Annotated in this window: 51 protein-coding genes, 1 tRNA gene and 1 other RNA gene (2 of these 53 only partly in view); 17 read left to right on the top strand and 36 right to left on the bottom strand. The window is 75.2% G+C overall.

The features are described 5' to 3' along the window. The 4 genes from MUU72_RS12775 to MUU72_RS12760 form a co-directional block, all read right to left on the bottom strand. On the bottom strand, positions 1-369 hold the 5' end (the start) of the coding sequence (locus MUU72_RS12775; protein ID WP_248013314.1) for a dihydrolipoyl dehydrogenase family protein. 1,098 nt of this gene lie to the left of the window's left edge; the window shows 369 of its 1,467 coding nt (coding positions 1-369); its start codon is at positions 367-369; the stop codon falls past the left edge of the window. Between the two features lie 87 nt (positions 370-456). Then, the gene (locus tag MUU72_RS12770; RefSeq protein ID WP_248013313.1) at positions 457-747 is read right to left on the bottom strand and encodes a ribosomal protein L7/L12; all 291 of its coding nucleotides are present in this window, start codon (positions 745-747) and stop codon (positions 457-459) included. A 404-nt stretch (positions 748-1,151) separates the two neighbouring features. Then, positions 1,152-1,619: an NUDIX hydrolase gene (locus MUU72_RS12765; RefSeq protein WP_248013312.1), complete on the bottom strand. Its 468-nt coding sequence runs from the start codon at positions 1,617-1,619 to the stop codon at positions 1,152-1,154. Further along, positions 1,612-2,367, bottom strand: a complete 756-nt coding sequence (locus MUU72_RS12760) for a DUF5919 domain-containing protein (protein ID WP_248013311.1) — start codon at positions 2,365-2,367, stop codon at positions 1,612-1,614. Before MUU72_RS12760 ends, MUU72_RS12765 begins: the two co-directional genes overlap by 8 nt. A 176-nt stretch (positions 2,368-2,543) precedes the next feature. On the opposite strand from MUU72_RS12760, the gene MUU72_RS12755 reads away from it, so the two are divergent. Then, a complete protein-coding gene (locus tag MUU72_RS12755) occupies positions 2,544-2,867 on the top strand; it encodes a hypothetical protein (protein WP_248013310.1) in 324 nt (107 codons plus the stop codon). Beyond that, positions 2,864-3,202, top strand: coding sequence for a hypothetical protein (locus MUU72_RS12750; protein ID WP_248013309.1), 339 nt, complete (start codon positions 2,864-2,866; stop codon positions 3,200-3,202). Before MUU72_RS12755 ends, MUU72_RS12750 begins: the two co-directional genes overlap by 4 nt. A 328-nt stretch (positions 3,203-3,530) precedes the next feature. Here MUU72_RS12750 and MUU72_RS12745 read toward each other — a convergent pair whose 3' ends face one another. The 3 genes from MUU72_RS12745 to MUU72_RS12735 are packed head-to-tail and all read right to left on the bottom strand — an operon-like array spanning position 3,531 to position 5,559. Next, positions 3,531-3,998, bottom strand: a complete 468-nt coding sequence (locus MUU72_RS12745; protein ID WP_248013308.1) for an NUDIX hydrolase — start codon at positions 3,996-3,998, stop codon at positions 3,531-3,533. Beyond that, positions 3,995-5,248: a DegT/DnrJ/EryC1/StrS family aminotransferase gene (locus tag MUU72_RS12740; RefSeq protein WP_248013307.1), complete on the bottom strand. Its 1,254-nt coding sequence runs from the start codon at positions 5,246-5,248 to the stop codon at positions 3,995-3,997. Before MUU72_RS12740 ends, MUU72_RS12745 begins: the two co-directional genes overlap by 4 nt. Further along, positions 5,245-5,559 (bottom strand): hypothetical protein, encoded by a 315-nt coding sequence (locus tag MUU72_RS12735; RefSeq protein ID WP_248013306.1) that lies wholly within the window; start codon positions 5,557-5,559, stop codon positions 5,245-5,247. Before MUU72_RS12735 ends, MUU72_RS12740 begins: the two co-directional genes overlap by 4 nt. Before the next feature lie 73 nt (positions 5,560-5,632). On the opposite strand from MUU72_RS12735, the gene MUU72_RS12730 reads away from it, so the two are divergent. After that, positions 5,633-5,878 (top strand): hypothetical protein, encoded by a 246-nt coding sequence (locus MUU72_RS12730; RefSeq protein WP_248013305.1) that lies wholly within the window; start codon positions 5,633-5,635, stop codon positions 5,876-5,878. Positions 5,879-5,932: 54 nt separating this feature from the next. On the opposite strand, the gene MUU72_RS12725 is transcribed toward MUU72_RS12730, so the two are convergent. Continuing rightward, the gene (locus MUU72_RS12725) at positions 5,933-7,297 is read right to left on the bottom strand and encodes an FAD-binding oxidoreductase (protein WP_248013304.1); all 1,365 of its coding nucleotides are present in this window, start codon (positions 7,295-7,297) and stop codon (positions 5,933-5,935) included. A gap of 75 nt (positions 7,298-7,372) precedes the next feature. Next, positions 7,373-8,530, bottom strand: coding sequence for a 4-hydroxyphenylpyruvate dioxygenase (gene hppD / locus MUU72_RS12720; protein ID WP_372503089.1), 1,158 nt, complete (start codon positions 8,528-8,530; stop codon positions 7,373-7,375). A 129-nt stretch (positions 8,531-8,659) separates the two neighbouring features. Here hppD and MUU72_RS12715 point away from each other — a divergent pair, with 129 nt between their 5' ends. The 6 genes from MUU72_RS12715 to MUU72_RS12690 all read left to right on the top strand — a co-directional run bounded on the left by MUU72_RS12715 (position 8,660) and on the right by MUU72_RS12690 (position 13,578). Next, positions 8,660-9,127 carry an Lrp/AsnC family transcriptional regulator gene (locus MUU72_RS12715; protein ID WP_248013303.1) on the top strand — a complete coding sequence of 156 codons (468 nt, stop codon included), beginning with the start codon at positions 8,660-8,662 and terminating at the stop codon, positions 9,125-9,127. A gap of 42 nt (positions 9,128-9,169) precedes the next feature. Then, a complete protein-coding gene (locus MUU72_RS12710) occupies positions 9,170-9,817 on the top strand; it encodes an ABC transporter permease (RefSeq protein ID WP_248013302.1) in 648 nt (215 codons plus the stop codon). Further along, complete coding sequence (locus tag MUU72_RS12705) at positions 9,810-11,111, top strand: ABC transporter ATP-binding protein (RefSeq protein WP_372503088.1); 1,302 nt, start codon at positions 9,810-9,812, stop codon at positions 11,109-11,111. Before MUU72_RS12710 ends, MUU72_RS12705 begins: the two co-directional genes overlap by 8 nt. After that, complete coding sequence (locus tag MUU72_RS12700; RefSeq protein WP_248013301.1) at positions 11,108-11,992, top strand: ABC transporter permease; 885 nt, start codon at positions 11,108-11,110, stop codon at positions 11,990-11,992. The genes MUU72_RS12705 and MUU72_RS12700 overlap by 4 nt, the downstream gene beginning before the upstream one ends. Next, positions 11,989-13,008, top strand: a complete 1,020-nt coding sequence (locus MUU72_RS12695; RefSeq protein WP_372503087.1) for a glycine betaine ABC transporter substrate-binding protein — start codon at positions 11,989-11,991, stop codon at positions 13,006-13,008. The genes MUU72_RS12700 and MUU72_RS12695 overlap by 4 nt, the downstream gene beginning before the upstream one ends. Before the next feature lie 147 nt (positions 13,009-13,155). Then, positions 13,156-13,578 (top strand): hypothetical protein, encoded by a 423-nt coding sequence (locus MUU72_RS12690; RefSeq protein WP_248013300.1) that lies wholly within the window; start codon positions 13,156-13,158, stop codon positions 13,576-13,578. A 26-nt stretch (positions 13,579-13,604) separates the two neighbouring features. On the opposite strand, the gene MUU72_RS12685 is transcribed toward MUU72_RS12690, so the two are convergent. The 4 genes from MUU72_RS12685 to MUU72_RS12670 all read right to left on the bottom strand — a co-directional run bounded on the left by MUU72_RS12685 (position 13,605) and on the right by MUU72_RS12670 (position 18,999). After that, positions 13,605-14,393 (bottom strand): YlbL family protein, encoded by a 789-nt coding sequence (locus tag MUU72_RS12685; RefSeq protein WP_248013299.1) that lies wholly within the window; start codon positions 14,391-14,393, stop codon positions 13,605-13,607. A gap of 131 nt (positions 14,394-14,524) precedes the next feature. Next, complete coding sequence (locus MUU72_RS12680) at positions 14,525-15,166, bottom strand: IclR family transcriptional regulator (protein WP_248013298.1); 642 nt, start codon at positions 15,164-15,166, stop codon at positions 14,525-14,527. A 361-nt stretch (positions 15,167-15,527) separates the two neighbouring features. Continuing rightward, complete coding sequence (locus MUU72_RS12675; protein ID WP_248013297.1) at positions 15,528-17,324, bottom strand: DEAD/DEAH box helicase; 1,797 nt, start codon at positions 17,322-17,324, stop codon at positions 15,528-15,530. Positions 17,325-17,430: 106 nt separating this feature from the next. Beyond that, positions 17,431-18,999 (bottom strand): MFS transporter, encoded by a 1,569-nt coding sequence (locus MUU72_RS12670; RefSeq protein WP_248013296.1) that lies wholly within the window; start codon positions 18,997-18,999, stop codon positions 17,431-17,433. Positions 19,000-19,141: 142 nt separating this feature from the next. Between MUU72_RS12670 and MUU72_RS12665 the strand changes: the two genes are divergently transcribed. Then, positions 19,142-20,005, top strand: a complete 864-nt coding sequence (locus tag MUU72_RS12665; protein WP_248013295.1) for an alpha/beta fold hydrolase — start codon at positions 19,142-19,144, stop codon at positions 20,003-20,005. Between the two features lie 139 nt (positions 20,006-20,144). Next, a tRNA-Cys gene (locus tag MUU72_RS12660) sits at positions 20,145-20,219 on the top strand. Positions 20,220-20,390: 171 nt separating this feature from the next. Here MUU72_RS12660 and MUU72_RS12655 read toward each other — a convergent pair. The 6 genes from MUU72_RS12655 to MUU72_RS12620 all read right to left on the bottom strand — a co-directional run bounded on the left by MUU72_RS12655 (position 20,391) and on the right by MUU72_RS12620 (position 29,656). Continuing rightward, on the bottom strand, positions 20,391-22,724 hold the full coding sequence (locus tag MUU72_RS12655) for a xanthine dehydrogenase family protein molybdopterin-binding subunit (protein WP_248013294.1): 2,334 nt from the start codon (positions 22,722-22,724) through the stop codon (positions 20,391-20,393). A 64-nt stretch (positions 22,725-22,788) separates the two neighbouring features. After that, positions 22,789-25,284: a 2Fe-2S iron-sulfur cluster-binding protein gene (locus tag MUU72_RS35280; protein ID WP_282504001.1), complete on the bottom strand. Its 2,496-nt coding sequence runs from the start codon at positions 25,282-25,284 to the stop codon at positions 22,789-22,791. Next, on the bottom strand, positions 25,281-26,177 hold the full coding sequence (locus MUU72_RS12635; protein ID WP_248013293.1) for an FAD binding domain-containing protein: 897 nt from the start codon (positions 26,175-26,177) through the stop codon (positions 25,281-25,283). Before MUU72_RS12635 ends, MUU72_RS35280 begins: the two co-directional genes overlap by 4 nt. A 231-nt stretch (positions 26,178-26,408) precedes the next feature. Continuing rightward, positions 26,409-28,067, bottom strand: a complete 1,659-nt coding sequence (locus tag MUU72_RS12630) for a beta-N-acetylhexosaminidase (RefSeq protein WP_248013292.1) — start codon at positions 28,065-28,067, stop codon at positions 26,409-26,411. A gap of 136 nt (positions 28,068-28,203) precedes the next feature. Beyond that, a complete protein-coding gene (locus MUU72_RS12625) occupies positions 28,204-28,488 on the bottom strand; it encodes a DUF3039 domain-containing protein (protein ID WP_026247947.1) in 285 nt (94 codons plus the stop codon). Continuing rightward, the gene (locus tag MUU72_RS12620; RefSeq protein WP_248013291.1) at positions 28,475-29,656 is read right to left on the bottom strand and encodes an MFS transporter; all 1,182 of its coding nucleotides are present in this window, start codon (positions 29,654-29,656) and stop codon (positions 28,475-28,477) included. Before MUU72_RS12620 ends, MUU72_RS12625 begins: the two co-directional genes overlap by 14 nt. A 130-nt stretch (positions 29,657-29,786) precedes the next feature. Between MUU72_RS12620 and MUU72_RS12615 the strand changes: the two genes are divergently transcribed. Further along, complete coding sequence (locus tag MUU72_RS12615) at positions 29,787-30,740, top strand: LysR family transcriptional regulator (RefSeq protein WP_248013290.1); 954 nt, start codon at positions 29,787-29,789, stop codon at positions 30,738-30,740. A gap of 60 nt (positions 30,741-30,800) precedes the next feature. On the opposite strand, the gene MUU72_RS12610 is transcribed toward MUU72_RS12615, so the two are convergent. Next, positions 30,801-31,481 (bottom strand): hypothetical protein, encoded by a 681-nt coding sequence (locus MUU72_RS12610; RefSeq protein WP_248013289.1) that lies wholly within the window; start codon positions 31,479-31,481, stop codon positions 30,801-30,803. A 261-nt stretch (positions 31,482-31,742) separates the two neighbouring features. Continuing rightward, on the bottom strand, positions 31,743-32,384 hold the full coding sequence (locus MUU72_RS12605; protein WP_248013288.1) for a YqgE/AlgH family protein: 642 nt from the start codon (positions 32,382-32,384) through the stop codon (positions 31,743-31,745). Positions 32,385-32,676: 292 nt separating this feature from the next. Between MUU72_RS12605 and murA the strand changes: the two genes are divergently transcribed. After that, on the top strand, positions 32,677-34,023 hold the full coding sequence (gene murA, locus MUU72_RS12600; protein WP_248013287.1) for a UDP-N-acetylglucosamine 1-carboxyvinyltransferase: 1,347 nt from the start codon (positions 32,677-32,679) through the stop codon (positions 34,021-34,023). A 234-nt stretch (positions 34,024-34,257) separates the two neighbouring features. On the opposite strand, the gene MUU72_RS12595 is transcribed toward murA, so the two are convergent. The 4 genes from MUU72_RS12595 to MUU72_RS12580 all read right to left on the bottom strand — a co-directional run bounded on the left by MUU72_RS12595 (position 34,258) and on the right by MUU72_RS12580 (position 39,819). Further along, a complete protein-coding gene (locus MUU72_RS12595) occupies positions 34,258-34,539 on the bottom strand; it encodes an HU family DNA-binding protein (RefSeq protein WP_004951951.1) in 282 nt (93 codons plus the stop codon). A 248-nt stretch (positions 34,540-34,787) separates the two neighbouring features. After that, positions 34,788-36,221, bottom strand: coding sequence for an NAD-dependent malic enzyme (locus tag MUU72_RS12590; RefSeq protein ID WP_248013286.1), 1,434 nt, complete (start codon positions 36,219-36,221; stop codon positions 34,788-34,790). Positions 36,222-36,674: 453 nt separating this feature from the next. Beyond that, positions 36,675-39,095, bottom strand: coding sequence for a HelD family protein (locus MUU72_RS12585; protein ID WP_248013285.1), 2,421 nt, complete (start codon positions 39,093-39,095; stop codon positions 36,675-36,677). Between the two features lie 139 nt (positions 39,096-39,234). Beyond that, the gene (locus tag MUU72_RS12580) at positions 39,235-39,819 is read right to left on the bottom strand and encodes a CGNR zinc finger domain-containing protein (protein ID WP_248013284.1); all 585 of its coding nucleotides are present in this window, start codon (positions 39,817-39,819) and stop codon (positions 39,235-39,237) included. A 229-nt stretch (positions 39,820-40,048) separates the two neighbouring features. On the opposite strand from MUU72_RS12580, the gene MUU72_RS12575 reads away from it, so the two are divergent. Beyond that, a complete protein-coding gene (locus tag MUU72_RS12575) occupies positions 40,049-40,825 on the top strand; it encodes a class I SAM-dependent methyltransferase (RefSeq protein WP_248013283.1) in 777 nt (258 codons plus the stop codon). A gap of 13 nt (positions 40,826-40,838) precedes the next feature. Here the strand turns inward: MUU72_RS12575 and MUU72_RS12570 are convergent, their stop codons facing one another. Together MUU72_RS12570 and MUU72_RS12565 are read right to left on the bottom strand one after the other, a co-directional pair. Beyond that, entirely contained in the window at positions 40,839-42,029 is a 1,191-nt protein-coding gene (locus MUU72_RS12570) for a uroporphyrinogen-III synthase (RefSeq protein ID WP_248013282.1), read from the bottom strand. 96 nt (positions 42,030-42,125) lie between these two features. After that, complete coding sequence (locus MUU72_RS12565) at positions 42,126-43,580, bottom strand: MFS transporter (RefSeq protein WP_248013281.1); 1,455 nt, start codon at positions 43,578-43,580, stop codon at positions 42,126-42,128. A 567-nt stretch (positions 43,581-44,147) separates the two neighbouring features. On the opposite strand from MUU72_RS12565, the gene MUU72_RS12560 reads away from it, so the two are divergent. After that, a complete protein-coding gene (locus MUU72_RS12560; protein WP_248013280.1) occupies positions 44,148-46,049 on the top strand; it encodes an asparagine synthase-related protein in 1,902 nt (633 codons plus the stop codon). A 43-nt stretch (positions 46,050-46,092) separates the two neighbouring features. On the opposite strand, the gene MUU72_RS12555 is transcribed toward MUU72_RS12560, so the two are convergent. Then, on the bottom strand, positions 46,093-46,629 hold the full coding sequence (locus MUU72_RS12555; protein WP_248013279.1) for a DUF4232 domain-containing protein: 537 nt from the start codon (positions 46,627-46,629) through the stop codon (positions 46,093-46,095). Between the two features lie 267 nt (positions 46,630-46,896). Continuing rightward, positions 46,897-47,889, bottom strand: a complete 993-nt coding sequence (locus tag MUU72_RS12550) for a LysR family transcriptional regulator (RefSeq protein ID WP_248013278.1) — start codon at positions 47,887-47,889, stop codon at positions 46,897-46,899. A gap of 116 nt (positions 47,890-48,005) precedes the next feature. Between MUU72_RS12550 and MUU72_RS12545 the strand changes: the two genes are divergently transcribed. After that, positions 48,006-49,259 (top strand): MFS transporter, encoded by a 1,254-nt coding sequence (locus MUU72_RS12545; RefSeq protein WP_248013277.1) that lies wholly within the window; start codon positions 48,006-48,008, stop codon positions 49,257-49,259. 99 nt (positions 49,260-49,358) lie between these two features. On the opposite strand, the gene ssrA is transcribed toward MUU72_RS12545, so the two are convergent. The 5 genes from ssrA to ftsE all read right to left on the bottom strand — a co-directional run bounded on the left by ssrA (position 49,359) and on the right by ftsE (position 53,258). Continuing rightward, positions 49,359-49,728, bottom strand: a transfer-messenger RNA (tmRNA) gene (gene ssrA, locus MUU72_RS12540). A gap of 148 nt (positions 49,729-49,876) precedes the next feature. After that, on the bottom strand, positions 49,877-50,377 hold the full coding sequence (smpB, locus tag MUU72_RS12535; RefSeq protein ID WP_248013276.1) for an SsrA-binding protein SmpB: 501 nt from the start codon (positions 50,375-50,377) through the stop codon (positions 49,877-49,879). An 18-nt stretch (positions 50,378-50,395) separates the two neighbouring features. Next, on the bottom strand, positions 50,396-51,580 hold the full coding sequence (locus tag MUU72_RS12530) for a S41 family peptidase (protein ID WP_248013275.1): 1,185 nt from the start codon (positions 51,578-51,580) through the stop codon (positions 50,396-50,398). 67 nt (positions 51,581-51,647) lie between these two features. Continuing rightward, complete coding sequence (gene ftsX / locus MUU72_RS12525; RefSeq protein WP_248013274.1) at positions 51,648-52,559, bottom strand: permease-like cell division protein FtsX; 912 nt, start codon at positions 52,557-52,559, stop codon at positions 51,648-51,650. 9 nt (positions 52,560-52,568) lie between these two features. Continuing rightward, the gene (ftsE, locus tag MUU72_RS12520; RefSeq protein ID WP_100604605.1) at positions 52,569-53,258 is read right to left on the bottom strand and encodes a cell division ATP-binding protein FtsE; all 690 of its coding nucleotides are present in this window, start codon (positions 53,256-53,258) and stop codon (positions 52,569-52,571) included. 273 nt (positions 53,259-53,531) lie between these two features. Here ftsE and MUU72_RS12515 point away from each other — a divergent pair, with 273 nt between their 5' ends. Next, positions 53,532-53,723 (top strand): hypothetical protein, encoded by a 192-nt coding sequence (locus MUU72_RS12515; RefSeq protein WP_248013273.1) that lies wholly within the window; start codon positions 53,532-53,534, stop codon positions 53,721-53,723. Between the two features lie 148 nt (positions 53,724-53,871). On the opposite strand, the gene MUU72_RS12510 is transcribed toward MUU72_RS12515, so the two are convergent. Next, positions 53,872-54,783 carry an LPXTG cell wall anchor domain-containing protein gene (locus MUU72_RS12510; protein ID WP_248013272.1) on the bottom strand — a complete coding sequence of 304 codons (912 nt, stop codon included), beginning with the start codon at positions 54,781-54,783 and terminating at the stop codon, positions 53,872-53,874. Between the two features lie 334 nt (positions 54,784-55,117). Beyond that, positions 55,118-56,047 carry the 3' portion of a peptide chain release factor 2 gene (gene prfB, locus MUU72_RS12505; protein WP_248013271.1) on the bottom strand. Its footprint extends 186 nt past the window's final position, so 930 of the gene's 1,116 nt are visible here — the last part of the coding sequence; its start codon lies off the right edge, out of view — the gene reads right to left on this strand; it ends in the stop codon at positions 55,118-55,120.

Below are 56,047 nucleotides of genomic sequence, written 5' to 3'. Positions count from 1 at the left end.
GTCGATCCCGGCGCCGTCCAGCCAGCGGACCTGCCCCTCGTCCCGCCAGTGCGCGGCGAACGCGTCCCGCCGGGCCAGCACCGCGGGCGCGTCCAGCGGCCCGGTCACCGCGCCCTCCGCCCCGGCCACCCGCCGTGCCCCGTCCCGCGCCGCGGCCGGCCGCAGCAGCGCCTTGCTGGGCATGCACGCCCAGTACGAGCACTCCCCGCCGACCAGTTCGTGCTCCACCAGCACCGCGCTCAGCCCGGCGGCGTGCGCCCGGTCGGCGAGGTTCTCCCCGGTGGGCCCGCCGCCCAGCACGATGACGTCGTAGGTGTCGCCGGCACCCCCGCCGGCTCCGGCCGCTGCCGTCGTACGCTCCGCTGACATCCGCCCTCACTTCCCTGCCGGCCCCGCCGGACGTGGAGTGGGCCCGGTGTGCCGGGCCCTACCCGCCATCCTCGGGCCGCCGTGGTCTCAGCGCATCCGGCGCTCGACCGCCTCCTTGGCCTCGGCGAGCCCCTCGCCGGTCACCTCCCGGTAGACCTTGATCGCCTGGATCTTCTTCCCCTGGGCCAGCAGCGCGTCCACCTCCGCCATCCGCGGGTCCTCCGCCACCTCCACCCCGAGGTGCGCCATCAGCAGATCCACCTTCTCCTCCAGCCGCGCCATCCGCCGCTCCAGGGGCTTGGTGCGGCGGTCGAGCGAGGAGGCGAGTACGGCGATGGCGAGCACGAAAACGGCAAGGGCGCTGAAGGTTGTGTCCATGCCAGGAGCGTACGGGCCCGGAGGCCGCGCCCCCGCCTCCGGCCACGCCCACGGGTGCCAGGGGGCCCGCAGGGCGCCCCCGCCGCCCGGCACCGGCAACCAGACACAGGCCGCGCCGGTGCCGGGCCCCCGCGGCGCCCTCCGCCCCGGCGGCGACCGCGCACCACCCCACCGGGCGCCGCACCTCCGGGCGCCGGAGCACGCACCGGGGAGCGGCCCCGGGACCGGGCGGCCGCTTCACCGCGGCGGGTGGTGTGCGCGTCCCGGGCGGGGGACGCCGGGGCCTCCCCCATGGCGGGCCGGCTGGCGGCCGCCGCCGCGGTGCTCGCGCTGGCCGGGGCCGTACCGGCGGCCTTCCCTGCGCTCACCTCATCGTTCCTTCCAGGGATTCGGCGCGCACGGCGCTACCGGATCGCGGGCATGGCGCCCGACCGCCAATCGGCCACCCGCTTGCGGATGCCGGGAACCATCGGGAGCCCGTCGGTCTCCTCCGGTGTGAACCAGCGGACGTCCGTGGATTCGCCGGACACCGCGAGCTTTCCCGCCACGGGTCGTGCCAGGAAACAGATCGAGAACTCCTGCCGCACCTCGCCGTCGTCGTAGGCGAAGACATGGCGCGGATTGGAATACGTCCCGACGATGCCGGTGATCTCGACGTCCAGCCCGGTCTCTTCGCGGGTCTCCCGTACGGCGCAGTCCGGCAAGGACTCCCCGAAGTGCATGACGCCGCCGGGCAGCGCCCACATGCCGTTGTCGCGGCGGCGCTGGAGCAGGATGCGTCCGGTCTCGTCGACGACCACGGCGGACGCCGCCGGGACCAGGCTGTTCGCGGCCGGGGCCGCCGGGTCGTTCTCGTAATCGCGCCTACCCATCGCTGTCACCTTCCCAGACCGGCACACCGCGTTTCCACAGCTCTTCGACATGTGAGGCGAAGCGGTCGAACATCCCGTCTTTCTGCTGCCTCCGCAGATGCAGCGTGGGGGCGTCATGGCCCACACGGTGCGTCAGCAACGGCGTCACGATCATGTCGTCGTCGAAGCGGAAAACGGAGAGGTAGGCGTGCCCGCCGCTGTATCGCGCATCGATGCCCGGCTGATGTCTGATCTTCTCCAATTCGGCGAGTGTGACCCGGATACGCGTCGACAACGACAGGGCCACGCCTTCCTCCCGCTCACGGGAGCGGGTGAGCTCACTGTCGGGGTCGCCGACCAGGAAGCGGATACGGCAGCCGCTGGCCGCCTTTCTCTGCAACGCTGCCCCGAATCGCGCCTGTTCGAGCCAGAGGAAGTAGTTGGTGTATCCGGCGAACGCCAACTCCCGCTCAGCTTTGGCGATCAGCGCACGCCACAACGAGGCGGGGCAACCGGACCGATACGGATAGACGGAGACGACTTCACGATCCGGACCCGTCTTGACCGCCTTTTTCACGGCAGCCGGCCATAGCACCGCCTCCTCCTCCCCGAGCGCCTCGCACACGGCCCACCGGTGACGGGCCCTGGGAACCCGGCCGCCTTCAGTGATCCACCGGCCGACCGTCTTGACGTCGACGCCGCACCTCTCCGCGAGCTTCCGGTCGGTCATTCGAGCTTGCAGCATGGCACGCCGCAGCGCGTCGTTCACACCTACCCCCTGGGACGTTCGGAACGCTTTCCGTGGTGGCGCCCTCTCCGTACCCAACGGTCGCGGAACGGAGTGGTAACGCATCCTGGGGCGCGGAAGCCTGGACGGCAGCAAAGACCCCCGCGACCGTGGTGGACGGCCCGGGGGCGTGGCCAACGCTTCCAAGGAGCGCCAGCATGACCCAAGTTATCGCGACCCTCCTCACCCCGCTGCTGCGACTGTTACTTCCGGCCCCCGGGCGGCACCGGGCGTCCGTCCCGCCGCCCACCGCCGCACGCCGCGAGGACGTGCCGCCGGCCGGCCCCCCGCTCCGGCCCCCGGTCCGGACGCCGCCGCCCCTCCTCGGCGCGGAGGTCCCCCTCGTCCGCCCGTACGTGCTCAGTGAGGCCGAACGGGCAGAGCTGCGGGCCCGGCGCAGGCGGCGGAGGGCGCTGTGGCTGGCCGTGCACGGGATCGATATCGGCCCGCGCCGGATCCACGGGGTGGAGGTCGCCGCGTGACCGGGGACGGCGGCGGAGGGCTGCGACTGCTGCCCTGGACGGGGCCCCACGGGAAGCCGTGTTTTCTGCTGCCCGGTGACGGGACCGGGTACGTCTCGCGGCTGGCCGACCGGCTGGAGGCGGAACAGCTCGGCGCCGCCGCCGCCCTCATCGAGGAGGCGGAGCGAGTGCTGGCGGACCGCCTCTGGACACCGGGCGAGCTGCACCTGCTCGCGCTTCAACTGAAGGAAACGCTGGTCAACACGCATCGGGTCGCGGAGAGCCGCGGGGCGCGTTTGCCGGTGGTGGCGGAAGAGGACGGTAACGACCCGGAGGAGGAGGGCGAGAGGGTATAGCGCGGGAGGCCCGGCCGGCCTTCGCGGCGACTTCGCGCCGCAGGCTGCTCCTCTTCGAACGCAGTCCAGTAGGTGGTCCATACCCCGGGGATCACCGCCACCCGGATCGTGGCGGGGAGCGCCGAGTACCTGGCGTGGGGGGCGAGGAGACCAAGCCCGGTGAGTGGATCAGGCGGCAACAGCGGCGCGGTGTCCTCGGCAAGGGCCCGCGCCGTCTCCTCTTCCGCCGGCAGCGCGGTGGAAGTCCTGCATGCGCGGCAGCCCATCGTGCGGGCCTCGGCCGCTCCCGCAGCGCGGTCGCGGCCGGTGCCCGGCGGTTCGGTGCTCGTCAGGCGGCCCGAGCGCGGTGCCATGTGGTGAGGATGGCGTGGACGGCACTGGAGACGCGGGTCTGCTGGTCGTGGTCCGCCCAGAGGTACGCGTCGTGCTCGGTCAGTTTCACCGCCTCGCCGGTACCGGTGACGGTGGCGCTGAAGGTGAACTGGCGGGTGGCTCGTCCGCTGCCCGAGCGGTAGTCGAAGTGGCCCAGGTACGCGCCGACCGCATCGACGGTCAGGCCGGTCTCCTCGGCGACCTCGCGCTCCAGGGCCGCGAGCAGGGTCTCGCCGGCGTCCACGCCGCCGGACGGGAGTTCCCAGAGGCCACCGAGGTAGTCGTCGGCGGGACGGTGCAGCAGCAGCACGCGGCCGTCCGGGGAGGCGATGACGGCGCCGACAACGGTCTTGTCGATGCCGTCACGCTCGGCGGCACGGTTCAGGTCGGCTAGCAGCGCAGGGGTGGCAGGCAAGGGAGTCACATCAAGTCCTTTGCGTGAGCGGCAACTTTGGCCATGGCTGCGGCATAGGCGTCAGCGACGCGGAGGCCGTCCTCGCGGTGCCACACCGGCAGCTTGAACGTGGTGGCGTGCACATGTTCGGCCGTCGGGTAGCCGCCGGCGGCAGTGGGTCGGCGGTCAGCGTAGCCGGGCAGCAATGCTCCGGGGTGCTGGAACAGCGGGTGGGTGTGCAGGGGACAGGTCGAGCCCGGGCGATCGGTTTCCACAGCTCCTTCGGCGTGGAGCGCGGCGAGAAACCGCTCAAGCGGCAGTCCGCCGACCTCAGCCGCTTCGTACCTCAGCGGTAACGCGTACCACGACGGCCGCGCCGCCGCCGGCACGTTCGGCACACGGACGCCCGGCACGCCGTCCAGGGCCGCGCACAGGCGGGACGCGATGTCCTGCCGCCCGGCCAGGTACCCCTCCGAACGTGTGAGCTGGGCGCGGGCGAGCGCGGCGGCCAGCGGGTGGATGCGCAACTTGAGGCCCATGCCGGTGACCGCGAAGCGAGCCAGTGGATGTCCGGGGGGGATCTCGCGGCGGCACCGCTTGTTGAACTGACCGTGCAGCAGCACCCGGTAGTACAGCTCGTCGTCATCCGTGGCGACGAAGCCGCCCTCGCCGGCGGACAGCGGCTTTGGGCCGTTGAGGCTGAACGCCGCGGCTGTTCCGAAGGATCCGATGCGTCGGCCGTTCCAGGTGGCGCCGTAGGCGTGGGAGCCGTCCTCCAGCAGCTTCAGGCCGTGCTCGTCCGCAAAGGGCACGAGGGCGTCCATGTCCTGGGGCAGTCCCCACAGATGCACAGCGATCACCGCCTTGGTGCGGGCGGTGACCCGGCGGGCGGCGGCGTCGAGGTCCAGCTGCCCGCGGTCATCGACGTCGGCGAGGACCGGGTGGGCACCGAGGTGGAACAGCGGAGTGGCGGTCGCGTGGAAGGTGAGCGCGGGCACGATCACCTCGTCCCCCGGACCGACTCCGGCAGCCGCGTACATCGAGTGCAGGGCGGCGGTTCCGGTGCAGGTCGTGACCACGTGTCGGACGCCGAGACAGGAGGCGAGCGCGTCCTCCAGGTCGGCCACGACGCCGGAACGGTCCGGGACCGAGACCGACGTTTCCAGCTGGGTGGCGACGGCACGTCGGTCGGCCTCCTCGATCGGAGGCCAGGTGAAGTGCGGGCCAGGGGTGGTGAGGGCCGGTTCGCCACCGAGAAGAGCGAGCGGAGAGACGTTCATGCCAGGTACTCCTTGGGGTCCACGGGCCGGGCGGTGGCGGCCGAGGCGTAGGCGGCGGCCAGGAACGCGGCATGCGGCAGGTGCTCAGCGGGGCCTGACGGGTTGGGGCACGTCCGGTCCAGGACGCGGCAGAAGCGGTCGATCTGTGCGGTGGGCACGCCCGGCCAGGCCGGCTCCCGCTCCAGCGTCTCGACCACCTGCCCCGCGTGATCCAGGCGCCGGGAGCTGACCGACGAAGCCGCCGCCCTCGCTTCCGCACTCGGCGGCAGCACGCTGCTGCGCGACCACGGCGGCGGTTTCGGTTGCGCCACCGTGCAACTCCACCGCATCTCTGCCGAGAACTCCGCCGGAGACCCCTCAGCGGCCCTCGCCGCCGCTCGGAAAGTGGCACCGCACAGCCTGCCGAGCACCGAGCGCCGGGCCCGCTACTACACCGATACCGCCGCCGCGTTCGGGCGGTGGGGCCGCCGCGAGGACTGTCTTCGTGCCCTCCTGGCAGCCGAGCACCAGGCCCCCGAGGAGACCCGTGCCCGCCCAGCGGTCAAATCCCTGGTCTCGGGGCTGCTGGTCTCCGGACGCACGACCGCCGAACTCCGCGGACTCGCCGCCCGCGTCGGCGTCCTCCTCTGATGCCGCCCGTACCGGAAGCAGCGGCCCCGCAGGGCACCCCCGACCGCGCACCCCCTAAATCACCTTCCCCGGATTGAGAATCCCCAGCGGATCGAAGACCTGCTTGATGCCGCGGTGGAGGGCGAGGGCGTCCGGGCCCAGTTCGCGGGCGAGCCAGTCCTTCTTGAGGACGCCGACGCCGTGTTCGCCGGTGATGGTGCCGCCGAGGGCGAGGCCGAGGGACATGATCTCGTCGAAGGCGGTGCGGGCGCGGTGCTCCTCGTCGGGGTCCGCGGGGTCGAAGCAGACCAGCGGGTGGGTGTTGCCGTCGCCGGCGTGGGCGCAGACGCCGATGGTCAGGTCGTGCTTCGCGGCGATGGCGGCGGTGCCCTCCAGCATGGCGGCGAGCTGCGAGCGGGGGACGCAGACGTCGTCGATGAGCATCGCGGGCCGGATGCGCTCCAGGGCGGTGAAGGTCATCCGGCGGGCCTGGAGGAGCAGTTCGGACTCGGCGGCGTTCTCGGCGGGGACGACGTCGGTGGCGCCGGCCGCCGCGCACAGGGCACCGACGGCGGCCAGGTCGGCGGCCGGGTCGGGGGTGTCGAAGGCGGCCAGCAGCAGCACCTCGGTGGTCTCCGGCAGGTCCATCTGCGCCATGGCGTTGACCGCGCGGATGCTGGTGCGGTCCATGAGTTCCAGCAGGGCGGGGGTGTGGCCGCCGGCCATGATCCGGCAGACCGCGTCGCCGGCCGCCGCGACCGACCCGAACTCGGCGACCAGCGCGAGCTGCTGCGGCGGTTCCGGCTTCAGGGCCAGGGTGGCGCCCACGACGACGCCGAGGGTGCCCTCGGCACCGACGAAGAGCCGGGTCAGGTCGTAGCCGGCGACCCCCTTGGCGGTGCGCCGGCCGGTCCGCAGCAGCCGGCCGTCGGCGAGCACCACCTCCAGGCCGAGCACGTACTCGGCGGTGACGCCGTACTTGACGCAGCACAGGCCGCCGGCGGCGGTGCCGATGTTGCCGCCGATGGTGCACATCTCCCAGCTGGAGGGGTCCGGCGGGTAGTACAGGCCGTGTGCGTTGACGGCGCGGGAGAGGACAGCGTTGACGACGCCCGGTTCGACCACCGCCACCCGGTCGACGGGGTCGATCTCCAGGATGCGGTCCATCTTCACCAGGGAGAGCACGAGGCAGCCGTCGATGGCGTTGGCTGCGCCGGAGACGCCGGTCCGGGCGCCCTGCGGGACGACCGGAACGCGGAAGGCGGTGGCGGTGCGCATCACGTGCTGGACCTGCTCGACGGTGCGCGGCAGCACGACCGCCGCCGGGGTCCCGGCGGCGCAGAAGTTGGCCATGTCCCGGGCGTAGGAGCCGGTGACGTCGGGGTCGGTGAGCAGCGCATCCGCCGGGAGCCCGGCGCGCAGGCGTTCGATGAGGTCCATGGGCTCAGCCTGGCATCCGTGGGCCGTACACGGAAGATCGCGTACGGCCCGCGGGAGGCCGGGGGCCGGGCCGTCTCAGAGGTTGCCGCGCTTGGCCTGCTCGCGCTCGATGGCCTCGAAGAGCGCCTTGAAGTTGCCCTTGCCGAAGCCGAGCGAGCCGTGCCGCTCGATCATCTCGAAGAAGACGGTCGGGCGGTCCTGGACCGGCTTGGTGAAGATCTGGAGCAGGTAGCCGTCCTCGTCGCGGTCGGCGAGGATCCTCAGCTCGCGCAGCTCGCCGATCGGCACCCGGGTCTCGCCGACCCACTCGCCGAGGGTGTCGTAGTAGGAGTCCGGGACGTCGAGGAACTCCACGCCCGCCGCCCGCATCTGACGGACCGTCGAGACGATGTCGTTGGTGGCCAGCGCGATGTGCTGGACGCCGGGGCCGCCGTAGAACTCCAGGTACTCGTCGATCTGCGACTTCTTCTTGGCGATGGCCGGCTCGTTGAGCGGGAACTTCACCTTCTTGGTGCCGTCCGCGACCACCTTGGACATCAGCGCCGAGTACTCGGTGGCGATGTCGTCGCCGACGAACTCCTTCATGTTGGTGAAGCCCATGACCTTGTTGTAGAAGGCCACCCACTCGTCCATCCGGCCCAGTTCGACGTTGCCGACGCAGTGGTCGATCGCCTGGAAGAAACGCTTCTGCGGAGCCGCGACGAGGGGTTCCGCGGCGACGAAGCCCGGCAGGTACGGGCCGTCGTAGCCGGTGCGCTCGACCAGGGTGTGCCGGGTCTGGCCGTAGGTGGCGATGGCGGCCCGGACGACCGTGCCGTGCTCGTCCTCGGTCTCGTAGGGCTCGGTGAGGCCGGTGGCGCCGTGCTCGACGGCGTAGGCGTACGCCGCGCGGGCGTCCGGCACCTCGATGGCCAGGTCGACGACGCCGTCGCCGTGCGCGGCCACGTGGTCGGCCAGGAAGCGGCCCCACTCGCTGACCGGCTTGATCACGGAGGTGAAGACGAACCGGGCACCGCCGGACTCCAGGACGTAGGAGGCCGTCTCGCGGCTGCCGTTCTCCGGGCCCCGGTAGGCGACGCGGCGCATGCCGAAGGCGGTGGAGTAGTAGTGCGCGGCCTGCTTGGCGTTGCCGACGGCGAAGACGACCGCGTCCATCCCCTTGACCGGGAAGGGGTCCGCCTGCCGGGCCGTGGCCGGGGTGGTGGGCTGGGTGTGCATCGTGGTGTCTGCCATGTGCGCAGAGTCCCGCCGATCCACAAGGTGCGCAATAGTTCGCGTAATCACTGGGCATTATGTATAGCGGTCCGGGGGTTTCGTCGGGCGTTCTGTACATGATGACCAGCAAAATCGGAGGTCCACGCAATGGCGATCGATCATCTTGACGGGGCGCTGCTGGAGCTGCTCGCCCGGGAGCCGCGGATCGGCGTCCTGGAGGCGTCCCGGCGGCTGGGGGTGGCCCGCGGGACGGTGCAGGCGCGGCTGGACCGGCTCCAGTCGAACGGGGTGATCCGGGGCTTCGGCCCGGACGTGGACCCGGCCGCGCTCGGCTATCCGGTGACCGCGTTCGCCACCCTGGAGATCAAGCAGGGGCAGGGCGGGGACGTGCGGGCCCATCTCGCGGGCGTACCGGAGGTGCTGGAGCTGCATACAACCACCGGACACGGGGACATGCTCTGCAGGCTCGTGGCGCGTTCGAACGCCGATCTCCAGCGGGTGATCGACCGGGTTGTGGGCTTTGATGGCATCGTGCGGGCATCGACGGCGATCGTCATGGAAAATCCGGTTCCGCTGCGGATCATCCCGCTGGTGCAGCAGGCCGCGGGCGGCTGACGGCGGCAGGCCGGAGCGGGCGACGGACCGAGGGGAGCGACGGTGGGCTTCTGGGAGTACGTCGGCAGCCGCCACGGCCAGCTGCTGACCGATACGGTGCAGCACGCCGCCGCGGTCTTCCAGTGCATGGCGCTGGCGACCGCCCTCGGCGTCCTGATCGGCGTCGCCGCCTACCGCAGCGAGTGGGCCGGCTCGCTCGCCACGATGACCACCGCGACGCTGCTGACGATCCCGTCCCTGGCCCTGATCGGCCTGCTGATCCCGGTCGTCGGGCTGGGCGTCGCGCCGACCGTCGTGGCGCTGACCCTCTACGGGCTGCTGCCGGTGGTCCGCAACGCGATCGTCGGGCTGCGCGGGGTGGACCCGGACCTGATCGACGCGGCGAAGGGCATCGGGATGTCCCGGGCCGCCCGGCTGCTGCGGGTCGAACTCCCGCTGGCCTGGCCGCCGATCCTCACCGGCATCCGGGTCGCCACCCAGATGCTGATGGGCATCGCGGCGGTCGCCGCCTTCGCCTCCGGCCCCGGGCTCGGCAACGAGATCTTCCGCGGGATCGCCTCGCTGGGCAGCGCCAACGCGCTCAACCAGGTGCTCGCCGGGACCCTCGGGATCGTCGTCCTGGCCCTGCTCTTCGACGCCGCCTACGTCCTGCTCGGACGTCTGACCATCTCCAGGGGGATCCGTGGCTGAGCAGCCCGGCGAGCAGCCGTACGGGAACGGTCCGCGCGCCCGGGAGGCGGCCGCCCGGCCCGCCGGGTCGGTGGGCGCCGCCATCCGCCTGGAGCACCTGACGAAGGTCTACCCGGGCGGCGCCGGGCCGGCCGTGGACGACGTCAGCATGGAGATCGGCGCCGGCGAGACGGTGGTCCTCGTCGGGCCGTCCGGCTGCGGCAAGTCCACCACCCTGAAGATGATCAACCGGCTGATCGAGCCGACCTCCGGCCGGATCCGGATCGGCGACGAGGACGTCACCGGCATCGACCCGGTCCGGCTGCGCCGCAAGGTCGGCTACGCCATCCAGGCGTCCGGGCTCTTCCCGCACATGACGGTGGCGCAGAACGTCGCGCTGGTACCGCGGATGGCCGGCTGGTCCGCGGCGCGGACCCGGGAGCGGGTCGAGGAGATGCTCGGCCTCGTGGGGCTGGACCCGGGCGAGTTCCGGCACCGCTATCCGCGCCAGCTCTCCGGCGGGCAGCAGCAGCGGGTCGGGGTGGCCCGGGCGCTGGCCGCCGATCCGCCGGTGCTGCTGATGGACGAGCCGTTCGGCGCGGTGGACCCGGTCACCCGCGACCACCTCCAGGACGAGCTGCTCCGGCTCCAGCGCGAGCTGCGCAAGACCATCGTGTTCGTCACCCACGACTTCGACGAGGCGATCAAGCTCGGCGACCGGATCGCGGTGCTCCGCGAGCGCTCCCGCCTCGCCCAGTTCGACACCCCGGAGGCCATCCTCACCCACCCGGCGGACGCCTTCGTCGCCGGCTTCGTGGGCTCCGGGGCGGCGCTGAAGCGGCTGCACCTGGCCCGGGTGCGGGACGTGCCGGTGGCGGACGTCCCCACCGCGCACCTCGGCGACCCGCCCGAGGCGATCGCCGGCCTGCTGCGGGACGGCGGCACCGGCGCGGTGCTGCTGCTGGACGGCGACCGCCGCCCGCACACGTGGCTGCGCCGCGGCGACCGCCCGCCGGCGCCGCCGCCCGCGGCCCCGGCCGGCACCCCGGTCACCGGCACGGTGCCCCGGGACGCGACGCTGCGGGACGCGCTGGAGGCGGTGCTGACCGACCCCGCGGGCCGGGTGGCGGTCACCGGCCCGCGCGGCGAGTACACCGGCGTCCTCGACCTGGCGACGCTGCGGGGCACCGTCCAGGCGCTGCTGGCGGCGGACCGCGCGGAGGCGCTGGCGCACCAGCGCGCGCTGCGGGGGGCGCACGGGGCCGGGGCCGGGACGGCCCAGGAGGGCCCCGGCGGCCCGGGAGGCGCGGCATGAGCCCGCGGGCGGTCCAGGGCGGCGGGGGGCGGCGCCGGCCGCCGGCGGGGCCCGGCGGGGCGGTGCTGCCGGGCGCTCCGCGGGCCGCCGAGCGGGAGGTGGCGGCGGGCACCGCGCCGGTGCCGGCCGGCGCCCCCGGCGGGCGCCGGATCGGCTGGCGGAAGGGGCTCGGCATGCCGGCCTTCCTGGCCGCGGCGCTGCTGGCCACCTGGCTGTGGTTCCGCGGCGCCCGGCTGGACTCGATCGCCCACCAGGCCGTCGACCACGGCAAGGTGTGGCTGGCGCTCCGCCGGCACCTGGAGCTGACCGCGGTCTCCACCGTCCTCGTCCTCGTCCTCGCGATCCCGCTGGGCATCGCGCTGACCCGGCCGCGGCTGCGCCGGGCCGCCCCGGTGGCGACGGCGCTGGCCAACCTCGGCCAGGCCGTCCCGGCGCTGGGCCTGCTGGTGCTGCTGGTCATCTGGCGGGGCATCGGGGCGGGTTCGGCGGTTGCCGGCATGGTCGTCTACGCGGTGCTGCCGGTGCTCGCCAACACCCTCGCCGGGCTGCGCGGGATCGACCCGGCGCTGACCGAGGCGGCCCGCGGGATCGGCATGTCCCCGCTGGGGGTGCTCGCGCGGGTCGAACTCCCGCTGGCCGTCCCGCTGATCCTGGCCGGGGTGCGCACCGCGCTGGTGCTGAACGTGGGCACCGCGACGCTGGCCACGTTCGGCGGGGGCGGCGGGCTGGGCGACCTGATCTCGGCCGGCATCATCACCCAGCGGATCCCGGTGCTCGTCCTGGGGTCGGTGCTGACGGTGGCGCTGGCGCTGCTGGTCGAGTGGCTGGCGTCGCTGGCCGAACTCCTGCTGCGGCCGCGGGGGCTGGAGGCGGGCTCGTGAGGCGGCGGCGCGCGGCCGGCCGCCGGAAGCCGGCCCGGATACCGGCCGCCGGGCTGCTGCCCGCGGCGCTGGCGGCCGCGGCACTGCTCGGCGGCTGCGGACTGGTCAGCGGCAGCCCGATGGCCGACGACGTCCGGCCCGGCACGGTCGGCCGGGGGCTGCCCCTCAAGGGCGCCCAACTGACCGTCACCTCCAAGGAGTTCACCGAGAACATCATCCTCGGGCAGATCATGGGCCTGGTCTTCGAGGCGGCCGGTGCCACCGTCGTGGACAAGACCGCCATCCAGGGCAGCATCGGCGCCCGCGAGGCGGTCCGCAGCGGCACCGCCGACGGGATGTACGAGTACACCGGCACCGGCTGGATCACCTACCTCGGGCACACCCGGCCGATCCCGGACCCGGGCGCGCAGTGGGCGGCGGTGCGCGACGCCGACCGCCGCAACGGCATCGCCTGGCTGCCGCAGTCCCGGCTGAACAACACCTACGCACTGGCGCTGAACGCCGCGAACGCGAGGAAGTACCGGGTGCGGACGCTCTCCGACGCCGCCGCGCTGCTGCGCAGGGACCCCGGCGCGGTGACGGTGTGCGCGGAGAGCGAGTTCACCACCCGCAACGACGGCCTGCCCGGCATGACCAAGGCGTACGGCATGGACCTGCCGGCCGGGAACGTCCGGCGGATGACCGGCGGCGTGGTCTACACCGAGACGGCCAAGGGCACGTCCTGCACCTTCGGCGAGGTCTTCACCACCGACGGCCGGATCGCGGCGATGGGGCTGACGGTCCTCAAGGACGACCGGCACTTCTTCCCGAACTACAACGCGGCGCCGGAGCTCAACGCCGCCGCACTGCGCGCGCACCCGCAGATCGCCCGGCTCCTCGCCCCGGTCACCGCGGCCCTGGACAACACCGTCGCGCGCACGCTCAACGCCGAGGTGGACGTGGCGGGCCGGGACCCGCACCAGGTCGCCAAGGAGTGGCTGCTGAAGGAGGGGTTCGTCACCGAGGGCGGGGGCTGAGCGCGGCGGCGGGGCGGGCGGGCGCGCCCCTGTGCGGGGAAAAGGCGCACGGTGTCCGGCAAGATCCCGTATGGTTGCGCCACCCGAAAACGAACACGTGTCGCAGTTGTCCGACCACGACTGCGCAGGGGGAAGGGGAACGACTCCATGAAGGCATCCCGTATCCGGCGCCGCCTCGCCGGCGCCGCCGCCGTCACCGCCCTGGCCGGCGCCGGCATCCTGGCCGGCGCGCCGATGGCCGCCGCCAAGGCCAACCTCATCGCCATCGACAAGGTCGCGCTCGACGCCCCGGGCCTGCGGGTGAACGTCACGTACTCCTGCGACCCCGGTATGCACCACGAGCTGGTCGCCAACGCCGAGCAGATCACCTCGTCCAAGCTGGCGGCGCGCGGCGCGGGCACGATCAAGACCGACAAGCTCGTCTGCGACTACGCCGACCACACCGCGCAGGTCCGCCTCCGCCCGGCCGACCAGGGCTTCGCCAAGGGCCAGAAGGTGAAGATCACGGTCTTCTACTTCGACGAGGACGGCTTCCGCTACGCCGACCGCGAGGCCACCGCCACCCTCTGACGCGCTCCCGCCGCCGGGCCCTCGGCTCAGCCGGTGGGGCAACTGGGCACGTTGCCCCCGGAGTTGAGGGCCTTCAGGGCGTCCACCGCGCCGTCCAGCGTGGTGACGGGGATCAGCCGCATCCCCGCGGGGAGTTCGGCGCGGGCGTCGGAGCACTCCTGGCGTGGCACGAGGAAGACCGTCGCGCCGTCGCGGCGGGCGGCCTGCGTCTTGAGCGCCACCCCGCCGACCGCGCCGACCTCGCCCTTGGCGTCGATGGTGCCGGTCCCCGAGACGGTGCGGCCGCCGGTGAGGTCGTGGCCGGCGCCGTCGCCGTCCAGCTTGTCGACGATGCCCAGCGCGAACAGCAGGCCGGCGCTGGGCCCGCCGATGTCCGCCAGGCTCAGGGTGACCTTGACGTCCTTGGCGGACTTCCCCAGCCGGCCGAGCGCGGCCTGGACGGCCGCGTCCTGGGACTGCTTCATCTGCTCCGCGTTGTGCTCGGCGATCTCCTCGGTGTTGTTGCCCACCGGGTAGACCGAGTCGCGCGGCATCACCGCCTCGTCGCTGCGGAACCACGCCTGCACCACGTCCGGCAGGTGGATCGAGGCGGACGGCCCGGTGGCGGTGATGGAGGTCATCCGCAGCTGCCCGGTGGTGGTGCGGGTGGGGGCACCGGAGACGGTGATCACCGGCTTGCCCTTGTCGTCGCCGAGGACGTTGGCCGTGACGCCCGGGTACGCCACCGAGTACGGCAGCGGGGCGAGGGCGGCGGTCACCAGGACGGCGAGGACGAGGGCGGTGCAGACCAGGAGGGCGCGGGCACGGGAAGACACTCCGCCACCCTAATTGACCCCCGCCCCGGCCGTCCCGTGCGGCGCCCTGGCCACACGGCAGGGCCACAGGGTCCGCACACGGCGCACGTGCGCGGCCCCGGGCCCGCGGGGCCGGGGCGGGGCGGGGCGGCTCAGCGCAGCGCCTCGGCCACCTCCCGGGCCGCCTCGACCACCCGCGGCCCGATCCGCTCCGCGACGGTGTCGGCGAGCATCACCACGCCGACGCTGCCCTCTATCCCGCTGACCCCGATCAGCGGCGCCGCGGCACCGCTGGCGCCGGCCTCCAACTCGCCGTGGGTCAGGGCCAGTCCGCCGTCGTGGAGGCGGCCCTGCCGGGCCTTGAGGATCGCCCGCCCGGCCGCCCCGCGGTCCAGCGGGTGCCGGAAGCCGGCGCGGTAGGCGACGTGGTAGTCGGTCCAGGTCGGCTCGACGACCGCGACCGCCAGCGCCTCGGTGCCGTCGACGAGCGTGAGGTGGGCGGTGGCGCCGATGTCCTCGGCGAGCGAGCGCAGCGCGGGCAGCGCGGCCTCTCTGACCAGCGGGTGGACCTGGCGGCCCAGCCGCAGCACGCCGAGGCCCACCCGGGCCCGGCCGCCGGTGTCCCGGCGCACCAGAGCGTGCTGCTCCAGCGTCGCCAGCAGGCGGTAGACCACGGTGCGGTTGACGCCGAGCTTGTGCGACAGCTCGGTGACGGTCAGCCCGTGGTCGGTGTCGGCGAGCAGTTTGAGGACGCGGAGTCCCCGGTCGAGCGTCTGGGAGGTCTCTGCGGTCACGACGCCCCCTCCTGGAGTGAGTGGCGGCGTCCGACGCGGCGCGCTGCTCGTCCCGGAACAGCGCCCAAGAAGCCGCCGGCCGCTGTGCACCGGCTGCGCTCCGCGGCGGCGCTGCCACGGGGCGTGTGCGTGACCGGGACAGTAGCGAGCGACTCCGGTCAGCGGAAGAGTCCGTCCAGAATCCGGGCTGTCGCGCCCGGAAGATCCACAACTGTCCGTACCGTGGTTCGCTCCGGCGGGGGTCCGGGGCCCCCGCCGTGCTCGCGCGGTGACCCGGCGGGGGCGCCGGCCGGACCGCTCCGCCCCGCACTCCCCGCACGGCGCCCCCGCGAAACCCTCACACCACCTCCACAGGCGGCGCTCAGCGCATCCGGGTCGCCCACTCCCGGACCTTCTTGATCCGCTCGGTGAGCTGGCCGGCCGTCGCCTCCGCGCTCGGCGGACCGCCGCACACCCGGCGCAGCTCGGTGTGGATCACCCCGTGCGGTTTGCCGCTCTGGTGCACATAGGCGCCCACCAGCGTGTTCAGCTGCTTCCGCAGCTCCAGCAGCTCCTTGTGCGTGACCACCGGCCGCCGCTCGGCGGGCAGCTCCAGCAGATCGGCCTCGGTGTCCGGCTTCTTGCGGCTGTGCGCGATCTGCCGGGCCTGCCGCTTCTGGAGCAGCAGCTGCACCTGGTCGGGCTCCAGCAGCCCGGGGATGCCGAGGTAGTCCTGCTCCTCCTCGCTGCCCGCGTGCGCCTGCATCCCGAACTCGGCGCCGTCGTAGAGCACCCGGTCGAAGACCGCCTCCGACTCCAGCGCCTCGAAGGAGAACTGCTCCTGCTCGCCGGTGTCCTCGTCCTGCTGCTTGTTCGCCTCCTCCAGCTCCTTCTCGGACTCGGCGTACGGGTCCTCCTCGCCGTCCTTCTTCGGCTTGTCCAGGACGTGGTCGCGCTCGACCTCCATCTCGTTGGCGAAGCCGAGCAGCGACGGCACGGTGGGCAGGAACACCGAGGCGGTCTCGCCCCGCTTGCGGGACCGCACGAAGCGGCCCACCGCCTGGGCGAAGAACAGCGGGGTGGAGATCGTCGTGGCGTACACCCCGACCGCGAGCCGGGGCACGTCGACGCCCTCGGACACCATCCGGACCGCGACCATCCAGCGGTCGTCGGAGTGCGAGAAGTCGTCGATCCGCTGCGAGGCGCCCGCGTCGTCGGACAGCACCAGCGTCGCGCCCTGCCCGGTGATCTCCCGGATCAGCTTGGCGTACGCCCGGGCCTGCTCCTGGTCGGAGGCGATGACCAGGGCACCGGCGTCCGGGATGCCCTTGCGGACCTCGGTCAGCCGCCGGTCGGCGGCGCGCAGCACGTTCGGCATCCACTCGCCGCGCGGGTCCAGCGCGGTGCGCCACGCCTGGGACACCGCGTCCTTGGTCATCGGCTCGCCCAGCCGCGCGGCGATCTCGTCCCCGGCCTTCGTCCGCCAGCGCATGTTCCCGCTGTACGAGAGGAAGATCACCGGGCGGACCACGCCGTCGGCCAGCGCGTTGCCGTAGCCGTAGGTGTAGTCCGCGGACGACCGGCGGATGCCGTCCTGGCCCTCCTCGTAGGCCACGAACGGGATCGGGTTGGTGTCCGAGCGGAACGGCGTACCGGTCAGCGCCAGCCGCCGGGTCGCCGGCTCGAACGCCTCCAGGCACGCCTCGCCCCACGACTTGGAGTCGCCGGCGTGGTGGATCTCGTCGAGGATGACCAGCGTCTTGCGCTGCTCGATGCGGTTGCGGTGCAGCATCGGGCGGACCCCGACACCGGCGTAGGTGATCGCGATGCCGTGGTACTCGCGGCCCAGCGGCCCGGCGCTGTACTCCGGGTCGAGCTTGATGCCGATGCGGGCGGCGGCCTCCGCCCACTGCTTCTTCAGGTGCTCGGTGGGCGCGACCACGGTCACCTGCTGCACGACGTGGTGGTGCAGCAGCCAGGAGGCGAGGGTGAGCGCGAAGGTGGTCTTGCCGGCGCCGGGCGTGGCCACGGCGAGGAAGTCCCTGGGCTGGGTCTGGATGTACCGGTCCATGGCCGCCTGCTGCCAGGCGCGCAGCTTGTTCGCGGTACCCCACGGGGCCCGTCCCGGAAAGGCCGGGGACAGATGATGGCTGTTGGTGGCGCTGGTGGTAGTAGTCACGGTCTCCGTCGGCTGAGGTCGGCGATCGGCAACCGCGTCAGCCTACCGGTGCCGCCCTTTCCGGCCGGGGCGTTACGCCCGCTCCCGCCCGGGGGTGGGAGCGAGGTCACACCCCCGGGCGGGGGCTCACCCCCGCGCCACCGCCGGGCGCCCCGCGGCCGGGCGCCGGGCGCAGCCGCGGGGCCACCGCCGCGCCGAGCACCGCGACCGCCGCCATCGCCGCGAAGACCGCCAGGAACGCCGCCGGGTGGCTCACCGGGGCGGCGCCCGCGGCGGCCGGACCGGCACCGGCCGCCCCGGCCGAGGCGCCGCCGAAGGCCACGAACAGCGCCCCGCCGAGCCCCACGAACGTGACGTTGCCCAGCGCGTCGGACATCTGGAGGGAGGAGGAGTTGCTGCCCGCCTCCTCCGGCCGGGACAGCTTCAGCAGCAGCACCCCGCCGCTGGAGATGTGCAGCCCCATCCCGAAGCCGCCGACCGTCCACGCCGCGGCCACCGTCCAGGCCGGCACCGCGTCGATCAGCACCAGCGGCACCAGCAGGATCGCCACCGCCAGCAGGCCCATGCCCAGGCCCATCAGCCGCTCGCGGTGCGGCTCCAGCCGCGGGCGGCTCTGCACGTACGAGCCGAGCGCCCAGGTCAGGCCGCCGCCGGTGAGCGAGAGCCCGGCGAGGGTGGCGGACAGGCCGCGCTGGGTCACCAGCAGCAGCGGGATGAAGCTCTCGGCGGCGACCAGCGCCCCGGCGGCCAGCCCCCGCATCAGCACCACCGTCGGCAGCCCCCGGCCCGCCCGGAACGTGCCGCGGGGCAGCAGCCGCACGATCGCCGGGCCCAGCAGCGCCAGCCCGGCGGCGGCCGGCAGCAGCGCGGCCGGGTCCGGGTGCCGGCCCGCGTACTGGAGCAGCGAGGCGCCCGCCGCCACCGCCAGCGCCAGCCGGCAGCGGCGGCTGCCCAGGATGCCCCGGACGCCCGCGTCCGGCCCCGGCGCGGTGCGCGGCAGCTTGCGCAGCGCCGGCAGCATCACCCCCAGCGGCAGGAGTATCAGCACGGGGATGGACAGGAACACCCAGCGCCAGCCGAACTGCTCGGTGACCGTCCCGGCCACCAGCGGCCCGACGATCACCGGCACCACCCAGGCCGCCGAGAACGACGCCATCACCGACGCCCGCAGCCGCTCCGGATAGCCGCGGCCGACGACGACGTACAGCGCCACCACCGACAGGCCGCCGCCGAGCCCCTGCACCCCGCGCCCGGCCACGAACACACCCATGGACTGCGCCCCGCCGGCGATCAGCAGTCCGGCCCCGAAAGCGGCGATCCCGGTGAACAGCGGCGCCAGCGGCCCCCGCCGGTCGCTCCACACCCCCGAGAGCGCCATCGCGAACAGGCTGGCGGTGAAGAACGCCGAGAACGCGAAGGCGTAGAGCCCGATCCCGTCCAGCGCGCGGGCGGCGACCGGCATGGCGGTGTTCACCGCACTGGCCTCGAAGGCGATCAGGGAGACGACGGAGATGATGCCCAGGGTCAGCGCGCGGTGCTCGCGGCCCAGCACCCCGGAGCCGCCCGGCGCGGACCCGGGCGGCTCCGGGGTCCTGCCGGGCTCCGGGGCGCCGGGTCCGGCGGTGGTACGGGAGGCGGCGGCCGCGGCCGCGGGGCTCGAAGGGTCAGCGGTCATCGGGCCAGCGTAAGGGCCGCAGCGGGAGTGCGCCCCTGTCCAAAGGCGGGGATCCACTCGGCCGCCGGTCCTACACCGCCCGGTCCCGGCCCGCCCGCCCCGGCACCCGGTGGCCGCGCCCGCTCGGGGCAAGACTGTGGATATGCCGTACTTCCGCAGCTACGACGACGCCGCACTCCACTACCGGGTGCTCGGACCGGCCGGCCCGGACCGGCCGCCCCTGGTCTGCCTGGCCGGCGGCCCGGGCCGGGACGCCGCCTACCTGGGGGACCTGGGCGGCCTGGCCGCGCACCGGCAGCTGATCATCCCCGACAGCCGCGGCACCGGCGCCTCCCCCGCGGCGCCCGACCCCGGCCGGTACGCCTTCCCGCACCTCGCCGAGGACGCCGAGGCGCTCCGCGCCCACCTCGGGCTGGAACGCTTCGCGCTGCTGGCCCACGGCGCCGGGGCCGCCATCGCGCAGGCGTACGCGGCGGCCCGCCCGGAACGGCTGACCCACCTGGTGCTGGTCTGCCCCGGCTCCCGGCTCCAGGGCGAACTGCCCGACGACGCCCGGGAGATCTTCGCCGCCCGCCGGCACGAGGAGTGGTGGCCGCGGGCCGCGGCGGCGGTGCGGCACCTCGCCGAGGTGTCCGACCTCGCCGAGGTGCGCGAACTGCTCCGGGCCGCGGCGCCGATGGCCTACGCCCGCTGGGACGCACCGCAGCGGGCCCACGCCGCCACCGAGGGCGCCCAACTGGGCCCCGTACCGCGGGCGGGCTTCTGGCAGGGCGTGGACGACGGGACCCGGCGGGCGCTGCTGGCCGGGCTGCACCGCGTCACCTGCCCGGTCCTGGTGCTCACCGGCGACCGCGACGCGGTGGCCGGGATGCGCGCGGGCGAGCTGGTGGCCGCCTCCTTCCCCGACGCCCGGGTCCGCCCCCTGCACCTGGTGGGCCACTACCCCTGGGTCGACGAGCCGGACCTCTTCCGCCCCCTCGTCGAGGAATTCCTCCGCCCCTCCTGACCCCCGCCCCCGGCCACGCGGGCTCCCGCCGCCCCTCCCCCCTTTCATGAACCCCGTGTTGCAGCCTCGTGGCAGCCCGCCCCGCGCCCTTGCCCGGCCCCCCACCCCGCGCCCTAGAGTCAGGACAGCACCGCATCCCGGCCGTGTGCCCGAGTGGTTCAGGGGCTCGCCTGCAAAGCGAGTTACGTGGGTTCGAATCCCGCCACGGCCTCCACCCGCCGGACCGGTTACCACGACAGGGCGGCACCCCGAAGGGGTGCCGCCCTTCTGGGCCGCGCGCGAGCAGACGGGCAGGCGGGGCGCTCGGGCCGCCCGTGGGAGGGGCGGCCGCCGTCACCCGCTCGGGGCCGGGGCGCGGCGAAGGGGCCGGCGCGCCGGGACCGCGTCAGTGCTGCGGGACCGGGACCGGCTGGGCGACCGCGGCCTGGGGGCGGATCGGCAGGCGGCCGATCGGGCGGCCGGTGGCCGCGCGGACCGCCGACGCGACCGCGGCCGGTGCCGTCACCACCGGTACCGCGCTGACGGCCTTGGCGCCGAACGGCGCGACCACGTCCCGCTCCTCGACCAGCTTGACGATCCGGATGTCCGGGGCGTCCAGCGCGGTCGGCAGCGGGTAGCCGGTCAGGTCGGGGTGGCGGACCTGGCCGCGGGTGGTCCGGAGGTTCTCCATCAGCGCGGCGCCCAGCCCCTGGGTGACCCCGGCCTCGATCCGGGCCCGCAGCTGGCGCGGGTTGAGGATCCGGCCCACGTCCTGCGCGACGGCCATCTCCACCACCCGGACGGTGCCCAGCTCGATGTCCACGTCGGCGACGCAGCGGATCGCGCAGAAGGCGAGGCCGACGAACGCGTCGCCCTGGCCGGTCTCGTCCAGCGGCTCGGTCGGGTGCGGCCGGCACTGCGCGGTGGCCCACAGCTCCTTGCCGTCCAGCGCCTCGGCGACGGTGGTGCTGAGCACCCCGTCGTAGGAGGTGATCTTGCCGTCGGCGATCTGGAGCAGTTCGGTGGACATCCCGAACTTGTGGGCCAGCGGCTGGAGCAGCTGGGTGCGGACCATCCTGGCGGCCCGCTCCACCGCGCCGCCGGAGACCCAGGTGTGCCGGCCGTGGCAGGCCCGCCCGGCCGGCGGCTGGTCGGTGTCCACGCCCGCGACGTGCACCTCCTCCACCCCCAGCGTCTCCTGGACGATCTGCCGCGCCAGCGTGGCGAACCCCGAACCGGTGTCCACCGCCGCGCAGATGACGGTGGCCACCGATCCGCTGACCTTGACGGTGGCGGTGGAGACCTCGTCGGTGCCCTCCGCGCCGAGCATGTGGACCATGCCCAGGGCGTAGCCCACCCCGCGCCGCACCGCGCCCGGTTCGCCCGCGCCCTCGGGGCCGCCCGGCAGCAGCCACTCCGCCTCGGGGGTGTCCTTGGGCAGCTCCGGCAGCGGCGCCTCGGTGACCGCGCGCAGGAGTTCGGCGACCGGCGCGGGGCAGGTGACGGTCTGCCCGGTGGGCAGCAGGTCGCCGGTGGCCATGACGTTGCGCCGGCGGATCTCGTCCGGCTCCAGGCCCAGCTGGGCGGCGAGCTTGTCCATCTGGCCCTCGTAGGCGGCGCAGACCTGGAGCGCGCCCTCGCCCCGCATGTGCCCGGACGGCGGGTTGTTGGTGCGCACCGCCCAGCCCTCGACGACGGCGTGCGGGACCACGTACGGGCCGCAGGCGAACGAGACGGCGGCGGCCAGCGCCTCCGCGGAGGTGTCCGCGTAGGCCCCGGCGTCCATCAGGATCTGCGCCTCCACCTTGACCAGCCTGCCCTCGGCGTCGGCGTGGTGGCGGTAGCGCAGCAGCGTGGGGTGGCGGTGGGTGTGCGCGAGGAAGGACTCCTCCCGGGTGGCGGCCAGTTTGACCGGGCACCCCGTACGGAGCGCCAGCAGGCCCAGGGACAGCTGGATGCCGGGGTCCTCGCGGTCACCGGTGGCACCGGGCACGCCGGTCACCACGACCTTGACCTGCTCGGGCGCCAGCCCGAAGGAGGCGGCGGCCAGGTCGCGGTCGGCGTGCGGGTCGGTGGAGGCGGTGTAGATCTCCACCCCGCCGTCGGGGCGCGGCACGGCGAGTCCGGCCTCCGCCCCGATGGGCGCCGGGTCCTGACGGCCGATCCGGTAGAACCCCTCGACCATCACCTCGCCGACCGCCTCGGCGTCGCCGAAGCGGAGCGGGATGTGCCGGATGAGGTTGCCGTCCGGGTGCAGCGGCTCGGCCTCGAAGGCCAGCTGGGGGTCGGTGACGGCCTCCAGGACCTCGTACTCCACCACGATGGCGGCGGCGGCCAGCCGGGCGGTGTCGGGGTGGTCGGCGGCGACCGCGGCGATCGGCTCGCCGTGGTGGCGGACCTCGTCCTTGGCGAAGACCGGGCGGTCGGCGGTGCCCCGCCCGTAGCCCCGGTCGCCGGGCACGTCCTCATGGGTGACGACGGCGCGCACCCCGGGCATCTCGGTGGCGTGCCGGGTGTCCACCGAGCGGATCCGCGCCCGGGGGTGCGGGGAGCGCAGCACCGCCGCCCACAGCAGGCCCTCGGCCCACAGGTCGGCGGCGTACGGGAAGGTGCCCTGGGTCTTCGCGGCCGCGTCGGCGGCCGGGAGGGACGCCCCCAGCCCGTGCGTCGGCTCCTCGGGGAGCGGGACGCCCGCCGCGGGCGTCGCGGTGACGGCGGCGCCGTCGGTCGTACCGGTCATGCCGAGACCTCGCTTCGCTCACGCCCGCCCGTGCGGGGCGCGTGCCGGTCGCTGAATCGCTCGCTCATCCGGTGCCCCCCGGCTGCGCGTCGTGGTGGTGCGGTGCCCCGTCCACCGGGTCGGCGGGACCCGCCTGGTGGGGGATGCGGGCGGTGCCGTCGGGCTCCTCCGCGGTGTCCTGCCCGGCGGCCTCGGACCGGGCCCTGACGACCTCGGCGACGGCGTCCAGCACGCCCCGGTAGCCGGAGCAGCGGCAGAGGTTGCCGCAGAGCGCCTTGCGGGTCTCCAGCTCGGTGGGGGCGTGGTTGCCCTCCAGGAGGTCGTGCACGGTCATCGCCATGCCCGGTACGCAGAAGCCGCACTGCACCGCACCGGAGGCGGCGAGCGCCCGCTGCACGTCGGAGGGCACGCCGTCGCGCGCGAGCCCCTCGACGGTGCGTACCTCGCTGCCGGCCGCGGTGGCGGCGGGCACCAGGCAGGACGCGACCAGCCGGCCGTCCACCTGGACCGAGCAGGCCCCGCACTCCCCCTGGGAGCAGCCGTCCTTGGCCCCGGCCAGGCCGAGCCGCTCGCGCAGCACGTACAGCAGCGACTCGCCGATCCAGGCGTCGGTGACCGGCCGGTCGGTGCCGTTGACGCGCAGCACGTAGGAGGCGGCGGGGTGTTCGTCGTGGCTGTCGGGGACGGCGTCGGACGGCGCGTCCCCGGGGTGCGCGGGCTCCGGCCCGGCGGCGGGAGCGACCGGGCCGTCGGACGGCGCGCCGGCCTGCGGCGCCGCACCGGCGGCGGGCACGGCGTCGGCGGGGTGCGGCGCGTCGGCGGGGGTGGCCGGTCCGGCGGCCGCGCCGTGGTCCGTGGCCGGGGACTCCGCGGCCGTACCGGGACCCGCGCCGGGCTCGGCGCCGGACGACGTGCCGGGCTCCGCGCCAGGGGCCGTACCGGGCTCCTCCGGGTGGCCCGCCTCCGCGGCCGGCCCCCCGTCTCCCGACAGCCCCTGGGGCGCGTGCGGTTGGTCCCCCGCGTGCGGTTCGTGGGGGTGCGGTTCTTCGGGCGCGTGCGGTCCGTCCACGGCCCCGGGCACCGCGTCCGCCGCGGACTCCGCCGCGGCCGCGCCCGGAGCCCCGTGCGCCCCGGGCGCCGGGTGCTCGACAGCTTCGGGGTGCTGGGCGGTCTCGGGGTGCTGGGCGGTCTCGGCATGCCGAACGGCCTCCGGGAGCCCGACGGCCCCGGGGTGGTCGCCCGGTGCCGGGTGGGCGCCGGACGCCTGAGGCTCACCGGGCGCCGGGTGTGCGGCGGGCGCCGGGTGGTGCTCGGTGCCCGTCCCGGCCACGGCGGGGAAGCCTCTCCCGTCCGTCCCGGCAGCCCCCACCGCCCCGTCGGCCCCAACGGCCCCAGCGGTCCCGGCAATCCCAGCAGTCCCGTCAGCCCCGGCATCCACCGCTGCCCCGGCCTCCGGAGCGCCGGCACCGGCCTCCGCACCGGCGGTGCCCGTGGCAGCCGCGGCGGTACCGGCGGCCGCCCCCGCGCCGTCGCCCGGGGCCCCGTGGCCGCCGGCCGGGAACGCGTCCACGGCGAACCGGCCCGTCAGGTCCGGCTGTTCGCCCTCCACCACGGGGACCGACCAGCTGTCCGCGCCCCCGGGGGCGGGCACCTCCTGCCCGGTCTCCTGCGCGGCGGGCGGCTCCTCCGGCGCGGCCGGCGGCCACTGGGCCAGCGCGTCGGCGGGCAGCGACCAGTGGCCGGTCGCCCCGGCCGTGCCGGCACCGTGCGCGTACGGGTCGGCGGCGGGCGCCGGGTGGTACGGCTCCGCGGCCGCGCCGCCCGTACCGGCCCCGGGGTCGCCGGCCGGACCGGCGGTGCCGCCGGTGGCGTCGAGGCCGGCGGTGAAGTTCCAGTGGCCGGTGGCGCCGGCCTCCGCGGGGCCGGGCGCGGGCGCGCCGCCCTCGTAGGCCGGGTCGCGGTAGCCGCCGTCCGCGTAGATCGCGGGGCCGCCGGGGCCGCTCGGCCGGTCGTCGCCGACCAGGTACTCGCCGGACTCCTCCAGCGTCTCGTCGGCCGCCGGGACCGTCCACGCACCGGCGGCCGCCTCCGCGCTGCCCGCCACGGGCCAGTGCACCTGCTCGCCGCCCCACGCCCGGCCGCCCTCGGGGGCGTTGGCCTGGTAGCCGGGCACGTCCTGGTGCGGGGCTCCCTGGTGCGGGGCGGCCCCGTGCTGCCCGCCGTGGCCGCCGTAGCCCGCCGCGGGGTCGGCGTAGCCGCCGGACGGGTCGGCGAACGGCATCGTCCACTGCCCGGTGGCGGCCGGGTCGGTGCCCGCGCCCGGTACCGGGGGCGCGGGGTGCTCGGGGAACGAGGCCGGCGGGGTGTAGCCGTGGCCGGGGGCGGCGAGCGGGTCGGCGCCCGGAGTGCCGTAACCGGCGCCGTAGGCCCCGGTGGTGAAGCCTTCCGGGAGCTGGACGAAGGCGGTCGCCTCCGACTCGTACTCGCCACCCTGCGGCAGCGGCTGCCAGCCCTGTTCGGGGTGCGGCTGCTGCGGTCGGCGGTTGTCGGCATCGCTCATGAGAGCGCCCTCCCAAGTGCGCGGCGGGCCAGGGCTGCCACCGTACGGCGCAGGTGCAGCGCGGCCGGCGGCAGGGTCACCGGTTCGGAACCGTCCTGCGGCGGCGCCGGGTCGGGGATGCAGGCGGCGGCCACGTAGTCGCCGAAGGCGGCCAGCGCCTCGGGGACCAGGCCGCGTTCGCCGTCCCAGTCGATGAGCGAGGCCACCCACTGCTCGGCCTCCAGGGGCCGCAGCGGCATCGCGGCGACCGCGCCGACCGCGCAGCGCACCGCGCGCCGCGCCGGGTCCAGGACCAGCGCGACGGAGGCGGTGGCGCGGCCGGGGCCGGTGCGGCCGGTGGCCTTGAGGAAGGTCTGCGGGGCGTGCAGCAGCGGTACCCGGACGAAGCCGACGAGTTCACCGGGGTGCAGCATCTCGCGGCCGGTGAGCAGGTGGCTGACCGGGATCTCCCGGCGGGCGCCCCCGGGGCCGGCGACGATCACCGTGGCCTCCAGGGCGGCCAGCACCGGCAGGGTGTCGCCCGTGGGGGCGCAGGTGACGATGTTGCCGCCGAGGGTCCCGGCGTTGCGGATCTGCGGCGGGCCGGCCGCGCGCGCGGCGGCGGCCAGCCCCGGGATCAGGGCGGCGAAGTCGGGGCGCCCCATCCGGGCGAGGGTGAGGCCGGCGCCGAGCAGGGCGTGGCCGTCGAGGTACTGCCAGCCCCGGATCTCGCTGATCCGGCCGAGGCCCACCAGGCCGGCGGGTCTGAGGAGTCCGGCGTTGACCGCCGCCATGAGGTCCGTGCCGCCCGCGACGGGCACGGCGGCGGGCATGGCGGTCAGCGCCGCCACCGCCTCGTCGAGCGAGGCCGGCAACGTCACCGATTGCGACGCGTGCGGTGCGTGCGTGGTCAACCCAGCTGCCCCTTCCCCGGTGTCCCGGCAGTTCCGCTCCGCCGTACGGTACGTGCTCACGGCCCGGACGTGGCAACTCTGGCACATCTTCGCGGGCCCGGTACGCGAGGGTCCGCGAAGCGGTGCCCGTGGGCGCGGAGGGCGCCGGTCCGGCGGCGGTCCGCCGGTTCCGGTGAACGGGCACCACGGTCCCAGGGACCGGCCGGACGGGCGCCTTCCTTGCGCGGGGGCTCACACGTTTGGGGGCGCCCCGTCGAAGGGGCGTCCGAGGATGCCGGGGCGTTTCTGCCAGGGAAGCGGGCCGCCGGGCGGGCGGTAGCCGACGCCCAGCGCGTCCAGGCGGGCGTAGTGGTCGGCCATCCGGGAGGTGAAGTCCTGGTAGTCGCGGGCGGCCGGGGCGGGCAGGTGGGACCAGGCGACCTCGGCGAACGCGGCCAGCCGCGGGAAGACCTGGTAGTCCAGGCGCTGCTGACCGTCCATCGCCTCGGTCCAGGCGTTGGCCTGGGTGCCCAGCACGTGCGCGGCCTGGTCGTCCGTCAGCTCCGGCGGCACCGGCTCGAAGCGGTAGACGTCCTCCAGGGTGCGGACGTAGCCGATCGGCACCGGCTCGTCGGGCGCGGCGTGCTGACGGTGGTCCAGGTAGACGTGCTGCTCGGGGCACATGACGACGTCGTGCCCGGCCTTGGCCGCGGCGATGCCGCCGGCGTACCCGCGCCAGGAGGAGACCGCCGCGCCCTCCGCCAGGCCGCCTTCGAGGATCTCGTCCCAGCCGATGAGGCGCCGGCCGCGGTCGGCGAGCCAGCGGTCGAAGTGGCGCAGGAACCAGCTCTGGAGGCCGTCCTCACCGTCCAGGCCCAGGGCGGCGATCCGGCCCTGGGCGGTGGGCGAGGCCCGCCACTGCTCCTTGGGGCACTCGTCGCCGCCCAGGTGCACGAAGCGCGAGGGGAAGAGCGCGAGCACCTCGGTGAGGACGGTCTCGTAGAAGCGGAGGGTGGTGTCGGTGGGGGCCAGGACGTGGGGGCTGACGCCCCAGGTGTCCCAGACCTCCAGGGAGGCGGTGTCGACGACGTCGGTGTTGCCCAGCTCCGGGTACGCCGCGATGGCGGCCTGCGAGTGCCCGGGGATGTCGATCTCGGGGACGACGGTGATCTGCCGCTCGGCGGCGTACGCGACGATCTCGCGGAGGTCGTCCTGGGTGTAGTAACCGCCGTGCGGGCGCGGGTCCCACAGCGGCGAGTGGCGGTGGCCGAGCCGGCTGCGCCGGCGCCAGGCGCCGGTCGCGGTCAGCTCCGGGTAGCGCCGGATCTCGATCCGCCAGCCCTGGTCGTCGGTGAGGTGCAGGTGCAGGACGTTCAGCTTGTGGGCGGCGAGCAGGTCGAGGTAGCGCAGGACGCCGTCCTTGGGCAGGAAGTGCCGGGCGACGTCCAGCATCAGACCGCGCCAGCCGAAGCGGGGGGCGTCCTCGATGGTCTGCTCCGGCAGGCGGGCCGCGCGGTCCGGGCCGAGCGGGGCGCGGCGGAAGGCGTCCGGGCCGAGGAGCTGACGGAGCGTCTGCGCGGCCCAGAAGACGCCGGCCGGCCCGCCGCCGGTGAGGCGGACGCCCCAGCGGGCGTCGGCGTCGAGCCGGTAACCCTCCGCCGGGAGGGCCGGGTCGAGGGCGAGCGCGAGGGTGTCCGGTGCGTCGGCGGAGCCGGGCGGCAGCGGCAGGCCGAAGGCGGCGCCGAGCGTGGCGCGCAGCCAGCGGGCGGTGTCCTCGGTGCCGGGGGCGGCGGCCAGCGCGGTCTGCGCACCGAGCCGTACGGTCCTGCGCGGGGTGCCGTCGCCGTCCAGGTCGCGGCTGAGCGGTGCCGGGACCAAGCCCGTGCGGTGAACGGTCTCCAGGTCTGTCACGACCGGAAGTCTTCACCTCCCCGCCGCGCGGGGAAACCCTCTTCCCGCGGTCGTGCCCGCGGTCGCGCCGGGGACGGCGACGGGCCCGGGCCGCTGCGGGACCCGGGCCCGTGCGGGCCTCGGCGCGGGGCGGCCGCTACTTCTTGCCGCCGTCCTTGTCCTTGTCGCCACCGGCGCCCATGGACTCGAAGATCTCCTTGCACAGCGGACAGACCGGGTACTTCTTCGGGTCGCGGCCCGGCACCCACACCTTGCCGCAGAGCGCCACGACGGGGGTGCCGTCGAGCGCGCTCGCCATGATCTTGTCCTTCTGGACGTAGTGGGCGAAGCGCTCGTGGTCGCCGTCGCCGTGGGACACCTGCGGTGTCGGCTCTACGAGGGTCCCCGTACCTGCCCCGCGCTCGGGCTCAAGAGTGCTCATAAGTGCCAAGGGTACTCACGCGCGCCGCGCGCCGGGAGCGTCGGCCCGCGGCCAGCTGCACCACCAGCCCCAGGGCCGCGACACCGGCCGCCATCCAGGGCAGCGCCGCCGGGGACGGCCCGGCCGCCAGCGCCAGCCCGCCGAGCGCGGAGCCGGCCGCGCTGCCCAGGTAGAGCGCGGAGTTGTTCAGCGCCAGGGCGACGGTGCCGCGCTCGGCGCCCGCCGCCAGCAGCCGGTGCTGCTGCGGCACCTGGAGCGCCCAGCCGGCCGCGCCCCAGGCCACCAGCGCGACCACCGCCCCGGGCAGCCAGGCGGCGGCCAGCACCGGCAGCAGCGCCTGCGCCGCGGCGATGACCAGCAGCACCCCGCCGGCCAGCGCCCGGACCCGACCGGTGCGGTCCACCAGCGGCCCGGCCAGCACGCTCCCCAGCACCCCGCCGGCGCCCCACGCCCACAGGTAGGGGGTGACCTCGCGGACGCCGCCGGTCGCGGCCAGCACCGGCGCGAGGTAGGTGTAGAGGCCCAGGCTGGCCACCGCGGCCAGGAACGACACCGCCACCACCGGCGCCACCGCCCGGTCGGTCAGCGCGGCCAGCCGGGCCCGCACCGGGACGGCGGGCCCCGCGGGCACCGGCGGCAGCAGCGCCGCCAGTCCGCCCAGCGCCCCCGCGCCCAGCCCGGTGACCAGCCACAGCGTGGTCCGCCAGCCGGTGTGCTCGGCCAGCAGCACCCCGACCGGTACGCCCAGGACGGTGCCCGCGCTCATCCCGCCCATCACCAGGGCCAGCGCCCGGCCGCGCCGCTCCGGGGGCACCAGCGCGGCGGCGGCCGCGGTGGACAGCGCGGAGTGGACCCCGGCGCCGGCGCCCGCGACGATCCGGGCGGCCAGCAGCGCCCCCAGGGACGGGGCGAGCGCCGTCAGGCCGTTGCCGAGGGTGAAGACCGCGAGCGCGGCGAGGATCAGCGGCCGGGGGCGCACCCCGGCGAGCAGCCCGGCGACCAGCGGCGCGCAGAGCGCGTAGGCCAGCGTGAAGACCGTCACCAGCTGCCCGGCGAGCGCCACCCGGGTCCCGGTGTCCGCGGCGATGACCGGGAGCAGCCCCGCCATCACATAGGCGTCCAGGCCGAGGGTGAAGGCCCCCAGCGTCAGCAGCCATACCTTGTGCACCGTGATCGTCTCCCCTGGTCCTCCGGTCCGGGGGCGGTCCCCGGTCCCGGGACGGACCGACGGGCGGAAACGTAGGCAGTCTCCGGATCGCCGGGGAAATGCCGGTGCGGAGCACTTATGCTCGGGCGGCATGAAGGGTGCCCGCGGTAACCAGGACGGCGGCGGCCCCGGGGACCCCGGCGGCCCCGCCGCCGGCGCCCTCCCCGACCCGCTCGCCGACCCCCTCCTCGACGGTGTCGAACTCCGGCACCTGCGGGGCTTCCTGGCCGTCGCCGAGGAGCGCAGCTTCACCCACGCCGCCGCCCGGCTGCGGACCGGCCAGCCCACGCTGACCCGCGCCGTCCGGGCCCTGGAGACCGCGCTCGGGGTGCGGCTGCTGGACCGGACCACCCGCCGGGTCGCGCTGACCGACGCCGGCCGCCGCCTCCACGCCGACCTCGCGCCGCTGCTCCCCCGGCTGACCGCCGCCCTGCGCTCCCCCGCCGGACCGGCGCTGCTGCGGCTGGGCTTCACCGCGCTGCTGCCCGCCGCCTGCCGGGCGCTGATCGACCGCTTCGAGGCGGCGACCGGGGCCGGGGTGCGGCTGGTCCGCCGGGACACGCCGCTGGCCGGGCTGGAGACCGGGGAGTCCGACGTCGCGGTGGTCCGGGGCCCGGTCCCGGCGGACGCCGGGCTGCGCACCGCGCTGCTCCACCACGAGCCGCGGGTGGCCGCCGTGCCGCGGACGGCCGGCCCCGGGGCGCTGGCCCGCCGGCGCGTGCTGGACTGGGCCGAGCTGGCGGAGCTGCCGCTGGTGGTCAACACCGTCACCGGCACCACCCGCCCCGAGCTGTGGCCCGCCGGCCGCCGCCCCCGGCTCACCTGCACCGCGGACAACGTCGACGAGTGGCTGGAGGCGGTCGCGGCCGGCCACGGCATCGGGGTGGCCCCGGAGCCGGTGGCCGCACGCCATCCGCACCCCGGCATCCGCTACGTCCGGCTGAAGAACGCCCCGCCGGTGCCCGTCCACCTCGCGCTGCCGGCCCGCGACGCCCACCCGCTGGCCGCACGCTTCCTCGCCCAGGCCGCACCGCCCCGGCCCTGACGGCCCTGCCGGAGCCCGGCGCGGGCGGGACGGGCCGTACGGGCCGTGCCGGGCGCGCCGCTACGAGCCGACCGGCACCCCGTCCCGGTCCCCGGCCGTCAGCCCCAGCTCGGCGGCGAAGGCCAGGGCGGCCTCCGGGCGGACCTCGTACCAGCAGTCCGGACCGCAGACCGCGTCCAGCAGCGCGGAGACGTCGCGTGCCCGGACCGTGCGGGCCGCGGCGGCCGCGATGAACGACCGGACCGCCGCCCCGGGCTGCACATCGGTCTCCGTGCGCGCCACCAGGTGCTCGGTGATCTCCTCGACCGCGGCGTCACCGGGCGCCGCCCAGCCCATCGCCATCGCCAGTCCGTCGTCCGGCAGCGCCGCGGGATACGGGGCGCGGGCCCAGGCGCCGTGCTCGTACCAGTAGGCGAAGCCCAGGAGGTTGCCCTCGGCGTCCTCGCGCAGCCGCTCCCACGGGAGCCAGGCGGGGCCGCCGGCCAGGAAGTCGACCTGCTTGTCGCCGGCGTGGGTGTAGCTGCCGTCCGAGTCCTGGCCGCACAGCAGGGCGCGGCCGCCGTCGTAGAGCCGCAGCCGCCACCAGTACGCGCCGCCGGCGTTCCAGCACTGGAGGCCGTGCGGGCCGAAGGAGTACTCGTCGCCGTCGTCCATGGCCGCGGCGGCCACCGCCAGCGTCGCGGCCCGCGCCCACACCCGCTCCGGGTCGTCCAGGTCCCCGGGCACGCTCGGCCTGTGCATCTGCTCTCCCCCGTCCGTCGGCACGGACGCGACCGGGGCTCCCGGGCAGGGGAGGCCGAGCCGGCGGAGCGTCCGCGCACCGTTCCTGGCACTGCGAACGATAGCGACGGGGTCCGACAATCCCCCATGACGAAGCCGTCACAAAATGCCCGGCGAGCGCCCGAGCGCACCACCCGGCGCGGACCACCGCCGCCGCGCCCCGGAGCGCCGCCCGGAGCGGCCCGGACGGCCGGCGGCCCGCGGCCCGCGGCGGCCGGCGCCTCAGTTCAGCGACGGGTCGTCCGGATACGTGGCGACCATCGCCAGTTCGTTGCGCTGCCGGCGCAGCACCGCCCGCCACAGCTGCTCGGGGTCGGGCGAGGAGACGTCACCCGGCTCGGACTCGACGACGTACCAGGCGCCCTCCACCAGCTCCTCCTCCAGCTGGCCGGGGCCCCAGCCGGCGTACCCGGCGAAGATCCGCAGGCTGCCGAGGACCGCGGCGAGGAGCTCCGGCGGCGCCTCCAGGTCCACCAGCCCGATCGCGCCGTGCACCCGGCGCCAGCCCAGCGGCTCCTCCCCGGCACCGGTGCCGGCCCCGGTGCCGGCCGCTGCCGCACCGCCCGCGCCGGGCAGCGGCGGCCCGCCGTCGCCGGACGCCCCGCCGGGCACCACGGCCACCCCGAGCGCGGAGTCCAGCGAGACCGGGCCCCCTTGGAAGACCACGCCCGGCTCCCCGGCCAGCTCGGCCCAGGGGGCGAGGATGTCGGCGACGCCCACCGGGGTGGGGCGGTTCAGGATCACGCCGAGGGAGCCCTCCTCGTCGTGGTCGAGCAGGAGCACCACCGCGCGGTCGAAGTTGGGGTCGGCGAGCGCGGGGGTGGCGACGAGCAGCCGCCCTGTGAGCGAGGACACCTCGGTCATGGCGCCATGATCCCGCACTTCCGCCCCGAAGGGGGAGTCAACGCCCGGACCGCCGGGAGAACGGGGCGGGCGTACGGCGGCAGCCCCGGCGCACGCCCCCGCCCCCCGTATGCCACATGCGGAACATCCCTCACATCCGGCACACATGGCGATGACGCAGCACAGGGGCACCGTAGCGGAGCGTGTTGTGACAAAGCCATTACATGGCCGGACCAGGGGCGCCGCGGCGGGCGCACCCCCGGCCGCCCTTACCATTTCTGTGGCCCAGACCGACTCCAGGAACGCGAGATCCATGACCGTCTCTACTGACGACGTACTGCTTGTCCACGGCGGCACCCCGCTGGAGGGCGAGATCCGGGTTCGCGGCGCGAAGAACCTTGTGCCCAAGGCCATGGTCGCCGCCCTGCTCGGCAGTGGTCCGAGCCGGCTGCGCAACGTCCCCGACATCCGGGACGTGCGCGTGGTGCGCGGGCTGCTCCAGCTGCACGGCGTCACGGTCGGCCCCGGCGACGAGCCGGGCGAGCTGGTCCTCGACCCCTCGCACGTGGAGAGCGCCAACGTCGCGGACATCGACGCGCACGCCGGCTCCTCGCGGATCCCGATCCTGTTCTGCGGCCCGCTGCTGCACCGGCTGGGCCACGCCTTCATCCCCGGCCTGGGCGGCTGCGACATCGGCGGCCGGCCGGTGGACTTCCACTTCGACGTGCTGCGCCAGTTCGGCGCGAAGATCGAGAAGCGCGCCGACGGCCAGTACCTGGAGGCGCCGCACCGGCTGCGCGGCACCAAGATCCGGCTGCCGTACCCCTCGGTCGGCTCGACCGAGCAGGTGCTGCTGACCGCCGTCCTGGCGGAGGGCGTCACCGAGCTGTCCAACGCGGCCGTGGAGCCGGAGATCGAGGACCTGATCTGCGTGCTGCAGAAGATGGGCGCGATCATCTCCATGGACACCGACCGGACGATCCGGATCACCGGTGTCGACAAGCTCAACGGCTACACCCACCGGGCCCTCCCGGACCGCCTGGAGGCCGCCTCCTGGGCGTCCGCGGCGCTCGCCACCGAGGGCAACATCTACGTCCGCGGCGCCCAGCAGCGGTCGATGATGACCTTCCTCAACACCTTCCGGAAGGTCGGCGGCGCCTTCGAGATCGACGACGAGGGCATCCGCTTCTGGCACCCGGGCGGCTCGCTCGACGCCATCGCCCTGGAGACCGACGTGCACCCCGGTTTCCAGACCGACTGGCAGCAGCCGCTGGTGGTGGCGCTGACCCAGGCGTCGGGCCTGTCGATCGTGCACGAGACGGTCTACGAGTCCCGGCTGGGCTTCACCTCCGCGCTCAACCAGATGGGCGCGCACATCCAGCTCTACCGCGAGTGCCTGGGCGGCTCCGCCTGCCGCTTCGGCCAGCGCAACTTCCTGCACTCCGCGGTCGTCTCCGGCCCCACCAAGCTCCAGGGCGCCGACCTGGTCATCCCCGACCTGCGCGGCGGCTTCTCCTACCTGATCGCGGCGCTGGCGGCGCAGGGCACCTCCCGGGTGCACGGCATCGACCTGATCAACCGCGGCTACGAGAACTTCATGGAGAAGCTCGTGGAGCTGGGCGCCAAGGTGGAGCTGCCGAACGGCAACCCGCGGGGCTGACCCCCGCCGCCCCGCCCCGGGGCGCCCACCGGGCCTTCGAAGGCGCCGCACGGCCGTGATCCGCTCCGGCCGGCGGCGCCTTCGCCGTACCCGCACCGGGGCCGGTCCCGCCCCGGTGCGCGCCGGCTCCCGGCAAAGCCCTCCCCGCGCGGCCCTGGGCGGGGCGCTGGCGGGCATACGAGAAGGCGGCCACCCGGAAGGAGGGTGGCCGCCTGCTATGCCGTGGGAAGGGCCTTACTTGCCCTTGGCGGCTTCCTTGAGCTTGGAGCCCGCGGAGACCTTCACGCTGTAGCCGGCCGCGATCTGGATCGGCTCACCGGTCTGCGGGTTGCGCGCGGTGCGAGCGGCACGGTGGGTGCGCTCGAAGGTCAGGAAGCCGGGGATGGTGACCTTCTCGTCACCCTTGGCGACGACCTCGCCGACGGTCTCGGCGAGCGCGGCCAGAACGGCGTCGGCGTCCTTGCGGGTCACCTCGGCGCGATCGGCCAGTGCGGCCACCAGCTCACTGCGGTTCATGTATGTACTCCCGTGTTCTTCTTGCCAATGCGGCGGGCCACGCGGCGGAGCCGCACATTTGGGCTCAGCGAAGCCGATGCTGCCAGGGCCCTCGGACAGTCTCCGGACCCGGGTCTACGTGCCAGACCCTCGCGCCCGAATACGCATCCTGCCCCCACCTGCGGCGGTAAAGCCAATCCGGCACCCCTGGAGGGTCACCCGCCACCCTATGGGTGGCCCGGCGGGGGCAGGTTCCGCGACGCGCCGTCTCAGACGCCCGTGGCGGCCGTCACAGCCTCGCCGGCGGCCTTCGCCGCGTCCCGCACCGCGCCGGCCACCGCACCCGCGACCTTCTCGTTGAAGACGCTGGGGATGATGTAGTTCGCGTTGAGCTCGTCATCCAGCACGACGTCGGCGAGCGCGCGGGCGGCGGCCAGCATCATCTCGGTGTTCACCGTACGCGACGCGGCGTCCAGCAGGCCGCGGAAGACCCCGGGGAACACCAGCACGTTGTTGATCTGGTTGGGGAAGTCCGAGCGGCCGGTGGCCACGACGGCGGCGGTCTGCCGGGCCAGCGCCGGGTCGACCTCCGGGTCGGGGTTGGCCAGCGCGAACACGATCGCGCCGTCGGCCATCTTCGCCACGTCGTCGCCGTCGAGGACGTTCGGGGCGGAGACGCCGATGAAGACGTCGGCGCCGACCACGGCCTCCTTGAGGGTGCCGGTGACGCCCTCGGGGTTGGTGTTGTCGGCGATCCAGCGCAGCGCGGAGTCGGGGTCGGCGTCGACCAGGTCGGCGCGGCCGGCGTGCACCACGCCGTGGATGTCGGCGACCACCGCGTGCCCGACGCCGGCGGCCAGCAGCAGCTTGAGGATGGCGGTGCCGGCGGCGCCGGCGCCGGACATCACGACCCGGACGTCCTCGATCTTCTTGCCGACCACCCGCAGCGCGTTGGTGAGCGCGGCGAGCACCACGATGGCGGTGCCGTGCTGGTCGTCGTGGAAGACCGGGATGTCCAGGGCCTCGCGCAGCCGGGCCTCGATCTCGAAGCAGCGGGGCGCGGAGATGTCCTCCAGGTTGATGCCCGCGAAGCCGGGGGCGATCGCCTTGACGATCTCCACGATCGCGTCGGTGTCCTGGGTGTCCAGGCAGATCGGCCAGGCGTCGATGCCCGCGAACCGCTTGAAGAGGGCCGCCTTGCCCTCCATGACGGGCAGGGCGGCCTTGGGGCCGATGTTGCCGAGGCCGAGGACGGCGGAGCCGTCGGTGACCACCGCGACGCTGTTGCGCTTGATGGTCAGGCGGCGGGCGTCCTCGGGGTTGTCGGCGATGGCCTGGCAGACCCGGGCGACGCCGGGGGTGTAGACCATCGACAGGTCGTCGCGGTTGCGGATCGGGTGCTTGGACGACATCTCGATCTTGCCGCCGAGGTGCATCAGGAAGGTCCGGTCGGAGACCTTGCCCAGCGTGACGCCCTCGATGCCGCGCAGCTTGGCGACGATCTCCTGGGCGTGGTCGGTGGAGGTGGCGGCGATCGTGACGTCGATCCGGAGTTTTTCGTGGCCGGACGCGGTCACGTCGAGGCCGGTGACCGACCCGCCGGAGGACTCCACGGCCGTGGTGAGCTGGCTGACGGCGGTGCCGCTTGCGGGAACTTCCAGTCGCACCGTCATCGAATACGAGACGCTAGGCGCCGTTGCCATGGCCGACTTCCTCTGCTTTCCCTGGTTTCTCTCTGGGCGGCCCCGGTACTCAGGGGTGCCCGAGCCGGAGCGCGTTGTTCGATCGTCCCACCTACCAGCTGGTACACGGTAACCAGCTACGATTTTCGGAAAGACTCTTCCACCATACGAGAGTTGCTCGCTGAAGCGGAAGCCCCCTCCGGGGTCGTGATCCGGCCATCCGGATTCCCGGCGCCGGTCGGGCGGTGGAAAACGAGCGCGGGCGCCCCTCCCGGAGGAGGAACGCCCGCGTTGTTCAAGTGACACCGACCCGCCATGCTCGCCTCGCGGCAAGTGGTCGCTCGTAGCGACGATGGTTGGGCCCGGGGGCTTGGATCGGGCCGGTGCCTCACCCAGGCTAACAAACCATCCCGGCAAGCGGATCCCGTCCTGCACCATGACCTCGGACACGGTCCGGGGGCCGGCCCGCGGCGCTCAGTCCCGCAGCAGGTCGGGGACGCCGTCCGGGTCCGGCTCGTCCGCGGCGGCGGAGAGCACGGTCAGGCGCTGGGTGGCGCGGGTCAGGGCGACGTAGAGCACCCGCAGGCCGGCCGGGGACTCGTCGGCGATCTCGGCGGGCGAGACCACCAGGGTCGCGTCGTACTCCAGCCCCTTGGCCTCCAGGGAGCCCAGGGCCACCACCCGGTCGCCCAGGTCCGCCAGCCAGCCGCGGGCCTGCTCGCGGCGGCGCATCGCCACCACCACGCCGACCGTGCCCTCGACCTCGGCCAGCAGCCGCGCGGCCTCGGCGGCGGTGGCCGCGGCCAGCGCGGCCTCCCCGGCCCCGTCCGGGCCCGGGACGACCGCGAAGCGCGGCCGCAGGCCCGTGGAGCGGACCGCCCGGGGGGCCGGGGTGCCGGGCATGGCCAGCGCCAGCACCCGGGACGCCAGCTCGGCGATCTCGGCCGGATTGCGGTAGTTCACGGTGAGCGTGAAGCGGCGGCGGGGGCGGGTGCCGAGCGCCTCGTCCCGGGCCTCGGCGGCCTCGTCCGGGTCGGACCAGGACGACTGGGCCGGGTCGCCGACCACGGTCCAGGTGGCGTGCCGGCCGCGGCGGCCGACCATCCGCCACTGCATCGGCGTCAGGTCCTGCGCCTCGTCGACGATGACGTGGGCGTAGTCGGTGCGCTCCTCCTCCAGCCGGTCGCGGCGGCCGCGGCCGCCGGCGAGCCGGTCGGCGTAGGTGGTCAGCTCCTCCAGGCCGGTGAGCTGGTCCAGCGGGTCGGCCTCGCGCGGGCGGGCCGGACGCGCCGGGGCGCCGAGGATCTGCTGGAGCTCGTCCAGCAGCGCGATGTCGTGGACCGACAGCGGGCCCTGCCCGTCGTCGCCCAACCGCCGCAGGGAGCGGGCCAGTTGGCGCGCCTCGCGCGGGGTGAGCAGGCGGCGGGACCAGCGGCCCAGGCGGCGCTCGTCGGCCATCGCGGCCAGTACGCCGCGCGGGGTGAGCTCCGGCCACCAGGCGTCCAGGAACGCCTGGAACTCCGGCTCGGTGGCGATGTCCTCGTCGAAGCCCTGGCGGGCCTCGGCGGCCAGCTCCGGGTCGGGGTAGCGGCGGGCCGCACCGGACGCGGCCCACAGGGCGTCCAGGATCAGCCGGCGGGCGCGCGGGCGCAGCAGGTTGACCGGGGCGGTGCCGCCCAGGGCGGTCTGCCGGACGGTGCGCAGCCGGTCCGCGTCGAGTTCGAGGCGGGTGCCGAACGCGACGACCCGGAGGCGGTCCGGTACGGCGGGGGCGGGGGCCGGGCCGGCGAGGTCCTCCAGGGACAGCTGGCCGCCGTCCGCCGCGGGGGCGCGCGGCGGGGCGGGCGGGGCGGTGCCCTCCAGGGCGCCGCGGGCGGCCCGGCGCAGCAGCTTGGCCATCCGCGCCGAGCCCTTGATGCGGGAGACCGCCGGCGGGTCGTAGGCGGTCGCCTCGGCGCCCTCCACCAGCGAGCCGAGCGCCCGGATGGCGACCTGCCCCTCCTCGCCCAGGGAGGGCAGCACGCCCTCGGTGTAGGCGACCAGGAGCGGGGTCGGGGAGACGATCAGGATGCCGCCGGCGTAGCGGCGGCGGTCCTGGTAGAGGAGGTAGGCGGCGCGGTGCAGGGCGACCGCGGTCTTGCCGGTGCCCGGACCGCCCTCGACCTCGGTGACGGAGGCGGCGGGCGCCCGGATGACCAGGTCCTGCTCGGCCTGGATGGAGGCGACGATGTCCCGCATGGTGTGGCTGCGGGCCCGGCCCAGCGCGGCCATCAGCGCACCGTCGCCGACCGCCGGCAGCTCCGCGCCGTCCAGGGTCGCGGTGACCTCCGGGCGCATCAGGTCGTCCTCCACGCCCAGCACCCGGCGGCCCTTGGAGCGGATGACGCGGCGGCGGACGACCCGGCCGGGGGCGACCGGGGTGGCGCGGTAGAAGGGGGCGGCGGCCGGCGCCCGCCAGTCGATGACCAGCGGGGAGTAGTCCGCGTCCAGGACGCCGAGGCGGCCGATGTGCAGGGTCTCGGCGATCTCGGCGCGGCCGTCCCGGATGACGCCGTCGGCGGGCTCGACGGAGGTGTGGGCGCCGTCCGGGCCCTTCTTGCCGTCCTTGCCGAGCAGCAGGTCGATCCGGCCGAAGAGGAAGTCCTCGTACTCGGAGTTGAGCCGGTGCAGGTGGACGCCGGCCTGGAAGACCTGGGCGTCCCGTTCGGCGAGTGCGCCGGGCGTGCCGACCTGGCCGCGCTTGGCGGCGTCGTCCATCAGGAACTCGGCCTCGTGGATCTTCTCCTCGAGGCGCCGGTAGACGCGGTCGAGATGCGCCTGCTCGGCCTCGATCTCGCGGTCCCGAACGGAATCCGGTGCGTGGTCCGGTGCGTGCGTGGCGTTGTGCGCGGCCACCCAGGCCCCCTTCTGCTGTGCGTAGGGCAGCCGTCAACCGTACGCGAAGGCGGCACCGCGCGCACCTGGAGGGACGGACAAACACGGACGGAGCCGGTCGGATGTTGACTCAAGGCGCGGTCCGGACGGTCCGGAACGGTCACCGGGCGCCTGCGGAGCGGCGGCGGTGGCGGGCCACCCGGGCGCGGTTGCCGCAGACCTCGCCGGAGCACCAGCGGCGCCGCCGACCGTGCGAGGTGTCCAGGTAGACCAGCGGGCAGCCGTCGCCGGCGCACCGGCGCAGCCGCCCGCGCGCCACCGGGTCGGTGAGCAGGGCGACGGCGTCCCGGGCCACCGCCGCCAGCAGTCCGGCGCAGTCGGGCGGGGCGGCCAGGGCGGCGGTCAGCGTGCCGTCCGGGGCGCGGACCGCGCGCAGGGCGGGCGGCGGGGCGGCCGCGGCGGCGGTGTTGAGCAGCGCGAGGTCGAACGGGGCGGCGCGGCCGTGGAGTTCGGCGCCGACGATCCGGGTGAGCAGGGCGCGCAGCGCGCGGAAGCGGGCGACCCAGCCGGCGTCGAGCCCGCCGGGCGGGGCGCCGGGCGGGACCAGCCCGGCGCCGGCCAGCCAGGCGGCCAGCGGGCCGGGCCCGGTGAGGCGTTCGGACCCGGCCGGGCCGGCGCCGGCGGTGGCGATCAGGTCCAGGCAGATCCGCCCGCAGTCGAACCGGAGGCCGTAGGGGGCTGCCATGTGCCTGTCACTCCTGACAACGGGGCGGGACGCGGGTCGGCGGGGCAAGGGGGGCGGGGCGCTTCCAGGGTGCCCGGGCGGGCCGCGCGCGGGAACCCCGCGGGGCCCGCCCGCGACCGGCCGGGGCCGCACCCGCCCACGGACACCGAAGGCGGACACCCGGTAAACACGCGATGTAGACCCCTCATGTAGACATCGCGCGTATACATCTCATGTATAGTCCGGCGGCATGTCGTCCTCACCGCTGCTGAAGAACCGCGCCAGCCTCGCCCACAAGCTCGGCTACGCGGTCCGCAACCCGGCCCGGATCGCCCCCTACGTCAAGCGCCACGCCCGCGACACCTGGCTGCGCCTGAAGCACCCCGACCACGTCGGGTACTACCGGGCGGTGATGGCCTCCGACGCCGGCCGCAGCCCCGAGGCCGCGGTCGGCAGCCGCAGCCACGACCGGTGGCTGGCGCTCGGCCGGATGCAGTTCGACTACCTCGTGGAGCACGGGCTGCGGCCCGGGCACCGGATGCTCGACATCGGGTGCGGCAACCTCCGCGCCGGCTGGCGCTTCATCGCCCACCTCGACCCCGGCCACTACTACGGCATCGACATCTCCCCGGACATCCTGATAGCCGCCAAGCGCACCCTGACCACCTACGAACTCCAGGAGAAACTCCCGCACCTGACGATCACCCAGGACCTGACGCTGGACTTCCTGCCGGCCGGCCACTTCGACGTCGTGCACGCGCACAGCGTCTTCTCGCACTCCCCGCTGCCCATCATCGACGAGTGCCTGGCCAACGTCGGCCGGATCCTGGCCCCCGGCGGCTTCTTCGACTTCACCTTCGACCGCACCGAGGGCGCCGAGCACCAGGTGCTGCGGGAGGACTTCTACTACCGGACCGAGACCCTGCTGGCGCTGGCCCGCAAGCACGGCCTCGCGGCGCAATTCATGGCGGACTGGGAGACCCGACCGCACGGCCAGTCCAAGATCCGGGTGAGCCACCCGGAGTGACCGCCGCCCGCGGCTACCGGCCCGCGTACCGCCCGCCGGCCGCCGCCGGGTCCAGGGCCAGGCGGTAGCCGCGCTTGACCACCGTCTGGATCAGCCGGGGCTCGCCCAGCGCCGTCCGCAGCCGCGCCACCGCGGTCTCCACCGCGTGCTCGTCCCGGCCCGCGCCCGGCAGCGCCCGCAGCAGCTCGGCCCGGGCCACCACCCAGCCGGGGCGCCGGGCCAGGGCGCGCAGCAGCGCCATCCCGGCGGGCGGCACCGGGCGCAGCGCGCCGTCCACCACCGCGGCCCGGCCGCGGATCTCCAGCCGCCGCCCGGCCACCGGCAACGGCCGCACCCGGGCGGGCAGTTCCCGGCACAGCAGCCGCACCAGCGGCCCCAGCCGGAACCGCTCCGGCTGCCGGGTCGGCACGTCCAGCGCCTCCAGCGGGAGCGCGGTCACCGGCCCCACGCAGGCCGCCAGGACGTCCTGGCGCAGCGCGGCCAGCAGCTCCGGCCGGCAGCCCCGCTCCTCGGCCCGGCGCAGCAGCGAGGCGGCGGCCGGCGCGCTGGTGAACGTCACCGCGTCCACCTGGCGCGCCAGCACCCCGTCCAGCAGCCGGTCCACCGGGCCGAGGTCGGCCGGCGGCATCCAGCGGTAGACCGGCACGCCGGTGACCTCCGCGCCGGCGGCCCGCAGCGCCTCGGTGAACCCCGGCAGCGGCTCCCCGTGCAGCTGCACCGCGATCCGCCGGCCGGCCACGCCCCGGGCCAGCAGCCGGTCGAGCACCTCGGCCATCGACTCCGAGGCCGGCGACCAGGTCTCGGTCAGCCCGGCGGCCCGGATCGCGCCGCGCACCTTCGGGCCGCGGGCCAGCAGCTCCGCACCGGCCAGCCGGCCCAGCAGCGCCTCGCCCAGCCCCCAGCCGTCCGCCGCCTCGATCCAGCCGCGGAAGCCGATGGCGGTGGTGGCCACCACCACGTCCGGCGGGTCGCCGGCCAGCGCGCGGGTGACCGCGAGGAGTTCGGCGTCGTCCGGCAGCGGCACGATGCGCAGCGCCGGGGCCGCCACCACCCGGGCGCCGCGGCGCTCCAGCAGCGCGGCCAGCTCGTCGGCGCGGCGGGCCGCGGTCACCCCGACGGTGAAGCCCTCCAGCGGCCGCACCGCCGGATCCGGGGACGCCGGCCGCCCGGTGTCCGCCCGCCGGTCCTCCTGCTGCTCGTGCATCGCTTACGTCCCACTCCGCCCCGCGAGGTAGCGCTCCAAGGTACCGAGCCTGCCAACGGCACATGACACATCCGGTGCGCCAGTATTACCCGCCGGTTAAAGAACGTGCCGTCCGGTGTGCGGTTTCCAGACGTCGGCGGCGACCGGGCGGCGGGCCGCCCCGTCCGGTTCCGGCGCGGGCCCGCCGCGCACCGGCCGGCGCAGGTACACGCACCGGGTGACCGCCCCGCACACCGCGTAGCAGACCAGGAACGCGGCGAACGCCGGCACCCCGGAGCCGGTGGCCGCGAACGCCTCCCGGAAGGCGAGGTCGACGCCCAGCCCGCCCAGCGCCCCCACCGCGCCGATCAGCCCCATCGCGGCCCCCGCAAGCCGCCGCGCGGAGGCCGTGGCCGCCGCGCCGGACAGTCCGCGGCGGGCCGCCCGGACCCGGAAGACGGCCGGGATCATCTTGTACGTCGCGCCGTTGCCCGCCCCGGAGACCACGAACAGCGCGGTGAATCCGGCGAGGAAGAGCGGCAGCGAGCGCAGCCCCGAGGCGGCCAGCACCACGCCGGTGGCCGCGCCCAGCGCCGCGAAGGCGCCCAGCGCGACCCGGGCCCCGCCGTACCGGTCCGCCAGCCACCCGCCGGCCGGCCGGGCCAGCGACCCCAGCAGCGGCCCGGCGAAGGTCAGCGCCGCCGCCTGGAGCGGGGTGCGCGCGAACTGGTACTGGAGCACCAGCCCGAAGGCGAAGCTGTAGCCGATGAACGACCCGAAGGTGCCGAGGTAGAGCAGCGCCAGCAGCCAGGTGTGCCGGTCCCGGGCCGCCTCGGCGACCGCCCCGGTGCCGTGGCGGACCGGCCCGAGGTTGTCCATCCGCCGCGCCGCCAGCACCGCCGCCAGGACCGCGAGCGGCAGGTAGCCGGCCGGCACCAGCCAGGGGTGGCCGGAACCGGCCGTCCCGAGCACCAGCAGCCCCAGCAGCTGCACCGCCGGCACCCCGAGGTTGCCGCCGCCGGCGTTGAGCCCCAGCGCCCAGCCCTTCCGGCGCTGCGGGTAGAAGGCGTTGACGTTGGCCATCGAGGAGGCGAAGCTCCCGCCGCCGGCACCGGTCAGCGCGGCCGCCGCCAGGAACGCCCCGTACGGCGCCCCCGGCCGCGCCACCACCAGCGCCGCGGCGGCCGCCGGCACCACCAGCAGCAGCGCCCCGGCCACCGTCCGGTCACGGCCGCCGAACCGCGCCGCGGCGACGGTGTACGGCACCCGCAGCACCGCGCCCGCCAGCGTCGCCACCGCCACCAGGCCGAACTTCCCGGCCGCGTCGATCCCGTACGCCGGCCCCAGGAAGAGCACCAGCACCGACCACAGGCTCCACACCGCGAAGCCGAGGTGCTCGGTGAGCACCGAGACGGCGAGGTTGCGCCGGGCGGTCCGCCGCCCCGTCTCCCGCCAGAACGCCTCGTCCTCCGGATCCCAGTGCTCGATCCACCGCCGCCCGCGCCGCACCGGGGCCCTCCCGCCGGTGCCGCCGGGCGCCGCCGCGGCCCCGGCCGTGTTCCGGTCCGTCATCCCGCCTCCCAAGGGTCGCTCCGGTCCGCGGACCGGCTCCGGACCAGGACGCTAGGGACCGCGCGTTACCGCCCCGTGGCGGCAGGTGACCGGGGCGAAACCTTGCGCTCACGCGGGGCCGGTGCACCCCGTGAGGCACCGCGGCACACCCGCGGCGTACGGCCCGCGAGCCGCGCGCCGCCGTGCACCGCGCGCCCCTCCGCTCACCCGTACGGGGTAATGGCACGTGCCCCGGACGCTGCCAGCCTTGCTATCCGGCGCACGGAGTGACCGCACCGGCACACTCCGTCGCCGTACGCCCCTGCCAGGGCGCCTCACCCGCCCCCGCAGGGAGGCCGGAGATCCGGGCACCCGCACACCCCGCACACCCCGGAAGGAAAGGGATGCGATGCAGCGACCACCGCAGCAGGCCGCCGGCGGCCGGCCCGGCTCCTGACGCACGGCCGCCCCGCGGCCCCCGCGCCGGGGCCCCTCCCCGCCCCGGCGACACGCACAGGGCTGGTCCGGCCCACCGCGGCCGGGCCCGGCCGGACCCCCGACCCCGACGGCCAAGGAGCCGAACCCCCCGTGGATTTCCTGGTGTTCCCCGACCACCCCGCCGCCGGCCGGCTCGCCGCCTGCCTGCCCCGGACGCCGGCCACCCGCACCGTCGCCCACCTCTCCGGCCGCCCCTGGATCGTCGGCCACTGGCGGCGCGAGGAGCTGGTGACCGCCCGGGTCGGCCCGCGCTGCGCGGTGCTGCTCGGCACCACGTCCGCCACCCCGGCCGAGCTGGCCCGGCTGCTGCGCCGGCTGCGCGACCTCGGCGACCTCGACGGGCTCCGCCACGAACTCCCCGGCAGCTTCTACCTCCTGGCCCACATGGGCGCCGAACTCCGCTGCCACGGCAGCCTCTCCGGCATCCGCCGGCTGCACCGCACCGACCTCGGCGGCATCACGGTGCTCGGCAGCCGCCCCCAGGACCTGGCCGCGCTGGCCCGCCCGGCGGCCGCCGCCGGCCTCCCCGGCGCCCCGGGGGCCGGCACCCTCGACGAGGAGGCGCTCGCCGTCCGCCTGCTCGCCCCCGCCGCCCCGGCCCCGCTCACCCTGCGCACCCCCTGGCGGGCGGTGCACGCCGTACCGCCCGGCCACTGCGCCGCCCACGACCCGGCCGGCCGCTACCGCGAGATCCGCTGGTGGCGCCCGCCCGCCCCGCAGCTCCCGCTCCCGGACGCCGCCGACGCGGTCCGCGAGGCCCTCAGCGCCGCGGTGCACGCCCGCACCGGCCGGCCGGTGCTCAGCGCCGACCTCACCGGCGGCCCGGAGACCACCGGCCTGTGCTTCCTGGCCGCCCGCGACCGCACCGAACTGATCACCACCGCCTGGGAGGGCCGCGACCCGGCCGACGACGATCCGCTGTGGAGCGCGCACAGCGCCCACCGCCTGCGCCGGATCCGCCGGGAGGGCCGCCACCTCACCCTCCCGTACACCGACGCCCCCACCTGGTACGCCCCTCCGGCGGAGCCCGCGCACACCGACCCCGCGGGGCCGCTCGGCGCCGTCCGGGAGGCGGCCCGGCTGGTCCACCAGGCGCGGCTGGTCGCCGGGTACGGCGCGCGGCTGCACCTGGCCGGGGCCGGCGGCGAGGAGCTGTTCACCCCGCGGCAGGTGGCGCTCAACTCCCTGGCCCGCGGCGACTTACCCGCCGCCGTCCGGCTCGCCCGCCGGGCCCGCCGGACCGCCCCGTGGACCCTGCCGGCCACCGTCCGCACCCTGCTGGGCGGCCGCCCCTACGCCCGCTGGCTGGCCGCCGCCGCCCGCACCGCCCCCGGGTGCCGCCGCCCGAGCACCGGCACCGACTGGGAGGACCCGCCCGCGATGCCGCCCTGGGCGCATCCGGACGCGGTCGCCACGGTCCGCCGGCTGCTGCGCGAGGCGGCCGCCGCGGCCCCCGACCCGCTGGACCCGCTGCGCGCCCAGCACGCACTGGCCGCCGCCGCGCTCCGGGCCGGCGACCGGGTGCGCGGTATCGGGGTGCTGACCGCGGCGCACGGCGTGGCCTACGAGGCGCCGTTCCTGGACGACGCGGTGATCGACGCGGCGCTGGCCGTCCGGCTCGCCGACCGCGCCCCCGGCTGCGGCACCCCGGTGCTCACCGCCGCGCTGCGCGGTGTCGTCCCCGGCCCCGTCCTGGGCCGCGGCGGCCGGCGCGCGCACGGCGCCGAACTCCACGCCGGGCTGCGCCGCCACCGCCGGGCGCTGGCCGCCCTCTGCGCGGACTCCCGGCTGGCGGCGCTGGGCCTGATCCGCCCGGAGGCGCTCCGCCCGGTCCTGACGTCCCTCCAGCCGCGCGCCGGAGCGCTGCGGCCGCTGGACCCGACCCTGGCCGCGGAGTACTGGCTGCGCGCCCTGCCGCCCCCGCGGGCACACGCCGCGGTGCCGGCGCCCGCCGCCGGGACCCCGGCGACCGCCCCGGCCGGCGACGGCTGACCCGCTACCGCGGACCCCGCCCGCCCGGGGAAGGGCGGCCCGTTCAGCCGCCCAGCTCGACGGGCGGGGTCATCCAGACGTTCTCCTCGCAGACGTTCATCCGCGTCTTCTTGCCCTTCTCGTCCCGGACCTTTATCACCTTCTGGTGCCGGTCGCGGGGCGCGCCGACCGCCACCTCGTCATTGCTGACCAGGCAGTCGGCGGGCGTCATACCGGGCCCGTGGTCCTTGTAGCGCAGGCTGGTGGTCACCGTGCCGCCGCGCGCGAGGTCTATCGGCATGGTGCGGCCCTGCCCCTTGCCGTCCGACTCCGGCCCCTTGCCGACGTGCACCGCGAAGGTGGGGAAGCCGTCGAAGACGCACGGCTGCGAGCCCTTGTTGACGACCGAGAGCCGGGCCTCGCGGCGGACGCTGTGCGGCACCGCCTTGAGGACGGTGACCTGCCAGCTCAGGCTCTTGGTCCGGCAGTTGGCGTGCAGCGCCGCCATCCGCCCCGAGCCGCAGCCGGTCAGGGCCAGGCCCGCGGTCACGCTCAAGGTGAGTGCGGCCACCGCCGACGCGAGTCCGGAACGTCGCTGCACGACTCCCCCTGTTCTGTCCATTCGTCCTGTGCGCACCCGGCGTCCGCGCCGCACGCGCCGGCCGCGGACCCCGCCGGCGCGCTCCGGGCCGTGTGCCGGCCGTCCGGCCGCGCCGTTCGTCTGTGCTGTCCTTGGGTAAGGAAGGGTTTTCGGGGCCGTTGGTTGCGTCCGCACGCGCCGGGATATGCCTCACATAAAGAGACGTTGATCACGTCCGGCCGGGCCGGGGCGGTGGACGGTCCGCCGCCCCGGCGGGCGCGCGGGACCTCACGCCCCCTCAGCGGCCGCCGCCGGCACGCCCATCGCCGCCGCGTCCGGACCGGGCAGCCACCACGGGCCCCCGGGGAGCGTCCGCCAGCCCTCCCGCTCGCCCAGCTCCCGCGCGGCGGCGCGCAGCGCGTCCAGCCCGGGATGCCGCAGCCCCCGCCGCCACACCATCCCCACCGGCGACAGCGGCACCGGATCCACCAGCGGCCGCAGCACCATCCCCGGCACCTCGATGAACTCCACGCTCGCCAGCACCGACCAGCGGCGTTTGCGCACCACCCGGACGAACTCCTCCGCCCCCGCCAGCTCCGGGAACGGCTCGGCCATCGCGATCCCCCGCCCCGCGAACAGCCGCGCCGCCAGCTCCGTCCACTCCGCGGTCCGCGGATTCCCGGCGGCCGCGTACAGCGTCTCGCCGGCCAGCCGGTCCAGCGGCACGGCCGCCGCCGCGGCCAGCGGATGGTCCCCGGGCAGCAGCACCGCCATCGGCTCCAGCCGCACCGGCTGGTGGCGGAGCCCGGCCCGCACCCCGTCCGGCAGCCCCGCGAACCGCCCGAAGGAGACGTCCAGCCGCCCCGCGGCCAGCTCCGCCGCCGCCCCGGTCAGCCCGCTGTGGAACCGCGCGACCAGCTCGCAGCTGTCCGGCAGCCGCCGCCGCGCCTCCGCCAGCACCCGGTACGCGGTGCCCACCGGCGCCGCCACGTCCACCACCAGCGGCCGCCCCGGCGCCGCCCGGAACGCCGCGGCCAGGTCGTCGTGGGCCGCCAGCACCCGCCGCGCGTACGGCAGCAGCCGCTCCCCCTCCGCGGTCAGCGCCACCCGCCGGGTGGTCCGCACGAACAGCTCGGCGCCCACCTCCCGCTCCAGCCGCCGCACGTCCCGGCTCAGCGCCTGCTGCGCCACGTACAGCCGCGCCGCGGCCCGGGTGAAGTGCAATTCGTCGGCGACGGCGGTGAACGCCCGCAGCAGCCGGGGGTCGATGTCGTACGGCACGCCCCATCGTCACACCCGGCGCCCGGCCTCCACACCCGCTTTCACCACAGCCGCGCGTCAATCGGGCGCGGGCAGGTGTTGGACCGCGGACCGGGTCCGCCGCGACCGTGGACGGCATGATCCTGTTCCTGGCCGCCCGCCCCGTCACCGCCCCGCCCGTCCGCCCGGCCCGCCGCCGCTCCCCCTACGCCCGCCTCTTCGCCGTCCCCGGCACCCGCGCCTTCACCGCCGCGAACCTCCTGGCCCGGCTCCCGATGGGGATGTTCAGCGTCAGCGCGGTCCTGATGATCGCCGGCAGCCGCGGCTCCTACGCGCTGGCCGGCGCGGTCACCGCCACCGGCCTCGCCGCGACCGCGCTGGCCGGCCCGTTCACCGCCCGGCTCATCGACCGCCACGGCCAGGCCAGGATCGCCGCCCCGGCCACCGTCCTGGCCGTCCTCGGCTCGCTCTCGCTGCTGCTGTGCGTCCGCGCCGGCGCTCCGGACTGGACCCTCTTCGCCTCCTACGCGGCCACCGCCACCACCCCCAACACCGGCGGCATGTCCCGGGCCCGCTGGGCCCACCTCTTCCGCGACGATCCGGCCGCCCGGCACACCGCCGCCTCCTTCGAACAGGCCGTCGACGAACTGTGCTTCCTGCTCGGCCCGGTGCTCGCCACGCTGCTGTGCACCGCGGTCGCCCCGGAGGCGGGCACCGCGGTGGGCGCCGCGCTGCTGCTCACCGGCGTGCTGCTGTTCGCGGCCCAGCGCCGCACCGAACCGCCGGCCGCCCCGCCGCCGCCCGGCCGGTCCGGCTCCCCGCTGCGCGCCCGCGGCCTGCCGCCGCTGCTGCTCACCTTCCTGGCCACCGGCGCGGTCTTCGGCTCCCTGGAGGTGGTCACCCTGGCCTACGCGGACGCGCACGGCTTCCGCGCGGCGGGCGGCGCCCTGCTCGCCCTCCAGGCGGCCGGCTCCGGCGCGGCCGGCCTGCTCTACGGACTGCTGCCCCCGGCGCCCCGGCCCGGCCGCCGCTTCCTGGGGTGCGTCGCGGCGATGGCCGGGCTGCTGACGCTGCCGCTGGCGGCCGCCGCGGCGGGCGCCCCGCCGCTGCTGGCCGCGGCCCTGCTGGTCGCCGGGACGGCCACCGCACCGGCCATGGTCACCGGGATGGGCCTGGTGCAGTCCCGCACCCCGGCGGGCCGGCTCAACGAGGGGATGACCCTGGCGGTGACCGCGCTGCTGGCCGGTATCGCGGCCGGTGCGGCGGCCGGCGGCTGGGCCGCCGAGGCGCTGCCGTCCCCCGCCGCCGGCTACACCGTCCCGGCCGCGGCGGCGGCCGGAGCCCTGGCGGTCACCGCGGCGGCCCGGGCCCTCGCGGCCCGGCGGAGGTGACCGGGCCGCGGGCACCGGCGACGGCCCGCGGGCGCCCCCGGAAACGCGACAGGCGACGCGCCCCGCGCTGTTCGCGCGGCACACGTCGCCTGTCGTCATACGTGGAGATGGCGGGAATCGAACCCGCGTCCAACGGTGCGGAATCAGGGCTTCTCCGAGTGCAGTCCGCTGCGCTTTTCTCGGCCCCGGAGATCACGCGGACAAGTCTCCGACGGGCCCAGTCACTGTGAGATGTCCTGCTGCACCCCGTGACCGGGTACAGAAGTGAAGTCCCCTAGCTGATGCCAGGATCCGGGTCGGGAACAGCCCCGGGCTGACACTTCGCAGGTCGCTACTTAGGCAGCGAGGGCGAAGGAATCGCGCTTGGTGTTGGCGATTATTGGTTTCGGCATATGGTTTACGAGATCATTGCCGCTTCCTCGACTCGCTTCCCCTGCTTCGACATCCGCTGTCGAAACCGATCATCCCCATGTTTTCTTTTCAAGGTGGTGCCACACCCTCGCGGGGTGTGTCCCCATCGTACGTGACCAACGCACGAGCGTGCCAGCACATTCCCGCAGCCGCCCGCGGACCCCGCCGCGGGGACCGCGGCACCGGCGCGACCCGGTGCCCGGTGGTCAGGCCCGCTGCCGGCGCCGGACGGCCGAGATGGCCCGCTCCGCCTCCCGGCGGTCCTGCTTCTCCCGCAGCGTCTGCCGCTTGTCCCACTCCTTCTTGCCCTTGGCCAGCGCGATCTCGACCTTGGCCCGGCCGTCCTTGAAATACAGCGCGAGCGGCACGATGGTGTGGCCCGACTCCTGGGCCTTGACCTCCAGCTTGTCGATCTCGAACCGATGGAGCAGAAGCTTCCGCTTCCGCCGCGCACTGTGGTTCGTCCACGTCCCCTGCGCGTATTCCGGGATATGGACGTTGTGCAGCCACGCTTCCCGGTCGTCGATCTGGACGAATCCGTCCACCAGCGACGCCCGCCCCTGGCGCAGCGACTTCACTTCCGTACCGGTGAGCACCACGCCGCACTCAAAGGTGTCCAGAATGTGGTAATCGTGCCGCGCCTTCTTGTGCTGCGCGACGAGCTTGCGCCCGTCGTTCTTGTCCTTGCCCTTGCCCTTGGTAGCCATAGTGTGGCCATTTTCGCACTAGGCACCGGTGCCGAGGCCACTCAATACCGTGCGGGCCCGTTTCTCGGCACGCTCCCCGGCGAGCACGTCCGGGGTGATCCCGGCCCCGTCCACCGCCCGCCCGGACGGGGTGCGGTAATGGCCGACGGTCAGCTCGGCCACCGAGCCGTCCGGGAGCGTGCGGGGCATCTGCACCGAGCCCTTCCCGAACGTCGGGGTACCCACCACCACCGCCCGGCCGCGGTCCTGCAACGCCCCGGACAGCAGCTCGGCGGCGCTCATCGTCCCGCCGTCCACCAGCACCACCAGCGGCGTGCGGGTGTCGCCGGCGCCCCGGGCGTACAGGGCGCGCTGGCTGCCGTGCACGTCGTAGGTGGCGACCAGCCCGCCGTCGAGGAAGACCGAGGCGGTGGCCACCGCCTCGGAGACCAGGCCGCCGGTGTTGCCCCGCAGGTCCAGCAGCAGCCCGTGCCGCACATCGGCGGCCCGGACCGCGCGGCGCACGGCGGCGCCGGTGCCCCGGGCGAACGCGGCGACCCTGATCCGGACCGGTCCGGCGCCGGCCGGGCGCTCCACGGTGACGTTCGGGGTGTGCAGCCGGACCCGGCGCAGCGTCACGGACCAGTGGCGGGCCCCGCGCCGCAGCTCCAGCCGCACCGGGCTGCCCGCGGCACCCTCGCCCGCACCGGGCCCGTCGCCGCGCAGCCGGGCCACGGTCTCGGTGACCGGCCGCCCCCGCACCGGCCGGCCGCCGACCGCGTCGAGGCGGTCGCCGGCGGTGATGCCGGCCCGGGCCGCCGGACCGCCGGGCTGCACCCGACAGACGGTGACCACACCGCCGTCCTGCTGCCGCACCCACAGCCCGACGCCCACGTAGGCGCCGGCCAACTCGTCCTGGAAATCGGCGAATTCACCGGGGGTGTAGACCGCGGCCCAGCGGTCGCCGCTGCGGCTGACGACCTCCCCGGCCGCCTGCGCACCGGACTTGCCGTCCGCGGCGGCCTGCGCGGCCCGTTCCCCGGCCAGCCGGCCCAGGGCCGCCGCGTCCGCGGGCCGGCGCCCGGCGGACTCCGCGCCGTCCGCGGCCCGCTCGTCCCACGTACCGGTCACCGCCCCCGCGGCCAGCACCCCGGCGAGGAACAACGTCAGGGCCGCCCCGCGGCGGATGCGGCGGGGCCGGTCATACCAACACGGGCCCGGCATGCGGGCGAGTCTAGGGCAGACGAAGGCGCCGTACGGCGAGTTGACCGTACGGCGCCCTTGGGGAACCTCACACCTTGAGGTACTTGCGCAGCGCGAAGAACGCGGCGAGCGCGGGCATCAGCAGCCCGATGGCGAGGACGAGCGGGAGCACCGACAGGACGGCGTTCCAGCCGATGAAGTTGACCACCTGGATCTGCTTGGCCAGCCACTGGTTGATCAGCACGTACTTGCCGCCGACCAGCAGGACGCAGGCGAACGCGGCGCCGATCAGGCCGGCGATCGCGGCCTCCATGATGAACGGCATCTGGATGTAGAAGCTGGACGCGCCCACCAGCCGCATGATCCCGGTCTCCCGGCGGCGGCTGAACGCGGAGACCCGCACGGTGTTGACGATCAGCAGCAGCGCCACGATCAGCATCAGCCCCATCACGCCCAGGGCCGCGTACCGCATACCGTCCAGCAGCCGGAACAGCGGCTCGACGGTGTCCCGTTGGTCCTGCACCTGCTCGACACCGGGCCGCTCGGAGAACGCCGACTTGATGACGTCGAACTTCGTCGGGTCCTTGAGCTTGACGCGGAACGACTCCGGCAGCTGGTCCGGGGTGACCAGCCCGGCCACCGGGGTGTCGCCGAACTGCTCCTTGTAGTGCTTGTACGCCTGGTCGCTGGTCTCGTGCTGCACGTTCTGCACCAGCGGCAGCCGGTGCAGCTCGGCGAGGATGTCGTTCTTCTGCTGCTCGGTGGCCGCGCCCTTGGCGCAGTTGGCGGCCGTCTCGGCGTCGTTCTTGTTGCAGAAGAAGATGGAGACGTTGACCTTGTCGTACCAGTAGCCCTTCATCGTGTCGACCTGGTCGCTCATCAGCAGCGAGGCGCCGAAGAGGCCGAGCGAGAGGGCTACGGAGACGATGACGGCGAAGGTCATCGTGAGATTTCGGCGGAGACCGACGCCGATCTCCGACAGGACGAACTGGGCGCGCATGGCGTCCTTTCAGTGCTGGTAGCCGTACACGCCGCGCGACTGGTCGCGTACGAGCCGGCCCTTCTCGAGTTCCATGACCCGCTTGCGCATCTGGTCGACGATCTGCTGGTCGTGGGTGGCCATGACCACCGTCGTCCCGGTGCGGTTGATCCGGTCCAGCAGCTTCATGATGCCGACCGAGGTCTGCGGGTCGAGGTTGCCGGTGGGCTCGTCGGCGATGAGCAGCAGCGGGCGGTTGACGAAGGCCCGGGCGATGGCGACGCGCTGCTGCTCACCACCGGACAGCTCGCCGGGCATGCGGTCCTCCTTGCCGCCCAGGCCGACGAGTTCGAGGACCTCCGGCACCGTCTTGCGGATCTGGCCGCGCGGTTTGCCGATGACTTCCAGGGCGAAGGCGACGTTCTGCCCCACCGTCTTGTTGGGGAGCAGCCGGAAGTCCTGGAAGACCGTGCCCACCTGGCGCCGCATCTGCGGCACCTTCCAGTTGGAGAGCTTGGCCAGGTCCTTCCCCAGTACGTGGACGGCGCCGTGCGAGGCGCGCTCCTCGCGCAGCAGCAGCCGCAGGAAGGTGGACTTGCCGGAGCCCGAGGAGCCCACCAGGAAGACGAACTCGCCGCGCTCGATCTCCAGGGAGACGTCCCTGAGGGCGGGGCGGTTCTGCTTCGGGTAGGTCTTGGAGACGTTGTCGAATCGGATCACTGATGCACCACGGTCGACCTGGGTAGGGGTACGGGTTGCCGGTCACGGCTCCCGTCGGTGAGCGTGACCCTACGCGAACCTCGGGTGGCGGCGAAGTCGCCGGCGGCGGTTGGTGCGTTTCTTCACGGGCGCTACAGGACAAAAGTCGCACAATGCCGGGCGGGTGGGAGGCGGCGGCCCGCGGGGCGCGCCGTACGGCGGCGGACCTGGCACAGTGGTAGAGGGAACCCACGCGCCCGCTGGTGCGTTGGTGCGGTGAGGTAAGGAGGTCGCATGACGTACGACCGATTGGTGTGCGCCCACTGCGCGGCCCCTGTGAGCGAGGGCCGCTGCCCCGTGTGCCGGGCGAGCAGGGAGCGGCTCCAGCAGCAAGCGGGACTTTTCGGCCAGTTCAGCCCGGTGGTGCTGGCGGTCGCGCTGATCGCGCTGATCGCGGTCGCGGTCCTGCTGCGGCAGGCCGTCTGAGCCCACCACGGCACGCCGCCGCTGCACGGTGCGCGACGACCCGGTGGCGCAGCGTGGCCCCTGCCCCCGCGGCGGACGTTCCCCGGTACGCCCGAAGGGCCCGGGACGGTGTGCGTCCCGGGCCCTTCGTCGTCCTACCGCGCCGGCGTCAGGCAGCCGCCGCGCCGCCGCCCTTGTTGATCAGTCGGGGCAGGACCCGGAAGCCCACACCGCCGGCGATCATCGTGGCCGCACCGATGAGCAGGAAGGTCGTGCCGGACGAACCGGTCTCGGCCAGCTGGCCGCCCTTGGCCTGCTGCTTGGCCTGGCCGGGGGTGTCCACGACCTGCTCCTTGCCCTGGCCGGGCTGCTCGATCGGCTTGGAGCCCTCGTTGTCGGTACCGGTACCGGTGCTGTCGCCACCGGTGGTGCCGCCGCCGGAGGTGGTGCCACCGGAGTGGCCCCCGCTCTGGCCGCCGGACTGACCGCCGGAGTGGCCGCCCGTCTGGCCGCCCGACTGGCCACCGCTCTGGCCGCCCGACTGGCCACCGGAGTGGCCGCCCGTCTGGCCGCCGCTCTGACCACCGGACTGGCCGCCCGACTGGCCACCGCTCTGACCACCGGACTGACCGCCCGACTGGCCACCGCTCTGACCACCGGACTGACCGCCGGTGTCCTGACCGCCGGCCGCCTGGCCACCGGACTCCTGGCCACCCGCGGCCTGGCCGCCGGTGTCCTGGCCGCCCGCGGCCTGGCCGCCGGACTCGCCACCGGTGGACGGGCCGCCGGTGTCCTGGCCGCCGATCTCGCCACCGGTGGTCTCGCCGCCGGAGGTCTGGCTGCCGATCTCACCGCCGACGCTCTGGCCGCCGGTGTCCTGGCCACCGTTCTCCCCGCCACCGGTGCTGGTGCCGCCGAAGATGGAGACCACATCGTTCAGGAGGCCGCCGCTGTGCTGCTGCCCCGGAGCGTCGTTCGTGCCGGCCGCGGACGCCGCGCCCGCCGCGGTGAGCGACGCACCGGCCGCGATCACCGCACCGGCCGCAATGCGCGCCACGCGCAGCCGCGTCTTCTTCGTCATGTACTGCTACCCCCAGTAGCTGAACTCGTCATTGGAGCACCGCCGCACGGGGCAACGACCGATGGGGGCGCGCACGCCACGGCCCCGCTCCGCGGGCGGGCCACTCGTCTCCCCGTTCCTGCACGCGCCCCATGACACACGCATGCCGCGCTCAGCCTTCCCAGTTCTCCGACCCCCGTCAAGGCCGAATAAAGGCTTGTTGCCTGAATTGCCATGAGTTGGGCGATACATGGACGTACGACTGTGACCTAACCGCCACGGCAAAAGGCAACTGCCCCCTCGAAGGGAGCAGTTGCCGGGTGCTTCCGGGGCCCGCCGAGGCCCGCGTACGCCGCTACTTCGCCTGCTGTTCCTGCTGCTTGCGCCAGCGGATACCGGCCTCCAGGAAGCCGTCGATGTCACCGTCCAGCACACCCTGCGGGTTGCCGACCTCGAACTCCGTCCGGAGGTCCTTGACCATCTGGTACGGGTGCAGGACGTACGAACGCATCTGGTTGCCCCAGGAGTTGCCGCCGTCGCCCTTGAGGGCGTCCATCTTCGCCTGCTCCTCCTGGCGGCGGCGCTCCAGCAGCTTCGCCTGGAGGACGTTCATGGCGGTGGCCTTGTTCTGGATCTGGGAGCGCTCGTTCTGGCAGGAGACCACGATGCCGGTGGGGAGGTGGGTCAGCCGGACCGCGGAGTCGGTGGTGTTGACGCCCTGGCCGCCGGGGCCGGAGGAGCGGTAGACGTCGACCCGCAGATCGCTCTCGTCGATCTCGATGTGGTCGGTCTGCTCGACGACCGGCAGCACCTCGACGCCCGCGAAGGAGGTCTGGCGGCGGCCCTGGTTGTCGAACGGCGAGATGCGCACCAGGCGGTGCGTGCCCTGCTCCACGGAGAGCGTGCCGTAGGCGTAGGGCACCTGCACGGCGAAGGTGGTCGACTTGATGCCGGCCTCCTCGGCGTACGAGGTCTCGTACAGCTCGGTCTTGTAGCCGTGGCGCTCGGCCCAGCGCAGGTACATCCGCTGGAGCTTCTCGGCGAAGTCGGCGGCGTCCACCCCGCCGGCCTCGGCGCGGATGCTGACGAGGGCCTCCCGGGCGTCGTACTCGCCCGAGAGCAGGGTGCGGACCTCCAGCTCGTCCACCGCCTTGCGGACGTCGGCCAGCTCGCGCTCGGCCTCGGCGCGGGCGTCCTCGTCACCCTCGGACTCGGCGAGCTCGAAGAGCACCTCGAGGTCGTCGACGCGGCCGCGCAGCTCCTCGGCGCGGCGCAGCTGGCCCTG

The sequence above is a fragment of the Streptomyces rhizoryzae genome (assembly GCF_023155275.1).
GTDB lineage: Bacteria > Actinomycetota > Actinomycetes > Streptomycetales > Streptomycetaceae > Streptomyces > Streptomyces rhizoryzae.
This window is presented reverse-complemented; position numbering and strand designations above follow the sequence as displayed.

What these genes read in the sequence shown, in the direction of transcription:
- MUU72_RS12665 (WP_248013295.1), top strand. Translation starts at nt 19,142, where the DNA reads ATGCCGTACTTCCGCAGCTACGACGACGCCGCACTCCACTACCGGGTG.
- MUU72_RS12515 (WP_248013273.1), top strand. Translation starts at nt 53,532, where the DNA reads ATGACGTACGACCGATTGGTGTGCGCCCACTGCGCGGCCCCTGTGAGC.
- MUU72_RS12755 (WP_248013310.1), top strand. Translation starts at nt 2,544, where the DNA reads ATGACCCAAGTTATCGCGACCCTCCTCACCCCGCTGCTGCGACTGTTA.
- MUU72_RS12740 (WP_248013307.1), bottom strand. Translation starts at nt 5,248, where the DNA reads ATGAACGTCTCTCCGCTCGCTCTTCTCGGTGGCGAACCGGCCCTCACC.
- MUU72_RS12575 (WP_248013283.1), top strand. Translation starts at nt 40,049, where the DNA reads ATGTCGTCCTCACCGCTGCTGAAGAACCGCGCCAGCCTCGCCCACAAG.
- MUU72_RS12670 (WP_248013296.1), bottom strand. Translation starts at nt 18,999, where the DNA reads ATGACCGCTGACCCTTCGAGCCCCGCGGCCGCGGCCGCCGCCTCCCGT.
- MUU72_RS12770 (WP_248013313.1), bottom strand. Translation starts at nt 747, where the DNA reads ATGGACACAACCTTCAGCGCCCTTGCCGTTTTCGTGCTCGCCATCGCC.
- MUU72_RS12570 (WP_248013282.1), bottom strand. Translation starts at nt 42,029, where the DNA reads ATGCACGAGCAGCAGGAGGACCGGCGGGCGGACACCGGGCGGCCGGCG.
- MUU72_RS12590 (WP_248013286.1), bottom strand. Translation starts at nt 36,221, where the DNA reads ATGGCAACGGCGCCTAGCGTCTCGTATTCGATGACGGTGCGACTGGAA.
- MUU72_RS12765 (WP_248013312.1), bottom strand. Translation starts at nt 1,619, where the DNA reads ATGGGTAGGCGCGATTACGAGAACGACCCGGCGGCCCCGGCCGCGAAC.
- MUU72_RS12595 (WP_004951951.1), bottom strand. Translation starts at nt 34,539, where the DNA reads ATGAACCGCAGTGAGCTGGTGGCCGCACTGGCCGATCGCGCCGAGGTG.
- MUU72_RS12580 (WP_248013284.1), bottom strand. Translation starts at nt 39,819, where the DNA reads ATGGCAGCCCCCTACGGCCTCCGGTTCGACTGCGGGCGGATCTGCCTG.
- MUU72_RS12655 (WP_248013294.1), bottom strand. Translation starts at nt 22,724, where the DNA reads ATGACCGGTACGACCGACGGCGCCGCCGTCACCGCGACGCCCGCGGCG.
- MUU72_RS12565 (WP_248013281.1), bottom strand. Translation starts at nt 43,580, where the DNA reads ATGACGGACCGGAACACGGCCGGGGCCGCGGCGGCGCCCGGCGGCACC.
- murA (WP_248013287.1), top strand. Translation starts at nt 32,677, where the DNA reads ATGACCGTCTCTACTGACGACGTACTGCTTGTCCACGGCGGCACCCCG.
- MUU72_RS12510 (WP_248013272.1), bottom strand. Translation starts at nt 54,783, where the DNA reads ATGACGAAGAAGACGCGGCTGCGCGTGGCGCGCATTGCGGCCGGTGCG.
- MUU72_RS12530 (WP_248013275.1), bottom strand. Translation starts at nt 51,580, where the DNA reads ATGCCGGGCCCGTGTTGGTATGACCGGCCCCGCCGCATCCGCCGCGGG.
- MUU72_RS12615 (WP_248013290.1), top strand. Translation starts at nt 29,787, where the DNA reads ATGAAGGGTGCCCGCGGTAACCAGGACGGCGGCGGCCCCGGGGACCCC.
- MUU72_RS35280 (WP_282504001.1), bottom strand. Translation starts at nt 25,284, where the DNA reads ATGAGCGATGCCGACAACCGCCGACCGCAGCAGCCGCACCCCGAACAG.
- MUU72_RS12610 (WP_248013289.1), bottom strand. Translation starts at nt 31,481, where the DNA reads ATGCACAGGCCGAGCGTGCCCGGGGACCTGGACGACCCGGAGCGGGTG.
- hppD (WP_372503089.1), bottom strand. Translation starts at nt 8,530, where the DNA reads ATGGCAGACACCACGATGCACACCCAGCCCACCACCCCGGCCACGGCC.
- MUU72_RS12545 (WP_248013277.1), top strand. Translation starts at nt 48,006, where the DNA reads ATGATCCTGTTCCTGGCCGCCCGCCCCGTCACCGCCCCGCCCGTCCGC.
- MUU72_RS12700 (WP_248013301.1), top strand. Translation starts at nt 11,108, where the DNA reads ATGAGCCCGCGGGCGGTCCAGGGCGGCGGGGGGCGGCGCCGGCCGCCG.
- MUU72_RS12625 (WP_026247947.1), bottom strand. Translation starts at nt 28,488, where the DNA reads ATGAGCACTCTTGAGCCCGAGCGCGGGGCAGGTACGGGGACCCTCGTA.
- MUU72_RS12725 (WP_248013304.1), bottom strand. Translation starts at nt 7,297, where the DNA reads ATGGACCTCATCGAACGCCTGCGCGCCGGGCTCCCGGCGGATGCGCTG.
- MUU72_RS12605 (WP_248013288.1), bottom strand. Translation starts at nt 32,384, where the DNA reads ATGACCGAGGTGTCCTCGCTCACAGGGCGGCTGCTCGTCGCCACCCCC.
- MUU72_RS12690 (WP_248013300.1), top strand. Translation starts at nt 13,156, where the DNA reads ATGAAGGCATCCCGTATCCGGCGCCGCCTCGCCGGCGCCGCCGCCGTC.
- ftsX (WP_248013274.1), bottom strand. Translation starts at nt 52,559, where the DNA reads ATGCGCGCCCAGTTCGTCCTGTCGGAGATCGGCGTCGGTCTCCGCCGA.
- MUU72_RS12715 (WP_248013303.1), top strand. Translation starts at nt 8,660, where the DNA reads ATGGCGATCGATCATCTTGACGGGGCGCTGCTGGAGCTGCTCGCCCGG.
- smpB (WP_248013276.1), bottom strand. Translation starts at nt 50,377, where the DNA reads ATGGCTACCAAGGGCAAGGGCAAGGACAAGAACGACGGGCGCAAGCTC.